The sequence below is a fragment of the Microvirga sp. ACRRW genome (assembly GCF_022346925.1).
GTDB lineage: Bacteria > Pseudomonadota > Alphaproteobacteria > Rhizobiales > Beijerinckiaceae > Microvirga.
Genome location: NZ_JAKRNJ010000003.1, coordinates 1 through 55,415, shown reverse-complemented (window position 1 = coordinate 55,415; position 55,415 = coordinate 1). Strand labels below are relative to the sequence as shown.

Sequence of the window (55,415 nt, the reverse complement as noted above, 5' to 3'; positions counted from 1 at the left end):
CTCAGTATCATTCAAGTGAGGTCCGTCATGCCTGTTTTCGGCACAGCTCAAAGGCTGCTCATGGTCTTGGGAATCGTTCTCTCAGCTCTGTTCGGCTCGAAAGCCGAAGCCGACACCCGAAAGGGCATCGCCGCCTACCAACAAGGCGATTACGTGACGGCCTTTAAAGAACTCGATCAGGCAGCCAGGGTCGGCGACGCCCAGGCTTATTACAACCTCGGCATCTTTTATCAGGAGGGGAAGGCGCAGCCCCGGAACCTGGAACAGGCCTTTGCCATGTATAAGCGTGGTGCGGAGAAGGGGAGCGTACTGGCGGCTTTCAACCTGGGTCAAGCTTATCGCAAAGGTGAGGGCATTGCCGTGAATTACACAGAAGCCGCCCGCTGGTACGAATTTGCAGCCAAGCGTGGCGACTATCGCGCAGGCAACGAACTCGGCATCCTCTACGTGGAAGGCAAGGGCGTGAGGACGGACAAGATCGAAGGCTTCGCCTGGATCTACACGGGCACGCACATGGACATCATGGACGATAAGGCGCTGACCAATGCCCTACAGCTCGCCAGTACCATGAATCGCGAGGAAATGCAGGTGGCCCAAGGGCGTGGACGAAGCTATTACCAGCGTTACATCAAGCCCAATCAGAACGTGGTCCGCACCATCCTCAAGCAACCCTCTTGACCATCGGGGTCCGCCCGTTGGAGAAGCGAATGCAATCTTCTTGAAAGGGGCACATCATGACGATTCAACGCATCAAGTCCGGTCCCCGCATGAGCGGCGCCGTCGTTCACGGCGATACGGTCTATCTCGCTGGCCAAGTCGCTAACCAGAGTGCCGGCAAGAGCGTCACCGAGCAGACGCAGGAAATTCTCTCGATCATCGACAGCCTGCTGACTGAAGCCGGCACCGACAAGTCGAAGCTGCTGATGGTGAATATCTGGCTGACCGACATGAACACGTTCCAGGAAATGAACGCCGTTTGGGATGCCTGGGTCTCCGCCGGCAACACGCCCGCCCGCGCCACCGTCGAGGCGAAGCTCGCCGCACCTCAGTTCAAGGTCGAGATCGCCGTCATCGCGGCGAAGTAATCTCTTCCAGGCCAAAAAGAAGCGGGCCGAAAGCCCGCTTCGATCCTTCCAAACTCGCTAGTCTTACGGGCAGGAGCGGCGAACGCCGTCATAACCCATATAAGTGCCGGAAGCCGGGTCATAGGACCTGAAGCGCTGGGCGCAGTACGCAGCGGCGCTGCCGCCATATGCAGGAGCAGCCTGAGCCTGCGAATTCGCGATGGCGCCGCCGATGATGGCGCCGGTGGCCAAGCCGATAGCGCCGGCTGCCAGAGCATTGCCGCGATCATAGCGGCGGTAGCCATAACGGGAGCCGTAATAGGGACGGCCGTAATAACGGCGCTCCACATAGCGCGGGCCACCGCGATAATAGCGGCGATACTGCACGTAATCGGATTTCACGTCGCCCTTCTGAACGGCGGCGACGAGTTCATTCACCGGGGCCTTCTGCACTTCGGCTGCCGAGGCAGGAGCCGTGAAAGCTGCGGTGCCGAGAGCTGCCGTCGCAGCAAGAGCCATCAACATCTTACGCATAGGTAACTCCTTGGAGGGTTTTGAGCGTTGTGAGGCGAACGCGTCACGCAAGACGTCGTTCCCTGGCGTGGCCTTTTTTGCCTAGGGGCCGTCGCGATAACGTGAGGACGTTCCTATGGGCTGGGTCCGGCTCGGCTTTGCGACAGGAGCATCCTCGCCGCGCATCCGCGCCTGTCCGGTCGGGCAGAGTTCGAGTATGGCGCAGCGCCCGCAGGCCGGGCTGTTGAAGAAGCAGCAGCGTTGGCCGTGCAACATCATCACTTCATGATTGTCGTAGACGGTCTGCGCATCCCATTCCGATGGGAGGAGGGCGAAGAGAACCGCATGCGACGGTCCGACCGCCACATTGCGTGCGATCAGCCCGGTGCGCACAGCCACGCGGTGATGATGGGAATCGACGGGGAGGGCGGCTTTGCGCAACGTGGAAAAGGAGAGAACGGCAGCGCTCGTCTTCGGCCCGATGCCAGGAATGCTCTCGAGCCAGGCGCGCGCTTCTTCAACCGGCATGTCTTTCAGGAAATCGAGAGAGAGGGCGCCATGGCGTTCCTGAAGCGCGCGTAGCACTGCCTGCAGGCGAGGGGCTTTCTGCTCGGGCCATGTCACACCCTGAATTGTCTCTTCCACCTCTTCCAACGGTGCGTTCATCATCTCCGCCCAGTCGGCATATCGCGCCCGCAACGCTTTATACGCGTGACCTGAATCGGCGTTGCGGGTGCGATGCGACAGAAGCGAGGAAATCAGCTCGCTCAACGGATCGAGAGTGTGGAAGTAGGGAATCGGACAGCCATAGACCGCGCAAAGACGCTCGTGGATCGCGAGTGCCTTGGCTTTCAGGTCCTGCAAATCCTGATTCATGGGCTTTCAAGTCGGGAGAAGACTCGCGGGTTCCCTCACGAAACCAAGTTCGCTTGTACGCGGCAGGCGGCACGCCTATATGGAAGCCAAGCGAGGACGGCCTCCCCCAGCTTCTGGGACGATCGTTCGGGACGACCCGAACTTTTCCCGTTGGGGGTTTTCATGCGCACGACACGCGACCGTATCCGTCACGCCATCAGCTTCGAAATCATCGGCCTTACCATCGTCACGCCCCTCGGCGCGTGGGTCTTCGGCATGCCCATGCACGAGATCGGGGTGATCGGCCTCATCAGCGCGACCATCGCCACGCTTTGGAACTACATCTACAATCTCGGCTTCGACCGCGTCATGCAGCGGGTGAGGGGAAGCACGCAGAAGACCGCACCGATCCGCATGGCGCATGCGGTCCTGTTCGAGGGTGGTCTCCTGATCGTGCTGCTGCCGCCGATTGCTTGGTATCTCGGCATCAGCCTGTGGCAGGCCTTCCTGATGGACGTATCGTTCGCCCTTTTCTACATGGGCTACGCTTTCGTCTTCAACTGGGCTTATGACCGCCTGTTTCCGCTGCCGGAATGGCGAAAGCTGGAAGCAGCCTAAAAGACGATGATGGGGCACCGCGCGGTGCCCCATTCGATCACAGGATGAAGCGGCTCAGATCCGTGTTCTTCGCAAGCATTTCCACCTCGCCGCGCACGTAAGCGGCGTTGATGGTCACCGTCTCGCCGGAACGGTCGGGCGCCGTGAAGGACACATCGTCGAGCACGCGCTCCAGCACCGTCTGCAAACGGCGCGCACCGATATTCTCGACAGAGTTGTTCACCTCGACCGCCACCTGCGCCAGCGCATCGATGGAATCGTCCGTGAACACCAGATCCACGCCTTCCGTTTTCATGAGCGCGACGGATTGCTTGATCAGGCTTGCTTCCGTCTCGGTCAGGATGCGCTTGAAATCATCGACAGTGAGCGGGGACAACTCCACACGGATCGGCAGGCGGCCCTGTAATTCGGGCAGAAGATCCGACGGCTTCGACACATGGAAGGCGCCGGATGCGATGAAGAGAATGTGGTCCGTCTTCACCGGCCCGTATTTTGTCGACACCGTGGTGCCTTCGATCAGCGGCAGCAGATCGCGCTGCACACCCTCGCGCGATACGTCCGCGCCGGTGCGGCCCTCGCGGCCGGCGATCTTGTCGATCTCATCCAGGAAGACGATGCCGTTGTTCTCCACCTGGCGTAGCGCCTCCTGCACGATGGCATCCTGGTCGAGAAGCTTGTCGGCCTCCTCCGTCACCAGCGGCTCATAGGCTTCCTGCACGGTGGTGCGGCGCGTCTTGCGCTGGCCGCCGAAAGCCTTGCCGAACATGTCGGAGAGGTTGATCGCGCCAACGGAAGCGCCCGGCATGCCGGGGATCTCGAACATGGGCATGCCGCCCCCGCCCGATTGCTGCAGCTCGATCTCGATTTCCTTGTCGTCGAGCTCGTTGTTGCGCAGCTTCTTACGGAAGGAATCGCGTGTGGCGGCACTCGCGGTCGAGCCGACAAGCGCGTCGAGCACGCGCTCTTCCGCCGCCACATGGGCCTTCGCCTGCACCTGGCGGCGGCGCTCGTCCTTCACGAGACCAATGCCGATCTCCACCAGATCGCGCACGATCTGTTCCACGTCGCGGCCCACATAGCCCACTTCCGTGAACTTCGTCGCCTCGATCTTGATGAAAGGCGCATTGGCCAGCTTGGCGAGACGGCGGGAAATCTCCGTCTTGCCGCAGCCTGTCGGGCCGATCATCAAAATGTTCTTCGGCGCGACTTCCTCGCGAAGGCTGCCGTCGAGCTGCTGGCGCCGCCAGCGGTTGCGAAGCGCAATCGCGACGGCGCGCTTCGCGTCGTTCTGGCCAACGATGTAACGGTCGAGTTCGGAAACGATTTCGCGGGGAGAGAAATTGGTCATGATGCTGAAAGAATGGGGTGTGGCAATCGTTGTGCAAGATGGGCGGGAAGAAGTCGCAAGAGCGCCGTCCGTACAGGCCTCCAGCCCGCGCTGAGCAGGAGCACGAAGGCGCCAAGAGCGAGCAGGGTGGCGGGGGCCGTCTGATCTTCGAGGCCAATCTGCCGGATGATGGACGCGAAGGCATAGCCTGCATAGGCAAGACCGGAAACCAGGATGGCGCGACGGTCGATGATGACCGCCACCGCGCCGAGCAGCACGAAGATGGCCAGTACCGCGACCGCCGTCCAGATCTGCGACAGCAGCTGATCGCCGACGAACTGCGAGATCACCGGGTGGACGATCAGCGGCGCGGCGAGCAGATGCAGCCAGAAGGCGATGTCGTTGCGACGGGTCACGCGCTCGGGATCGGAGAGATCGAATCGCATCGCCAAAGCAAAGACGGCGATTCCCAGGATAAAGATGATGGTTCTGATCTGCGCTTTCGCGAAATCGGGTGCGACGGCCATCAGAAGCGCCAGCATCGTACCAGCCAGCGCCGCTGTACCGGCTGCAATTGTGATTGGGATGCGGAATCTGATGTAATGAACCGCGACGACAGAGCACGTTATCAGGGCCGTTAGAGCGATCATTGCAGGACGATCCTTTGGCAGGCCGAGAAACCTGAACAGAGCAGGTATGTACTCAGCTGTCTGTTGGATCAGAAGGTGATTGGCCGCGCCAAAGACCGACACCGCAAAGACAACCAGCAGAACGATGCTCGGCAATGCCATGCGTCGGTGACGCGTGAAAAATTCGGCAAGCAACCAAGCTGAAACGGCAAGCCCTAGCCACATCGCCGCCAACCCTGATGCTTCCTTCACAAAATACCCGAGCGCTCCCAGGAACAGCCCGAGTCCCAGGGTCACGAAAATATCGCTGAATCCTGTGACGAAGCGCAGCTTCTCGTCGTCCTCCGGCTCGGGGGCCGCTGCGGCGGCCATGTCGCGTGCCAAGGATCGCAGGCTCGTCACCTGCTCATTCGTCACAATGCCTCGGACAATTCCCTGTTCGAGGACGGCATCGGTGATCATAGGTCGAGGCTCTCTATAACAATATTGCTATTGGTATAGACGCATATCTCAGCCGCGATGGCGAGGGAACGGCGGACTATTGTCTCCGCATCCATATCGGAATCGGCCAGCGCCCGTGCGGCGGCGAGCGCGTAATTGCCGCCCGAGCCGATGGCCATGATGCCGTTTTCCGGCTCCAGCACGTCGCCGGCACCCGAGAGCAGCAGGCCCACCTCCTTGTCGGCGACAAGCATCATAGCTTCGAGACGGCGAAGATAGCGGTCCGTGCGCCAGTCCTTGGTCAGCTCCACGCAGGCGCGGGTGAGCTGGCCGGGATATTGCTCGAGCTTCGCCTCCAGCCGCTCGAAGAGCGTGAACGCATCCGCCGTCGACCCGGCGAAGCCGCCGATGACACCGCCCTTGGAGAGGCGGCGCACCTTCTTCGCATTGCCCTTTACCACCGTCTGGCCAAGGCTGACCTGTCCATCGCCGCCAATGACGACGCGATTGCCTTTCCGGACCATGAGGATCGTTGTGGCATGCATGCGGGGTGTGGCGTCTTCGGACACGGGAAGCTCCAGCGAACGGGGGAGGGAAGCCTTACGAACCCTGACTTAATCACTCGCCCCACGAAAGCAACGTGGGACCTCCCTCGGCGCTCTGACCTCATCCCCGATATTATTCAACCAATCGGTTGACTATCTAAATCCGTCCCCTTATATTCAACCGCATGGTTGAATTACAAGCACCCCAACTCGACACCGTTTTTCATGCTCTCGGCGACGCTACCCGCCGCCAGATGTTGCGCGAGCTCTCAGACGGCGCGCGGAGTGTGAGCCAGCTTGCCGAGCCCTTTGCGATCTCGCTCGCGGCAGCCTCGAAGCATATCAAGACTCTGGAACATGCCGGGCTGATCCGTCGCGAGGTCCTGGGCCGCACCCATCTGTGTCACCTCGATCCCGGGCCGCTCGCCAGCGCCCATGAGTGGCTCGGCATCTACGAACGCTTCTGGACCGACCGTCTGGATGCCCTCGACCGGCTTCTCCGCGAGGAGGACGCCCGAAAAACCCCGCCCGCCAAAGGAGACGAGTCATGACCGACCTTGCAACACCGGACCGTTACGGCACATTGATCGAGCCTGCCACGCTGCAGATCCAGCGCGTCCTGCCTGGTCCCATCGAGCGGATCTGGGATTATCTCACCAAGAGCGACCTGCGCCGCCAATGGCTGGCCTCCGGCGAGATGGAACTGAAGGTGGGCGCCCCTTTCGAGTTCGTCTGGCGCAACGATGAGCTGTCCCATCCGTCGGCCAGCAGGCCCGAGGGTTTTCCGGAGGAACAGCGAATGCAGAGCCGGATCACCGATCTCGACCCGCCCCATAAGATCAGCTTTGCCTGGAGCGGCAGCGGCGACGTTTCCATCGAGCTTGAACCCATCGGCACGAAAGTACTCCTCACCCTCATCCATCGCCGCCTGCCGGACCGCGCGACGATGCTGATGGTCGGCGCGGGCTGGCACATGCATCTCGATATTCTCGATGCCCGCGCCTCGGACCGGGAGCCCCATCCGTTCTGGAGCGGCTGGCTCAGCCTGCGGGACGAATACGACCGGCGGCTTCCCTCCGACGCCGCTGCCTAACGACCTCGAAACCCGATCCGGTTTCCTTAGTCCTCGCGGAGAGATGAAAAGAGACGCTTCGAAGCATGAGCTGCGGGTGGCATTTTCCCGTGCATCTTGTTAGAACGCCTCGTCTTATCTCTCCGCAAAAGGACATTCATGATGCGCTCCGCGAGCGTCAGCCGTCGCACCGCCGAGACCGATGTCGCTGTGTCGATTGCCCTCGATGGCACCGGCAAGGCCGAGATCTCCACGGGAGTCGGCTTTCTCGACCATATGCTGGAACTCTTTGCCCGCCACGGTCTCTTCGACCTGACCGTGAAAGTGACGGGCGACCTGCATGTGGACCAGCATCATACGACGGAAGACACGGGGATCGCGCTGGGCCAGGCCATCCTGAAGGCGCTTGGCGACAAAAAGGGCATCACCCGCTATGCGGACATCCATCTGCCGATGGACGAGACGCTGACGCGCATCGCCCTCGACATTTCCGGCCGCCCGTTCCTGGTCTTCCGCACCTCCTTCCCCACGGAGAAGATCGGCGTTTTCGACACCGAGCTGGTGCGCGAGTTCTTCCAGGCCTTCGCCGTGCAGGCAGGGCTGACCCTTCACGTGGAGACACTCTACGGGGAGAACAGCCACCACATCGCCGAGAGCTGTTTCAAGGGATTGGCACGGGCCTTGCGTCAAGCGGTGGCCGTGGACCCAAGGGAAGAGGGGCGCGTTCCCTCCACCAAGGGCACGCTCTAAATTCAGCCAAGAGACACATTGTCCGGCAAGGTTTTCAGCTGCCCGGGCAAGGCTTGAGGAAACGACGCCATGACCACCTATACCCTGCACCTTCCGCGCGATGCGCGGCCGGGTGATCCGGCTGCTTTGGAAGAGGCGGAGCTCGTGAAGGATGCGTTCTCCTGGGGCGCGTTCTTCTTCACCTTTCTCTGGTTCTTCTTCCATCGCCTCTGGCTCGCAGGCCTCGGCGTGCTGGTGCTCGTCCTGGCCTTCGGCGCGCTGATGCAGCTGCTGGACGTGCATGAGGCCGCAGGTGCCGTGGCGGGTCTGCTCCTGCAGGTCCTGATCGGCCTCGAGGCCAACAGCCTCCGGCGCTGGACATTGTCGCGCCATGGATATGTCCTGGCTGACGCGGTCACGGCCGCCGACAAGGACGAGGCCGAGGCCAAGGCATTCGCCCGCTGGCTCGCGCCGCGCCCTGCTGCCCTTCGCAATCCGGTCTCCACGCCGGTCCCGACAACCTCGCGGAGGCCCGATCCGGTGATCGGCCTCTTCCCCGATGCGGAGCGTTCCCGGTGAGCGTCGTCATTATCGATTACGGTTCCGGCAACCTGCACTCCGCAGCCAAGGCTTTCGAGCGCGCGGCGCGTGAGGCGGGCCTCGACGAGACCATTGCCGTTTCCTCCGATCCTGCTCTCGTCGCCAAGGCTGACCGGATCGTGCTGCCGGGCGTCGGCGCCTTCGCCGATTGCCGCCGCGGCCTCGATTCCGTGCCCGGCATGGTGGAGATGCTGCAGCGTGTGGTGCGCGAGGAGGGCCGTCCCTTCCTCGGCATCTGCGTGGGCATGCAGCTCATGGCGACGCGTGGCCTCGAGCACACCACCAGCTACGGCCTCGACTGGATCCACGGCGACGTGAAAGCGATTGCGCCCAGCGATCCTTCGCTGAAGGTGCCGCATATGGGCTGGAATACCCTGACCCTGGCCAAGCCCCATCCGTTGATGGACGGCATTCCGACCGGTCCTGACGGTCTGCATGCCTATTTCGTGCATTCCTACGCGCTCGAAGCCACCGATCCGTCGGACGTGGTCGCGACCACCGATTACGGCGGGCCGGTGACGGCCATCGTCGGACGCGACAACATCGTCGGCACGCAATTTCACCCCGAAAAGAGCCAGGCCCTCGGCCTTAAGCTCATCGCCAATTTCCTAAGGTGGCGCCCGTGATTCTTTATCCCGCAATCGATTTGAAGGAAGGCCGCTGCGTTCGCCTCATCCAGGGCGACATGGATCAGGCGACGGTTTTCAACGATGATCCCGCCGACCAAGCCGCGACCTTCGAGCGCCAAGGCTTCGAGTGGCTGCACGTGGTCGATCTCGACGGCGCTTTCGCCGGCAAGCCGATGAATGCGTCCGCCGTGGAAGACATCCTCAAGCACGTGAAGATTCCCGTGCAGCTCGGTGGCGGCATTCGCGACATGAAGACCGTCGAGGGCTGGCTGTCGAAGGGCGTCTCTCGCGTGATCATCGGCACCGCCGCCGTACGCGATCCCGCTTTCGTGCGGGAAGCTGCGCGCCTCCATCCCGGCAAGATTGCGGTCGGCATCGACGCGAAGGACGGTCTCGTCGCCGTTGAAGGCTGGGCGCAGACCTCGACTTTGTCTGCGGAAGAACTCGGCCGCCGTTTCGAGGATGCGGGCGTCGCCGCGATCATCTACACGGACATCGCCCGCGACGGCATTCTCAAGGGTCTCAACTTCCCGATGACGCTTGGCCTCGCCCGCGCCGTCTCGATTCCGGTCATCGCGTCTGGCGGCCTCGCCTCCATGGCCGATATCGAGCGCTTGACGCAACCCGATTGCGCCGTGCTCAACGGCGCCATTTCCGGCCGCGCGCTCTATGACGGACGCATCGATCCGGAAGAAGCACTGGCGCTGCTGAAGAAAGTGCCCGTTCCATCCTCCCCTTGAGGGGGAGGGTCGACGCTGCGCGAGCAGCGGCGGGGTGGGGTGGAAACGCCTCGTTCTGCAAGCCTCGCGCATCCACCCCATCCCGGACCTTGCGGTCCGACCTTCCCCCTCAAGGGGAAGGTGATTAAGAGTGAACCATGCTGAAAGTGCGTCTCATTCCCTGCCTCGATGTGAAGGACGGGCGCGTCGTGAAAGGCGTGCAGTTCGTCGATCTCGTCGATGCGGGCGATCCGGTGGAAGCGGCGAAGGCCTATGATGCGGCCGGCGCTGACGAACTCTGCTTCCTCGACATCACCGCAAGCCACGAGGCGCGCGGCATCCTTCTCGACGTGGTGCAGCGCACCGCCGAAGCGTGCTTCATGCCGCTCACCGTCGGCGGCGGCGTGCGTACAGTGGAAGACATCCGCAAGCTCCTGTTGGCTGGTGCCGACAAGGTGTCGATCAACACCGCTGCCGTGAAGAACCCCGACTTCGTGCGAGAGGCTTCCGAAAAGTTCGGTGCGCAATGCATCGTCGTCGCCATCGACGCAAAGAAGGTTTCAGGCGAAGGCGAAGAGCCGCGCTGGGAAATCTTCACTCATGGCGGACGCACATCGACCGGCATTGATGCCATCGTTTTCGCCAAGCAGGTTGCCGAACTCGGCGCAGGTGAACTCCTCGTCACCTCCATGGACCGCGACGGCACCAAGGGCGGCTACGATCTCGCCCTCGTGCGCGCCATTGCGGATGCTGTGTCCGTGCCGGTCATCGCCTCCGGCGGCGTCGGCAATCTCGACCACCTCGTCGACGGCGTCGAAAAGGGCCATGCCAGCGCCGTGCTGGCCGCCTCGATCTTCCATTTCGGCACGCACACCATCGGCGAGGCGAAAGGCTACATGGCCGAGAAGGGACTGAAGATGCGGCTCGACGAGCCGGCCCGCGCTTAGCCGATAGGATCCGTTTTCATGCGCATCGCCTGCCTGCACACCGCCGACAGCAACATCGCCGTGTTCGAGAATGCCGCGAAGGACGATGCCTTCGCGCATGTTGCACTCACGCATACGGTACGTCCCGATCTGCTGGCACAGGTCGAGCAGGGCGGTTTCACCGCACAGCTCGAAAATGAGGTCGTTGCCGTCCTGCTGGAACTCGCCGCCGACGCCGATGCGGTGGTCCTGACCTGTTCCAGCATCGGCCCTGCCGCTGCCACGGCGGCAGCGCAAACCCGCATTCCGGTTCTGCGCGTGGATGAGGCTTTGGCTCATGCGACGGCCAAGAGCGGCGGGCGGGCCATCGCGCTCTGTGCCGCCCCGACGACGCTGGAGCCGACCCGGATTCTGTTCGACAATGCAGCTCAAGCGGAGAATGCAATCGTCGAGGTCAGGCTCGTCCTTACAGCGTGGGACCTGTTCAAGGCAGGCGACAGGGACGGTTATCTGACGATGATCGCCGAAGCGGCTGATCGCGCCTTCGCGGAAGGTTTCGAAATCGTCGCCCTCGCCCAGGCCTCGATGATGGTGGCAGCGGATCTGTGCCGCGCCGGGCGCCCTCTGACGAGCCCCGGTGCGGGGCTGAGAGCCGCCGTAACCGCAGGCCGCGCCGAGATGGCGGTCTGAGGCATCGGTTCGTGGGCATGTACGATATCAGCCAAGCCGACTTGAATGCGGATTTCCTCCGTTATGTCGAGGAGCGGTTTCCGCAATGGCTCGAATATGCGCGCTTTATCTCTAAAGATGAGGACGGGCTGGATTATATCAAACTGACAATCCCCAACCCTGCGGAAACCTCTCATCAGCAACCGCTTGAGATCACGACCTGGGACGAAGAAATCACCGTCTTCTTCGGAGACTTTCACACCCATTTTCCATGGCCCGATGGATTTGATGGGTCCGATAACCGTGACCGCGTCATGGACTTCGTTCAAGCCTTAGTAGATGAAGATATCGTCATCGCATCGGTCTGGACCAAGGGGCGGCTGAAACTGAGTTCAACCGCCCGTCCCACGGACCTTGCAAGATTGGCGGGTGTGCCGACAGGGGATCATGAGTTGCGCATCGCCTCATGGCGCGGCACTTTTGACCTCTGTTTTCCGGTAGACTGGCGTGCCTATCTGAAAGCATCCCATCCATGATCATGTTCATCTTCGACGGCTTCGCCTGCATCGTGGCTCATTGCGCCGTAGCTCCTGACAAATAAAGGGATTTTCCGAATGACGGTCTCCAACGAGGATGATCTCGCCAAGCTCCAGGAGATCGGCAGGATCGTCGCCAACACTCTCGAGGCCATGGCGGCGGCGCTTGAGCCGGGAATGACGACGGCGGAACTCGACATGATCGGCCGTAAACTGCTCGAAAAGGCTGGCGCTCGTTCCGGACCGGAGCTTGTCTACGATTTTCCCGGCGCCACCTGCATCAGCGTGAACGAACAGATCGCCCATGGCATTCCCGGCTCCCGCCGGATCGAGGCGGGCGATCTCGTCAACATCGACATCTCGGCGGAAAAGAACGGCATTTATGCCGATACCGGCGCTTCCTTCGCCGTTCCGCCGGTCACGAATGCCACCAAACGGCTCTGCCAGGATGGCCGCCGCGCCATGTGGGTGGGATTGCGCCAGGTCGGCGCCAACAAGCCTATCGCGGGGATCGGCCAGGCCATCGGGAAATTCGCCGAGAAGAACGGCTATACCCTGGTCCGCAACCTGGCGAGCCATGGCATCGGTTATTCCCTTCATGAGGAGCCGGGAGAGATCCCCACCTGGCCGGACCGCTCCGAGCGGCGGATCATGAACGAGGGCCTCGTCTTCACGGTGGAGCCCTTCCTTTCGCTGGGTGCGACCTTTGCTACGGACGGCGATGATGAATGGACGCTGCTCAGCGAGCCCCGCGCGCCAACCGTTCAATACGAGCATACGGTCGTAGCCACCCGTAACGGACCCCTTGTCGTAACCCTGCCGGGCTAGTTCAACCATGACCTCCTTCACTCTCAATGATCTCGCCCGCATCGTCGCCGAGCGCGCGGCGGCTCCCGCCACCGAATCCTATACGGCGAAGCTCCTGGCCGACGGGCCGGCGAAGGCCGCCAAGAAACTCGGTGAAGAGGCGGTGGAGGTGGTGATTGCCGCCATCCAGGGCGACCGGCAGAACCTGACCGCCGAGGCTGCGGACGTGCTGTATCACCTTTTGGTCGTGTTGCAGGGCGCCAATATTCCTCTAAGTGACGTTATGGCCGAACTGGAACGCCGCACCGCGCAATCGGGGCTTGCCGAGAAGGCCGCGCGCAAGTCGTGACCTTGAAGCCGTGACCTCACAGAAGGGGGCTCGCATGGATCAGCCCAACGTAGTTTCTCACGAAACCGATGATGGCCTCTCGCCCTATCGCAGCTTCACGCGCGACGAATGGGCGAAACTGCGCGCCGATGCGCCCATGACGCTCACCGCCGATGAGGTGATGGCGCTGCAATCCCTCAACGATCCGATCTCGCTCGACGAGGTGGCGGCGATCTATCTGCCCCTGTCGCGCCTGCTCTCTCTCTACGTTGCGGCGACGCAAGGCCTGTTCAAGGCGACCCAGCGCTTCCTGCTCGCCGAGCAGGAGGAGAAGGTGCCTTACATCATCGGCGTCGCGGGCTCGGTGGCGGTGGGCAAGTCCACCACGGCGCGCGTGCTGAAAGCGCTGCTCGCCCGCTGGCCCAACACCCCGAAGGTGGACCTCGTCACCACGGACGGCTTCCTCTTGCCCAATGCCGAGCTGACGCGGCTCAACCTCATGGAGCGCAAGGGCTTTCCCGAGAGCTACGACACCGGCAAGCTCCTGCGCTTCCTCGCCGACATCAAGGCGGGCAAGCGCAACGTGAAGGCGCCGCTCTATTCGCACCTCGTCTATGACGTGGTGCCCGGCGAGGAAACCACCATCGACCGGCCGGACATCCTCATCGTCGAGGGCCTGAACGTGCTCCAGCCCGCACGCATGCCCAAGGACGGCGAGGCGATTCCTTTCGTGTCCGACTTCTTCGACTTCTCCGTCTATATCGACGCCGCCGAGGAAGACCTGCACCGCTGGTACGTGAATCGCTTCCTGCGGTTGCGCCACACGGCCTTCCGCGATCCGCTCTCCTATTTCCGCCGCTACGCGGAACTGCCGGAGGCGGAAGCGATGAACATCGCCGACGGCCTGTGGAACCGGATCAACCTTTTGAACCTGCGCGAGAACATCGTGCCCACCCGCCAGCGCGCAAGCCTGATCCTGACGAAAGGCGCAAGCCACCGGATCGAGACGGTTGCGTTGAGAAGGCTATAGGGCATCAGCCCAGAAGTTCATCCAGGTGCTAATCCTCAAACGTCGTGCCGACGCGGCGTACGGTCGAGAAGTTGCTCCCGGCGTAAACCGAGGTGTAGGGCACCTGGAGGTATTCAAGCGTCTTGCGGGCGGCATAGCCTGGGAGCGTATCCCGATATTTGGCGAAGTTCGGGTTGGGTCCTGTTCCGAAGAGCACTTCGTTGAGGTTCAATCCCACCCCGACATAGAATGATCGCTCGATCGGGTAGCCGAGCGCGCGCTCCTTCTCCTCGAAGCCGCGCGCATCGAAGCCGACATGAAGTTCCGCGTAGCGCAGGGGCGTGTTCTTGAGCGTCTCGAACCCGCTACCCTTCAGCGCCATGATGTAGCGCTGACGCTCGTACGGTGGGAGAATGCCGTTCTCTCCAGTGATGCCGGGACGCTCATAGCTTGCGGGTGTGTAGAGCAATCGCCAATCAAGCTTTTCCGAAAGTCCTGGGACGGAACTCCGGAAGACCGAGAACAGCGCGCCGACTCCGTTCGCGACGATGTCCTCGCGCGAGAAGCGGTGCCGGCCTGTGAACCCATCCATGGTTTCGGTCAGTCCCATGATCCCGAATGCGACGAGCGCGGCTGTGATCGGGGCGCCTGCGGGATTCGAGGCATTGGCCCGGATCCGATCCGTCAGGAGGTCGGCGATGACATAGGTCGAGAAGGAGTGTCCGATCTTATCCATGCCGCCGTGGCGGGTGTTCTTGGAGAACCATCCTTCCTCGATGGTCTGGAACCCGGACGTGTTGCCCCAATCCCAGTCCTTGAAGCCGACGATGGCTATGCCTGCCCCGACCGCAGCGAGCTCCCAGCGGATCGCATGCAGATGATCGCCCAGTTGGTTGACCGAGTAGAATGTCGGAGGGATCGGCGTCGGCTCGGGATTTGCCTTCGTGGTCGGCCTAGCCGTGGTGGCTGAGTTCGCAGGCGTTCGTGCACGTTGCCCTTTCGCTTGGGCCACGGATCGGGATTTCGATATTTCATTCGATTGAGCCAGGGAGGCCTCTGGACTCGAAACGATCCCGAGAAGAGCCAGGCAAACGACGAAGATGGCCACCCGCATCGGCCCGATCCTCTTCTGCGCCCCTTGACGGCATCTTCCTATGACAAAGGCCGAAGCTCAATCCCCCTTGAGGAAGCTATCTGCCATAGGGCTGGAACATGGCGGCAAAGGAATGGAAAGCAGCCAACCAATCCGCAACCGTGGGCGTTGTGCCTTCGTAAGAGGGAGAACGCATGGCCACGCCACCCGTCGAGGAAAAGCTCAAGCGCAGCGCCGAGCATGCGAAGGAAGCCGCGGTACAGACTCAGGAAGCGGCTGAGAACACGCAGGAAGCCGCCGAGCATACGCAGGCTGCCGCGCAAACGACGGCTGTTGCCAGCGTACAGATGAAGGACAGCGCGGACCGGCGCACGGAACTGGCCGCCAACCGCACCGTCTTTGCCGCCGAGCGGACTTATGCCGCCTGGGTGCGCACGGGCCTTGCCTCGCTTGCCTCCGGCATCGGCGCGAAGAAGCTCCTCGAAGGCGTGGTGCCTGAATGGATGATCGTGTCCACCGGCTCCGTGCTGGTGCTGTTCAGCGCCTTCTGTTTCGCCGCAGCCGTGTGGCGTCAGCTGTTCACGGGCGCGCAGCCGCCGCACCCGGACGTAGAGCGGCTTCCGCCGTATCTGCTGGTGATCTTCAACGGCTTCCTCGCGCTCGTTTCGCTCGCGGCTCTCTTCGGGTTGTGGTTCGGGCGAACGGGCGGCAATTGACAGCTTGGACGGGCGCTGGGGCTTAAGCTAATCTTTGCCGATGGCAGTCTGAGCAAGAGGTGTCCATGCGAGTCCGGCAGATGGCCCTGACGCCCGACCTCGTGGCACGCGTGCATCGCTCTCTCGAGGATCCCGGGCCTGAGCCCGGCCTCGTCTATCATACGGCGGAGGATTACGACGCCGTGGTCGCAAGGATGCTGGCCACGCATCCGCCTCGGCAGGACGCTTGGCTTTTCGCCTACGGATCATTGATCTGGAAACCGGAGGTGGAGCATGTCGAAGCGCGCAGGGGCACGGCGCATGGATGGCATCGCTCGTTCTGCTTTCGGATCACGCGCTGGCGCGCCACGAGGGAACAGCCCGGTCTCATGATGGCGATGGATCGCGGCGGGCAGTGCAGGGGGATCCTCTATCGGCTTCCCGCACACTCCCTTCCGGAGCAATTGGGCAGGCTTTTCCGCCGCGAATTCACGGTCAAACCCGCCAACAGCATGCCGCGCTGGATCAATGTTTCGACCGAGAGCGGACCCGTGACCGCCATCGCCTTCGTGATGAACCGGCAGGCGCCCGCCTATGTGGGTCGGCTTGCGCCCGAGGATGTCGCCGATATGCTGGCGAGGGCCTGCGGGCATTGGGGCTCAGGTGCGGAATATCTCCACAACACGGTCATGCATCTGGAGGAGAACTGCATTCATGACCGCAATCTCTGGCGGCTCCAAAAGCTGGTCGCCGCCAGGATCGCCGATTTGCCGACTGCGTCGGCTTGAAGCTTAGCCGAGCAAGCCTTCCTGCTGCGCCAGCTCGCGCAGGTTCGTCTGCGGGCGCGCGCCGAGGTGGCTGATGACTTCCGCCGCCGCCAAGCCGCCGAGACGGGCGCAATCGGTGAGGCTGAGGTTCTGCGTCAGGCCGGCCAGGAAGCCGGAGGCAAAGAGATCGCCCGCGCCCGTGGTGTCGACCACGCGCTCGACGGGGAAGGCCGGAACGGCGAGGGTCTCGCCACGGCTCACCACCAGTGCGCCTTCCGCCGAGCGGGTGATGGCGCCGAGCACCTTCTCCTCACGCAACGCGGCGAGCGCGGCATCCGCCGAAGACGTGCCGTAGAGGCTCTGCAGCTCGTGGATATTCGCGAAGAGAATGTCGAGGCTGCCGTCGCGCATGAGGCCGAGGAACTCGTCGCGATAACGGTCGACGCAGAAGGCGTCGGAGAGGGTGAGCGCGACCTTGTTGCCAGCCTCGTGAGCGATCTTCACGGCCTTGCGGAACGCTTCCTTCGCGAGCGGCGGATCCCAGAGATAGCCTTCGAGATAGACGATGCTGGAAGCGCGCACCGTGTCAGGGTTCACGTCGTCGGGGGTGAGGTTCTGGCATGCGCCGAGATAGGTGTTCATGGTGCGCTCGCCATCCGGCGTCACCAGAATAAAGCTGCGCGCGGTAGCGGGACCGTCCTGCGCGGGGGTCACGTCGTAATGCACGTCGATGGCCTTGAGATCGTGCGCGAAGAGCTTGCCGGTCTCGTCATTCTTCACCTTGCCGATGAAGCCCGCCTTCACGCCGAAGGAAGCAGCGCCCGCCGCCGTGTTGGCGCCGGAACCGCCCGACACGATGGTGGCGGGGCCCATGTCTCCATAAAGCTCCTCGGCGCGAGCCTCATCGATGAGCTGCATAGCGCCCTTGTGCACCTTCTTCTGGAGCAGGAAGGCCTCGTCGGTATGGGCGAGCACGTCAACGATGGCGTTGCCGAGCGTGAGCACGTCGATGCGGGTATGAGACATGGATGACCACGATGTTGCAAAAGGATGGGGCGCTTTGGCATCCATGGCCCGCGCGGTCAAGGCTTGAGCTTGATTAGACCGCGTCCTGCACGGCCTGGATCGGCAAAAGCGCGCGCCTTTCGCGGCTTTGGGCGTGATCGAGAATGGCGAGCATGTCCTCGATTTCGCTCTCCGACAGATGGCGGATTTCGCGGGCGAGGCGGTTGGCGAGCAGCGTCGCCTTCGGGTCGCTTCCGGCGGTGTCGATCTTCACCCGCGGATCGGAGAGGTCGGCAAGCCGCGTCAGCTCGTCCGCCTCGTCCCAGATGATGTGGAAATATTGCAGCACGCCCTGGATAAGAGCCCAGGTGGGCTTGCCGCGCTCGCCGCGCTCCAGCGCCGAGAGATAGGCGCTCGATACGCCGAGATGGGCGGCCATGTCCTTCAACATCAATCCGCGCTCGCGGCGCAGCTGCCGCACCCGTTCGCCAAAGGGGGTCATGAAAATTATCCCGCGCCCCGCCTGCGGCGGAGCCTGACATAGAGTGCACCGGAACCGCCGTGTTGGGGAGAGGCTTCCTCGAAGCCGATCACAAGAGATCTGAGGTCGGGAAGCCTGAGCCAATGCGGCACCATGCGACGTAGCACGCCGCGCTCGTCGAAAAGCCCGCCAGCCGATGACGGCCCGCCTTTGCCGGTGATGACGAGAACGACGCTGTAATCGGAATTCTGCGCCCGGTGCAGGAAGCTGATGAGGGCGAAATGCGCCTCTTCCTGACGCATTCCATGCAGATCGATGACGCTGTCCACGTCCTTCCGGCCTCGGCGCAGGGCCTGAAGCGTCTTGCGCTCGACGGGGGCAAGGGGCGGAAGCGAGGGCTTTTTCGGCTGGGGCGCAGGAAGAGGGGCTGGGAGAGCCAGCCTGACCTGCGGAGCAGGGGCCGTCGCGGTGACTTCCTCCGGTTCGGGCTCCGGCGGAAGCGTTTTGCCCTTCATGGGCTTCACATGACGGGCCACATGCGACCAGAGCCTCCGCTCCTCGGGGCTTAAATTTCGGCCACGGCGCTTGGTCATGGCTTCGCTTTGGGCTTGAGCACCACGAAGCGCGTCGTATGGCGCAAAAGGCCGGCGCGGATACCCGCTTCCTCTCCGCTACCGAAGAAGAAATCGCCCCGGGCCGGCCCGACGATGGCCGAGCCCGTATCCTGCGCGATCATCAGGCGGCGCAGCGGCTCAGACCTGTCGAGGGTGAAGGGCAATTCGCCCTCCAGCCAGAAGGGCAGGCCATAGCCCCACAGCCCGCGATCGACGGCAAGGCTACGGCCCGGCACCAGTGGGAAGCCGGCGCCACCGATGGGCCCGTCCTCGGGCGCCAGCTCGTCGGCTTCGCGGAAGAAAATGTAGGATTGGTTTTGCCGCATCAGGTCCCGGGCGGGGCCGGGATTATCCTTCAGCCAGCCCATCAGCTTGGCGAGCGTCATGGATTCGAGGTCCATCTCGCCCCGCTGCACCAGCACCTTGCCGATGGAGGTGTAGGGACGGCCGTTGCGACCCGCATAGGCCACGCGCATCACCGAGCCGTCCGTGAGGCGGATGCGCGACGAGCCCTGCACATGAATGATGAAAGCCTCGCCTGGCTCGCGGAGATAGACGAGCGGCTTCGCGAGCGGTCCCAGGGCACCGTCCTCGATGGCGGCCCGGTCGGGATAGGGCTCATAGCCTTGTCCCGAGCGCCGCGCGGCCTGGAGGCCCTTGTCGATGCCGGGAAGGCTTTGCCCCTGGGCAATCGTTACGAGATCGTCGGGCCTGCCGAGCAGGGGCACCTTGTAGCGGGAGTCCAGCGTGCGGGAGCCCTGGAACTCGGGTTCGTAATAGCCGGTGAGAAAGCCTTTGCCGGAGTGGGGAACGACCGCGAAAGGCTGGAAATGCGCCTCGAAGAACCGTCGCGCTTCCGAGCGCGACAGGTTTTCTTGCTGGAGGGCTACGCGGCAAACGGGGAGTAGCTGGCGGTCAGGCTTTTGCGCGGGCCGCAATTCGGCGGAACTCGAATCGAGCGCCCGGCAGGAGCGCAGGAAGGCCTTGAAGGCGGCGGCATGGTCATCTTCCGCCCAAGCGGCGAGATCCTTGAAGGACAGTGCCTCAAGACGCGCCTGAGCGGACAGACGAGATGCGGCCTCCGCCTCCGGCATGGTCAGTGTCCAGGCGAGAAAGCACGCGAGGAGGGCTCGCCCGGCATGCCTCATTGCCCCGCTTCGGTTGCGATGAGCTGCCAGTTGGGATCGCGGCTGCCGAGCTGGCGTGCGAAGGTCCATACATCGGTGACCTCGGCCACCTGATCCTGGCTTCCATCCACGACCGTACCGGATGCATCGCGGGTCACGGTGATGAGCTGCGAGACGAAACGCACCACGATCTGCGCGGTCTTGCCGACAACCTCGGCACCGGCCATCTCGGCCTTGTCGATGGAGACGAAAGTGGTCTCGACCTTCTCAGCCCGCTGCTCGCGTTCCGTGATGGCGTGTTCGAAACCTTCATAGACTTCGCGGGAGAGAAGATCCTTCAGCGTCTTGCGGTCGCCCATGGCGAAACCGGTGACGATCATCTCGTAGGCGCCCTTGGCCCCTTCCAGGAAGGTTGCGGCATCAAAGCCAGGCTCGGCGCGGGCGATGCTGTCGAGGGCTGCCGCCATGGGCGTGCCGGGCTCGGCAAAGCCCTTCCAGCGCTCGGCTGTCTGAACCTCAGGCGCAGGACGGGCGCCGTTGGCGCCGGGAAGGCGCACCACATTGTGATCGGGCTCAGGGTTCGGATTGCCGGGACGCAGGGGTGCATCGCGGCGCGAGAGCGGATCGAAGGGGGGCTGCTCGCTGCCGGTCTTCTGACCGAGCACGGAGCGGAGACGCCAGATCACGAAGATGGCGAGTACGATGAAAATAAGGGTCGTGATGTCGAAGGAATCCTGCATCGTCGATCCGTTGTCAGCCTGCCGGAAACCCAGCTGGCGCCGGGCATTACCCCGAAGTGGAAGGATGTGTTCTTTGCATATGGGGTGTTCCGGTCGTAACATCCACCTCTCCCCGCGACAAGCGAAGGAGACGCGCAAATCTTGCCACCCGAGCCGGAAACATGATAGCGCGGGGAATCCGTGGCCCGTTGCCGATCAGGTGCCTTCATCCATGAAGCGCCCCGTCCGGGTCGACCGATTGACCTCTCTTCGGAGCACGAAACCATGGCCGACAACCCGGCAAACAACGGAGCGCCCGGCGGCGCACCCGCGCTGAACGCCCTCGCTCAGTACTGCAAGGATTTCTCGTTCGAGAATCCCAATGCTCCCCGCTCCCTGCAGCAGCAGGCGGAAGGCCCGCAGATCAACCTGCAGGTCAATGTGAACGCCAAGCAGCTGGCCGAGGCCGATTTCGAAGTCGACCTTACCCTTGAGGGCGATGCCAAGGTCGGTAACGATGTGCTGTTCGCTTTCGAGCTCACCTATTCCGGCGTGTTCCGCGTGCAGAACATCCCCGCCGATCAGCTTCATCCGGTGGTGATGATCGAGTGCCCGCGCCTGCTCTTCCCCTTCGCCCGCCACATGGTGGCCGACGCGGTGCGCAGCGGCGGCTTCCCGCCCCTTTACATCGACCCGATCGACTTCGTGGCTCTCTACCGCCAGCGCGCGGCCGAGATGCAGGGCCAGCAGGGCGGCCAGACCCTGTCGTAAGACGGTTTTGGTTTTTCAGATCGAAGGCGGAGCGGGCAACTGCTCCGCCTTTTTGTTTGAGCGGGTTGCTTACGACGCTTCCGGCGAAGTTTCGCCGAGATATTCGCGCCAGAGCGCGTTCGCGCCGAGCTGCTCGATGAAGGCCGCATGGGCTGCGCGCTCTTCATCCGTGAGGCGAGAGATCATGGGGCGTGGTTTTGCCTCGCGCGATGCATCTGTATCCCCGCGCGCGGAAGAGCCGCCGCCCTTCATGGGCTGTGCGGCGAGATCGAAGCCGACCTGCCGTCCGCCGATCAGCTCGATATAGACTTCCGCGAGAATTTCGGAGTCGAGCAGCGCGCCGTGCTTGGTGCGCTTGGAATTGTCGATGCCGTAGCGCGAGCAGAGCGCATCGAGATTGTTCGCGGCACCCGGATGCTTGCGGCGCGCCATGATGAGCGTGTCGACCGCATCCGGCAGATTGAGCTGCGGATGGCCGGTGCGCGCGAATTCGGCGTTGATGAAGCCGATATCGAAGGGCGCGTTGTGAATGACGAGACGACCGTCGCGGATGAAGTCGTAGAACTCGTCCGCAATAGCGGCGAAGACCGGCTTGTCGGCGAGAAACTCGTTGCTCAATCCGTGCACGGCGAGCGCGCCGGGATGAACCGGGAATTCCGGGTTGATGTAAACGTGATAGGTCTTGCCGGTGGGAATATGATTGAGCAGCTCGACGCAGCCGATTTCGACGATCCGGTCGCCCTTGGCGTGATCGGTGCCGGTAGTTTCGGTATCGAGAACAATCTCACGCAACATCGTCAAACACTCACAAATTTACGGCGGCCCGGTCGTCCGGCGAGACAGGCGAGAATGGATTGCACCTGCGCCTTCGCGGAATCGAAACCACGGCTGGTATCGACCAGGAAATGCGCGCGGGCACGCTTGTCCGCATCCGGCATCTGTTTAGCCAGGATCGCACGAAATGTCTCCTCCGTCATGCCATCGCGCGCCATGACCCGTTGACGCTGCACCTCCGCAGGCGCGGTCACCACCAGCACCGCGTCGCAGCGCTTTTCGCCGCCGGTTTCGAACAGCAGCGGAATGTCGAGCACGGCGATGTTCGTCGTGACGGAGGACAGGAAATACTGCTCTTCCTCGCGCACCAGCGGATGCACGATGGCTTCAAGCTGCTTCATTTTTTGGGAATCACCCAGCACGACCGCACCGAGCTTGCGGCGATCCACCATGCCGTCGGTAACTGTGCCAGGAAAGGCCTTCCCGATCAGCGCTGCTGCGCGCCCGCGATAGAGCGCGTGGACGGCGGCATCCGCATCGTGCACCGGAACGCCGAGCCGCCGGAAGAGATCGGCGGTCGCCGATTTTCCCATGCCGATGGAGCCGGTGAGGCCGAGCACGAAGGTCATTTCGAAGACTCGAGATCGGCAACGATGAGCGCGCGCAAGTCCGGCGTCACTTCAGGCCGCACGCCGAACCAGCGCTCGAAACCCGGCACCGCCTGGTGCAGCAGCATTCCCAACCCGTCGACAATGCGCAGCCCATGCGCTTCGGCAGCCGCCAGCAGCGGCGTTTTCAGCGGCACATAGACGATGTCGGAGACAATGGCGTTGCCCGGCGCTTTTGCGAGATCGAGATTGAGCGGCGGCTGACCCGCCATGCCCAGCGACGTGGTGTTGACGATGAGCTGCGACTGCCCGAGCGCGGAATCGAGATCGTCCCAGGCGAGCGCAACGAGTTCGACCGCGCTGTAGCGTTGGAAATCGCGCACGATGTCCTCGGCCTTCGCAATGGTGCGGTTGGCGATGAAAATGCGCTTTAAGGAACGATCCTGAAGCCCCGCGACAATGCCGCGCGCAGCACCGCCCGCACCGAGAATGAGCGCGTTATCCACATGCTGTTCCCAGCCTGTCCCCAAGCTGAGGTCGAGATTGGTCATGAAGCCGAGCACATCCGTGTTGTCGCCCCACAGCACGCCGTTCTCGATCCAGACCGTGTTGACTGCTTTCAATCGCTCGGCGCGTTCCGTCCTGCGCGCAACGCCGGAAAAAGCCGCTTCCTTGTGCGGGATCGTGACGTTGCCGCCGGCAAAGCCCTGCTCATGAAAGCTCTTCAAGAAATCACCGAAGTTCACAGACTCCACGTCGATGCGTTCATAGGAGCCCGCGATGCCGTGTGTTTTCAGCCAAAACCCATGGATGAGCGGCGAGCGGGAATGCTTGATGGGATGGCCAACGATGAAGGCCTTGGTCATGACTTAAGGATCCTAAAGCGCAAGGCAGCCGAGACGGCGCAGAGCGGACAGAAGCGGGAGCAGGGGAAGCCCCAGAATGGTGGAGTGATCGCCCTCCACGGATTCGAACAGGTGAACCCCAAAACCCTCGTACTGATAAATGCCGACGCTGTGGAGCACATCAGGCCCCGCAAGTTCGAGATAGAGGTCGATGGCATCATTGGTCAGTGGGCGCATGGTGAGGGTAGCGGTTGCAACGAAGCTCTCCACCACCTTGCCGCCGATGGCGATGGCGCCGGCGGAATGGAGCGAATGGCTTTTCCCAGACAACGCCTGCAGCTGTCGGTGCGCGGCCTCGCGATCCTCCGCCTTGTGAAACACCTTGCCCCCGCAGGCGAGCACCTGGTCGGCGCCAAGCACGACGCGCTCCGGATGGCGAAGGCTGACAGCCAGCGCCTTCTCGGCGGCGAGGCGCGCGGCCAACCCGGGTGGATCGAGCTTTTCGCTTTGCGCTGCTTGTTCAATCGCGCGCTCGTCCACATTCGGACTCTGGGTCTCGACGAACAATCCCGCGCTCACGAGCAGGGTGAGACGTGTCGTGCTGGTGGACGCAAGAAGCAGTTTCTCCGTTGGGCTCCAGAGTGCGGGCATGAATTTACTCCGCGATGAATTTCAGGCGATGGTCGCGGTAAAGATCGATGATGGCTGCCGCCGTCTCCTCGATGGAGCGGCGCGTCACGTCGATGACCGGCCAGCCATGGCGCGCGAAAAGCCGCCGCGAGGCCGCGATTTCCTCCGCCACCGCATCGCGGTCCACGTAAGCTGTATCGTCATCCGCCTTCAGGCTGAGCAGTCTGTTCTGCCGGATCTGCACGATGCGTTCCGGCGTCGCCACGAGGCCGACGATGAGGGCTTTTCTCGTCCCCTCCAGTTTCGGCGGCAGGGGCATTCCCGGAACGAGAGGAAAATTGGCCGTCTTCAACCCACGATTGGCGAGATAGATCGCCGTCGGCGTCTTCGAGGTGCGGCTCACGCCCATGAGGATCACATCAGCCTCGTTCAGATCGTCGGGCAGGTGCCCATCGTCATGGAGGAGGGTGAAGTTCATGGCGTCGATGCGCTTGAAATATTCCGCGTTCAGCATGTGCTGCGCGCCGGGCCGGGCGGTCGAATGCGTGCCGAGATAGGACGAGATCATCTGGTGCACGGGCGCGAGCACGGAAAGATAGGGCGAACCGGTGGCACGGCAGACCTCTTCCAGGCGGGTCGTCAAGTCGCTGTCCACGAGAGTGTAGAGCACAATGCCCGGCGCGGTTTCGATCTCGGTCAGCACCCGCTCGAGCTGCGTGGCGGAGCGCACCAGCGGATAAACATGCTCGATAGCGGCCACCCCTTCATATTGCGCCACGACGGCACGGGCGACGGTGATCAGGGTTTCGCCCGTCGAGTCGGAGACGAGATGGAGATGAAAGTAGCTGCGTCCCGCCACGGCGGATCTCCCAGGCTCGCGCGTCTCATCGATGCGCAGGGGTCGGTATAGGAGTCGATAAATGTGGATAGAACGCTTGCTTTCCGAGGTCCAGTTGAAGGGGGCTGTGATCTGCCGGGAGAACCTTCAACAGGGCAGCGGGCTGTGTGAGTCTCAATTCTCACGCTTGGGGGAATCCGGCACGAATCACCCCCGAGTCCAATGTTAACCTTCCGTTCAAATTCGTTAACGGGCTGTTAAGGTTTAAGAATTCGGAAAGGAATGGGGCAGCCTCGCCTCAATCGTTAATGAACAGTTAACGGCCTGGGCGATGTGGAAGGGTTGTGGACGGGGTTGCGGCTTTGCGATTCACGGCCCAAGAGAAACAGCAGATTCTTAGATTCAAGAATTCTTCTTTATTGGAGAAGGCCTGTGAGCGAGCGTCCCACCAAAGCGATCCTCCGCGTGCTGAACGGCGAGCCGGTCTGGCCCTTGCCGATCTGGATCATGCGGCAGGCAGGCCGTTATCTGCCGGAATACCGGGAGACCCGGAAACAAGCAGGTTCCTTTCTCGATCTCTGCTACACGCCGAGGCTTGCCGAGGAAGTAACGCTACAGCCGATCAAAAGGTTCGGCTTCGATGCCTCGATCCTGTTTTCCGATATCCTGGTCATTCCCCATGCGTTGGGTCAGGACGTGCGCTTCGTTGAGAACGAGGGTCCGAAGCTCGATCCGGTAACTTCGGAAAAGGATTTTTCGAGGCTTGCCGATGAGCTGCCGCTGGAGCGGCTTGAGCCCGTCTTCGAAACCCTTGACCGCCTGAGGCAGTCGCTGCCGAAGGAAACCACCCTTCTCGGCTTCTGCGGGGCACCCTGGACGGTGGCGAGCTACATGATCGCGGGGAAGGGCACCCCGGACCAGGCGCCTGCCCGGCTCACCGCCTATCGCGATCCGGCCTTCATGGATGCGCTGATCGAGAAGCTGGTTCGGGCCTCGACCGCCTATCTCATCCGCCAGATCGATGCGGGCGCGGAAGCCGTCCAGATTTTCGAGAGCTTTGGCTCAGCCCTGCCGCCGGCTCTGTTCGACCGGCTCTCCCTCAACCCGATCCGGAAGATGGTCGAAGGGCTGAAGGCCGCCCGGCCCCAGGCCAAGGTCATCGTCTTCGTGCGTGGCGGCGGAGCCAATCTCCATCGCTTTGCCGCTGCCGGGATCGGCGATGCGCTGGCGCTGGACTGGACCCTCGATCCGGCTCTGGTGCTGCCGACCCTGCCGGGCACGGTCGCGACCCAGGGTAATCTCGATCCGCTGGCCCTGATTGCCGGGGGTAAGCCGCTGGAGGATGGCGTCGATCACATTCTGCAGGCCGTGCGCGGCCGTCCGCATATCTTCAATCTCGGCCACGGCATCCTGCCGGAGACGCCGATCGCGCATGTCGAGCAGATGATCGCTCGCGTCCGGGGGGCCTAAGATGTTGTATTTGTGGCTGAAAGCGTTTCATGTCATTGCCGTCGTCGCCTGGATGGCGGGCATGCTCTATCTGCCGCGCCTCTTCGTTTATCACGCGGATACGCCGAGGGGCTCGATCCAGTCCGAGACCTTCAAGATCATGGAGCGGCGTCTGCTGAAGGCGATCATCAACCCAGCCATGATCGTCACCTGGGTGCTCGGCCTCTACCTGCTCTGGGACGGCGGCTGGTACGTTTCCGGCTGGATGCACGCCAAGATCGCCCTCGTGCTGATCATGTCCGGCCTGCATGGCGTCTATGTGCGCCGCCTGAAAGACTTCGCCGCCGACAAGAACACCAAGCCCGCGAAGTACTACCGTATCCTCAACGAGGTGCCGACGGTGCTGATGATCGGCATCGTGATCCTCGTGATCGTGAAGCCGTTCTAAGGCGGCTGTCGGCGGCGCGATGAGAAAAGAGCTTGTCGCGCTGGCGGCGCGCAACAATGCAGAATGGTGCGATGTCATCTGCCGCGCCAATGGAAGAGGTGGCGAGTTTCACGATGGGCTTTGGCTCAACCAGCATGGCACGCCCCGGTTCTATCCCGATGCCGTGACGCTTGTCGGTCCGGCGGCAGACGCTGATATCCTCGATTCCATTTCTGCGGCCATGGCTGAGCATTCTGGACGTGGGTGGGCGGTGAAGGACAGCTTCGCCTGCATCGATCTGGCTGCGCTTGGTTTCACGAAGCTGTTCGATGCGGAGTGGATCTCTTGCGATCCTCTTGCCGAACATCACTCTCATCTTGGCGTCGCCGCTCGGATTATACGCAACGAGACGGAGCTGGTTATCTGGTCTCAAGCCTGGAATGAGGGAGTTTCACCCGCCGATATTCCGTTCAAATCCACCCTCCTGCGAGAGCCTGCTCTTCGTTTCGTGCAGGTCGAACGATCAGGCACGATCATCGGCGGAGGCATTCTCTCGGAGGCTGCAGGCGTAGTGGGCTTGTCTAATGTTTTCACGGTTGGAGCCGATACGGATGCCGTCTGGCAGGCCTTGATCGGGTGTGCTGACGAGAGCTTCCCAGATTGTCCTCTGGTTGGCTATGAGCGTGGGGAAGACCTGGACGCCGCTTGCAGGAATGGTTTCCGGCCCATCGGCCCGTTGCGCGTCTGGCATCGTCCTGAATAATGCGGATTGGAAGGGACTTGAGAAATCCCGCGAACGCGGCTATAAAGAAGTCCTCTTCCATAAAAGACAGGTTGCGCTGCACGGGGGCCTACAGGGCTCTTAACAGTCACTCTTCGTGAACTGGGCGGCCCTGTCGAATATTTCCCCGATCTCCCCCCGCGCACAGCGATCCTGCCCGCGCATTTTACCCCGAGAGTGTTCCCCGATGAGGGAAATCAAACTTCAAGACCTGAAATCCAAATCCGCCACCGAACTCATCACCTTCGCCGAGGAGCTCGAGGTCGAGAACGCGAGCACGATGCGCAAGCAGGAGCTCATGTTCGCCATCCTCAAGCAGCTTGCCGCGCGCGAGGTGGAGATCATCGGCGCAGGCGTCGTCGAGGTGCTGCAGGACGGCTTCGGCTTCCTCCGCTCGGCCGATTCGAACTACCTGCCGGGACCGGACGACATTTACGTCTCGCCCAGCCAGATCCGGAAATTCGGCCTGCGCACCGGCGACACGGTGGACGGCCCGATCCGCGGTCCCAAAGAGGGCGAGCGTTATTTCGCGCTGCTCAAGGTCAACACGATCAATTTTGAGGACCCTGAGAAGATCCGGCACAAGGTGCATTTCGACAACCTGACGCCGCTCTTCCCGCACGAGCGCTTCAAGCTCGAGATCGAGGATCCGACCCGCAAGGATTTCTCGCCGCGCATCATCGACATCGTCTCGCCCATCGGTAAGGGCCAGCGTGCGCTCATCGTCGCGCCGCCGCGCACCGGTAAGACCGTGCTGATGCAGAACGTGGCGCAGTCGATCACCACCAATCATCCTGAGTGCTACCTCATCGTGCTGCTCATCGACGAGCGCCCGGAGGAAGTCACCGACATGCAGCGCTCCGTGAAGGGCGAGGTCGTGGCCTCCACCTTCGACGAGCCGGCGACCCGCCACGTGCAGGTGGCCGAGATGGTGATCGAGAAGGCCAAGCGCCTCGTGGAGCATGGCCGCGACGTGGTCATCCTGCTCGACTCGATCACGCGCCTCGGCCGCGCCTACAACACGGTGGTTCCGTCCTCCGGCAAGGTGCTCACCGGCGGTGTGGATGCGAACGCGCTCCAGCGCCCGAAGCGCTTCTTCGGTGCGGCTCGTAACATCGAGGAGGGCGGTTCGCTCACCATCATCGCAACCGCGCTCATCGATACCGGCTCGCGCATGGACGAAGTGATCTTCGAAGAGTTCAAGGGCACCGGCAACTCGGAAATCATCCTCGACCGCAAGGTTGCCGACAAGCGCACCTTCCCGGCCATCGACATCACCCGCTCCGGCACTCGTAAGGAAGAGCTGCTGGTTCCGGCCGACACGCTCAAGAAGATGTACGTGCTGCGCCGCATCCTCAACCCGATGGGCACGGTGGATGCGATCGAGTTCCTGCTCGACAAGCTGCGTCAGACCAAGTCGAACGGCGAGTTCTTCGACTCGATGAACACGTAAGCCGGAACGTCCGGCTGCGGAATTTTGGCCCCATCCTCTCACGCGAGAGGGTGGGGTTTTTGTTTGAGGTTTACAGCACGCCCATCATGAACAGGATCAGCAGCGTCAGGCCGGCGGAGATCAGCAGCGAGCCCAAACATCCGATCCGGTTCGAGAAGAAAAAGAACATCGTCGCTTCCAGCGTTGTCCGATGTGAAAGCTCCGGCTCGCGTCTCTGTTCCTATGACGTCAGCATCTCTTTCACCTGAACCGCGAGAGCATCGGGCGTGCTGACAGGAAGCGAGCAGCGCTGACCTGCGCAGACGAGCGCTTGTGTATTCATGCTCGATGAGGCGAGAGCTTTCGCCGGATGGTTTTCATCCAGCATCTCGCCGGAGCGCAGCAACCGCACGCTTCGGTCGAGATAGGGCACGCGCAAAGCTGCCGCATGAAGTGCTTCCGCATCGTCTCCCGTGACGAGAATGCTCAAGCCCCGCAAGTGCAGATCGAGCGCGTTGAGGATCGACGTGTGACCAAGCGGGGAGGAGCGGGCGATGCCGACGAGTTGGTCGAGGATCTGCGTTGCACGCCGGTGATTGGATTCGGTTTCCGTGATCTGTGCGAGCCGCACGAGCGCTTCCGCGAATACGCCATTGGCGTTGGGCACCGCCTCGTCGTGAGTGGGCTGCGGGCGCACCACGAGTGGATCGGCGCTCTTCGCCGTCATGGCGAGGCAACCACTGTCCCCAATCATGAATTCATCGAGCAGCACATCGCGCCAGGTTTCCGCATCGCGCAAATAGGAAGCGTCGTTCGCGGCTTCATGCAAGGCGAGTGCAGCGCGCATCAAGGCCGCATGGTCGAGCGCGAAGCCGGGAAAGATCAGCGAGCCCTCGCGCCAGGAATGTCCGAGCCTGCCATCGCGGCTCATTGAATCGGAGATGAAACGATAGGCGCGCCCGGCGAAGTCGATCCATTCCGGATGATCGAGGAGGAGAGCTGCGCGCACGAGGCTCGCAATCATGAGACCGTTCCAGTCGGCCAGCACCTTGTCGTCGAGTCCAGGACGCACACGCGAGGCACGTCGCTCCAGCAGTTTCGCGCGCATGATCGCGAGACGCTCTTCTACTGGGGCAGGGGCTTCGCCGGTGATGAGACGGTTCGGGATGTTGTGGCCCTCGAAGTTTCCCTCATCCGTGATGTCATAGACTTTTGCGAAGAAGGCGGCGTCCTCTTCGCCCAACACCTCCCGGATCTCGGAAAGGCTCCACACATAGAAGCGTCCTTCCTCGCCTTCCGAATCCGCGTCGAGACTCGACGCGAAGGCGCCTTCGGGCGTCACCATCTCACGCTTGAGCCAGAGGACGATGCCCTCGGCTGCATCCTTGAACAAGGCGCGTCCGGTTTCAGCATAGGCCAGCGCATAGAGTTCGAGGAGTTGCGCATTGTCGTAGAGCATCTTCTCGAAATGCGGCACGAGCCAGCGCTCGTCCACGGAGTAGCGCGCGAAGCCTCCACCGAGGTGATCGCGGATTCCACCCAGTGCCATCTGCTCCATCGTGAGAAGAAATCTCGCGCGGGCATCGGTGTCGTTGGTGCGGTGCGCGTATCGCAGGAGATATTCGAGGATCGGCGGGTTCGGGAATTTCGGCGCGCCCTGCAATCCGCCATGCTGCGTGTCGATGAGCTCCGACAGGCGCAGGCCCATACGGTCGAGATCGGCAAGGCCCAATGTGCCGCCGTCGGATTCCGCGCCTTTCGCGAGATGCGCTTTCAACGTGTCCCGGTTCTTGAGGATGCGCTCGGGCTCCGCGTGATAGAGACGGCTGATTTCATTGAGCACCTGCACGAAGCCAGGCCGGCCGAATTTCGGTTCTTTCGGAAAATACGTGCCGCCCCAGAACGGCTCACCCTCCGGCGTCAGGAACATGGTGAGCGGCCAGCCGCCCTGCTCGCCGAGAAGGTGGAGCGCGCTCATATAGACATGGTCCACATCGGGCCGCTCCTCCCGGTCGACCTTGATGTTCACGTAAAGCTCGTTCATCACGGCGGCCACGTCGGGATCCTCGAAGCTCTCGTGTGCCATCACGTGACACCAATGGCAGGCGGCATAGCCGATGGAGATGAGGACGGGTTTATTCTGGCGCTTCGCCTCGGCGAGCGCCTCCGGTCCCCATTCCCACCAATGGACAGGATTGTCCCGGTGCTGCAGGAGATAGGGCGAACTGGCATTCCCGAGGCGGTTCATGGATGTTGCTCCAAAGGGGCGGTCCACGGGGTGCGGCCAAGCGATTCGGATCAAGACCGATCCTTGGTCCGTCCCGCGTTAAGTGTTCCTCAACCATAATCATCGGATCTCCCAAGAGGTCCAACAAGGTTCATGCTCATGCGTTCGGATGACACCATCTTCGCCACTGCCTCCGGCCATGGTCGCGCGGCCGTGTGCATCATCCGCATCAGCGGGCCGCAGAGCCGAACCATTCTGGAAACCCTCGGCAGGTCCGTGCCCGAGCCCCGTCAGGCTGCCGTCCGCATCCTGCGTGAGCCTGAAACGGGAGAACCCCTCGATCAGGCTCTCGTGCTCTGGATGCCGGGACCGCGCAGTTTTACGGGAGAGGACCAAGCCGAGCTTCATATCCACGGCGGTCTCGCCACACGAGCAGCCGTGTTGAAAGCCCTCGGCACCATCCCGCATTGCCGTCCTGCAGAAGCAGGCGAATTCACCCGCCGCGCCTTCCTCAATGGCCGGATGGATCTCTCCCAGGTCGAAGGCCTCGCCGATGTGATCGATGCGGAGACGGAGGCGCAGCGCCGGCAGGCGATGCTCCAGCTCGAAGGCCGCCTGGGCAACGCCGCCGAGCGCTGGCGCGAGGGCACGCTTCAGGCGCTTGCCTTGCTCGAAGCAAGCCTCGACTTTTCCGACGAGGGCGACGTGCCGGAGGATCTGGAGGCTGACATCCTGCAGCGGCTCGAAACGCTTCATATCGAGATCGGGCAGGCGCTCTCGAACCGCAGCGGCGAACGCCTCCGCGAAGGCTTCACCGTCGTCCTCGCCGGGCCTCCGAATGCGGGCAAGTCCACTCTCCTGAACGCGCTCGCGCGGAGAGACGTCGCCATCGTCTCGCCCATCGCAGGAACCACCCGCGATGTGATCGAGGTGCATTGCGACCTCGGCGGATTGCCAGTGGTGATCGTGGATACGGCTGGCCTTCGAGACAGCGGCGACGTAATCGAGCAGGAGGGTGTCTCTCGTGCCCGTGCCCGTGCCCAGGATGCCGACCTCGTGCTTTGGCTCATCCCGCCGGAGGGAGCGGAGACGGAAGCGCCCATGGCCCGCAGTCTTCTCAAGGTCGGGACCAAAGCCGATTTGAATCGGAACCGACACGATTGCGACCTGGCAATATCGGCCTCCACCGGGGAGGGGCTGCCTGAATTGATCGCCGCCCTGGAACATGAGGCCGAGATTGCTATCGGCCTGGGCGATGCCATCCTGACCCGAGAGCGTCACCGCAGGGCGCTTGAGCGTGCTCATCATTCCCTGGAAGCCGGACGTACCCTGTTGGTAACGCACGGCCCATTGGAGCTTGCCGCTGAAGAAGTCCGCTTGGCGGCGCGCGCGGTTGGAGAGATCACAGGCCGTGTCGATGTCGAGGATGTGCTGGATCGCCTGTTTTCCAGCTTCTGCATTGGCAAATAGCCGCTCGAGTAAGGATAAGCCGAATCTGTGCGACTCTTTATGAGTCCTGTTCACGAATCGGTTGAATGGTGCTGAATCCATTCTGCACAGCCTGTGGGAATCGTGTGCAGAACCGGTGGGCAGAGCGAATGTTTCACGTGGAACATTTTGCCCTTTTGACCTCTGCGCGACGAGGCCATAGACCCCAGGCATGGAGTTTCCTTTGAGTCAGATTTTGACGCCTGACATCTTTGATGTGGTCGTGGTCGGTGGTGGCCATGCCGGTGCCGAGGCAGCCGCTGCTTCGGCGCGCATGGGCGCGCGCACGGCTCTCGTGACCCATAAGCTCGCTACCATCGGCGCCATGTCCTGCAACCCCGCCATCGGCGGTCTCGGCAAAGGTCATCTGGTCCGCGAGATCGATGCCCTCGATGGCGTGATGGGTCGTATCGCCGACAAGGCCGGAATCCAGTTTCGTCTCCTGAACCGCCGCAAGGGCCCCGCCGTGCGCGGACCCCGTACCCAGGCTGACCGGAAGCTCTATGCCCGGGCTATGCAGGCCGAGCTGCTCCAGACCGACAACCTCACCATCGTGGAAGGGGAGGCGGACGACCTCGTCGTTCAGGACGGTCGCGTGACCGGTCTCCTGCTGGCCGATGGCCGCACGTTGAGAACCGGCGCGGTGGTTATCACCACAGGCACGTTCCTCTCCGGCCTGATTCATATCGGCGAGAAGAAGATTCCCGCAGGCCGCATGGGCGAGCGCCCGTCTCTCGGCTTGCCGAAGACATTCGCCCGTCTCGGCTTCAGTCTTGGCCGCCTCAAAACCGGAACGCCGCCGCGCCTCGATGGCCGCACCATTGACTGGGCGGGTGTCGACAAGCAGGCGGCGGATGACGAGCCAGTGCCGTTCTCGCTCCTGACGGACAAGATCACCACACCCCAGATCGAATGCGGCATCACCCGCACGACGGCCAAGGTCCATGAGCTGATCCGGGGCAACCTTCACCGCTCGGCTATGTATTCTGGCGATATCCAGGGCACCGGCCCGCGCTATTGCCCCTCCATCGAGGATAAGGTGGTGCGCTTCGGCGACCGCGACGGCCACCAGATCTTTCTGGAGCCGGAAGGCCTCGACGATTTCACCGTCTATCCCAATGGCATCTCGACCTCCCTGCCGGAGGACGTGCAGCTGGACTTCCTGAAGCATATTCCCGGCCTCGAGAACGTGCGGATGATCCAGCCCGCCTATGCCATCGAATACGATTATGTGGACCCGCGAAACCTCACAGCCGGGCTTGAGACCAAGGCTGTGAAGGGCCTGTTCCTGGCCGGTCAGATCAACGGTACGACCGGCTATGAGGAGGCGGGCGCTCAAGGGCTTGTTGCCGGTATCAATGCCGCCCGCCGCGCGGCTGGGCAGGAGAGCGTGATCTTCGACCGGGCGGAATCCTATATCGGCGTGCTCATCGACGACCTGATCACCCGGGGCGTGAGCGAACCCTACCGCATGTTCACCTCCCGCTCGGAATATCGCCTGAGCCTGCGCATCGACAATGTGGACGAGCGCCTGACGGGGAAGGGGCTGGAAATCGGCTGTGTCGGCTCGGCCCGCGAGGCGCATTTCCGCCGTTCGCAAGCTGAGATGGATGCTATCCGCAACAAGCTCCAGAGCATGAGCCTGACGCCGCAGGAAGCGTCTCGTCATGGGTTAAGCCTCAACCAGGACGGTGTCCGTCGCAGTGCCTATCAGCTCCTATCCTATCCGATGATCACCTGGAGCGACCTCGCCAAGGCTTGGCCGGAATTTGCCACTGTGAGCCCACAGGTTCAGGAGCGTCTGGAGACGGACGCCACCTATGCGGTCTATCTTGACCGACAGCAGGCCGATATCGCCGCCTATCGCCGGGACGAGGGGATCGTGCTGGAGGAGACCTTGGACTTCCAGGGGCTTCCCGGCTTATCGAACGAAATCAAGGCCAAGCTCGATTTGGTGCGTCCGAAGACCCTCGGTCAGGCCGCTCGCATCGAAGGCATCACCCCTGCCGCGCTGACCCTGTTGGCCGCTCATGCCAAGAAGGCTTCTTCGCGCGGATCCCGCAATGTGAATGCGGTGGCCTCATGAGCGCCACCGTATCCGCCCGCACCGCTTTGAATGTTTCACGTGAAACGCACGAGAAGCTTGAGCTTCTGGAGCGCGAGCTTCGCCGTTGGCAGGCAATTAAGAACCTCGTGGGCCCCGCCACGCTCGACCAGATCTGGGACCGACATATCGTCGATTCCCTCCAACTTCTGGAACTGGCGCCCGAGGCCAAAACCTGGGTTGATCTAGGTTCTGGCGCCGGCTTCCCGGGGCTCGTGCTCGCCATTGCGGGGCAGGAAAGGGGGCTCAAGGTCCGTCTTGTCGAGAGCAATTCCCGCAAATGCTCCTTCCTGCGCCATGTTGCGCGGCTGACGGAATCTTCTGTCACTGTTCATGCCGCCCGGCTTGAAACCGTGATTCCCGGTTTCATTGGCCAAGCCGATGTGGTCTCCGCGCGGGCGCTCGCCTCGTTAACCCAGTTGCTGGAATGGACTGAGCCCATGTTGAAAACGGGGACAACCGGCCTCTTTCCCAAAGGTCGAGACGCCGAGTCTGAATTGACCGAGGCTCGGAAAAGGTGGACATTCGAGGCAGATATCCTGCCAAGCCGCACCGATTCCGAGGCCAGGATTCTTCGCATAACCTCCATCGAGAGCCATTCATGATGACCGACCGCAGCGAACCTACCGCTGGAGCGCGTGGCGTGAAGCCCCGTATTCTCGTGCTCGCCAACCAGAAAGGCGGCGTCGGCAAGACGACCACGGCCATCAATCTCGGCACGGCGCTTGCTGCCATCGGCGAGAAGGTGCTGATCGTCGACCTCGACCCGCAGGGCAACGCCTCGACCGGCCTTGGCATCGACCGTAAGAGCCGTCAGGTTTCGACCTATCACGTCCTCGCCGGCGAAGCCTCGCTGAACGAGAGCATCACCGAGACGGTGGTGCCCGGTCTCTACGTTGCGCCGTCGACGCTCGACCTTCTTGGCATCGAATTGGAGATTGCGAGCGAGCGAGACCGTGCTCATCGCCTCCGGACAGCGATTCAATCTCTAATGAGTGAAGAGGTAAGCGAAGTGTTTACCTATATCTTGATCGACTGTCCGCCTTCGCTTAATCTGCTGACCATCAACGCGTTGACCGCCGCTGACGCCGTTCTAGTGCCCCTCCAGTGCGAATTTTTTGCTCTGGAAGGCCTCAGCCAGCTGCTCAAGACAGTCGAACAGGTGCGTTCGGCCCTGAACCCGCAGCTGACGATCCACGGCGTGGTGCTCACCATGTTTGACCCCCGCAACAACCTGTCGGGCCAGGTCGTGGCCGACGTGCGCGAGTTCATGGGCGACAAGGTCTACGAGACCATGATCCCGCGAAACGTGCGTGTGTCGGAAGCGCCGTCTCACGGCAAGCCGGTTCTGCTCTACGACATCAAGTGCACGGGCTCGCAGGCCTATCTCCGTTTGGCATCCGAAATCATTCAGCGTGAACGCGCTTTGCGCGCCGCATAAAAAGAGTTGAGACAAGCAATGGCAAAAGAAGCGAAGTCGCTCGGCCGGGGCCTGGCCGCATTGATCGGCGAAGTCGGCGCCGAAATCGGCACCATGCAGGGTGCGAACAAGGGTGGGCAGAAAAAGGTGCCTGTCGAGTTCCTCGTTCCGAATCCGCGCAATCCGCGCAAGGTGTTCGAGGATACGGAACTGCAGGAGCTGACCCAGTCCATCAAGGATCGCGGCATCATCCAGCCTATCGTCGTCCGGCCTCTGCCGAACAAAATGGATTCGTATGAGATCGTTGCCGGCGAGCGCCGCTGGCGCGCATCGCAGAAGGCGGGCCTGCACGAAGTGCCGGTGGTCATCGTCAATATCGACGACAAGACCTCGCTCGAATACGCCATTCTCGAAAACGTTCAGCGCGCCGATCTCAACCCCATCGAAGAGGCGGAAGGTTATGCGCGCCTGATGGCTGAATTCTCCTACACGCAGGAGAATCTCTCAAAAATCATCGGCAAGAGTCGCAGCCACATCGCCAACATGATGCGTCTCACCGATCTGCCCGATCCGGTGAAGAAGATGCTTGTGGAACGCAAGCTTTCTGCCGGTCACGGCCGTGCGCTGCTGGCCGTGAAGGACCCGATGGCCGTCGCCAAGCAGGTGATGGATCAGGGCCTGAGCGTGCGTCAGGTCGAATCCATCGCGCAGACGGAGAACGCCGAACCGTCCAAGGTCGATGCGAAATCCGCCGCAAAGCCCAAGGTACAGAAGGACCCCGACACCCGCGCGCTGGAGCGCGTGCTGCAGGATGTTCTGGGCCTTACCGTCTCCATCGATCACAAGGGCAGCGGCGGCGAATTGCGCATCAGTTACAAGACCTTGGAGCAGCTCGATGGCCTGTGCCGGCGGTTGAATCCGTAAGCTGCGCATAAGTCACGGGGCTTCTGGAGATGACCGCCCGAAGGCTAATTATACCCGTGACGGAGAAATGGAACGAGGGCGAGCGCGACTGGTCTTTCGTCAAGGACCCGCGTCAAGCCATTGCTGCTTGGGAGAGCAGGACAGGTCATACACTGCCCGATGGCTATCGCCGGTTCATGCTGGCTTTCAATGGCGGGCGCGTCTATCCGCGCATCTTTCGCTACAACGTGCCTCTCAAGCGGTATCCTTCCGTTGAGCCTGTTACTGTCGTTAATCCATTCTATTCTTGGGATTCGGCTGAACGATATTGGCGCGGAGAGGTGTATCGCAGAGGTACACCGCCTGACATGATCTTCATCGGTTGTGATCCGGGTGGGCTACAAATTCTCATGTCGGTCCGTGCCGAAGATTATGGACAAATTTTTTGCTGGGTGCACAGCACGAATATGTGGGGCACCGATGGCAACGACCAACTTTGGCACCAAGCTGCCTCTTTCGAGAACTTCCTCGATACGCTCTTCGATGAGCCCGATGGGTCTGATTATAAGAACTGGTGTAGGCCGGGTTACGACAAGCTCGCGAAGCTGCTCGTGTTTTAAGTTGTGTCCTTATTTGCGTCTGCGGTTGAATCCGTAGCGTTGCGGGGGCAGTCGTATGATGGGAGCGAGGGATCATGCCGCGTTTGATCGTGCCATTGCCAGAGCATTGGTACTCCGACGTGCCTGGGTGGTCTTCGGTGAAGGATCCGAGGCAGGATATCGATCACTGGGAGACTGAGACGGGTTTATCCTTACCGGACGACTATCGCCGCTTCATGATCGCGTTCAATGGCGGATGCGTCTATCCGGATAGTTTCCGCCATGGGGTTCCGCGTGAATTATCTCCCCATGGCGGAGATGCAACGTTTGTCAGCCACTTTTATGATTGGGCTATCGCCGAGCGCCATTGGCATGGCTGGATATGGGGTAAGGCTAAACCGCCTGACATGATCGAAATTGGGTGTAATCCAGACGGGCTTTCGCTTTTCTTGTCACTAAGGCCTGCCGATCACGGTCATGTCTTCTGCTGGGTACAAGAAGCCAGTATTTGGGGCACAGAAGGCAATGACCGGCTTTGGCCCCAAGCTCCATCCTTCGAGGCTTTTCTCGACACGCTTTATGATGAGGATGGGTGGGTCTATCATGACTGGCGCCTCGGGCTGCCCCCAGAACGTCGCAAGTTGATACAGCCGCTGTTATTTTAGACTCGTCAACATGGATGCGCTGCTGCGTTACCGCCGCGCCATGCGGGCGAGGTCGAGCAATGTTTTCGCAGCAATCGTGTCGTCGAGATTGGCCATGCGACGCGTGTCGAGAAGGCTTGCCTGGATCAGCGCGATGGCCTGCTTCAGGGTCTCGCTGGTCCAGCGTTGAAGGTGACGTTCCACAAGCGGCTTCCTGCGGAAATGCAGGCTGCGCATGGTTTCCATCACCGTCGGAATGGGACGTCCTTCCTCGACGGTGAGGCGCGCGGTGAGCAGCATCAGGGCATGACGGAGTGCTGCACCCAGCAGCACGGAGGCATGGACGCCTTCAGCCGCGAGACGGCGGGAGCCGATTTCCAGATTCGTGCCTTCTCCGCCGAAAGCGGCATCGACCACTGCGTCCATCGCAAGGCTCGATACGTCACTCATGATCGCGTCGATGTCCTCAAGCGTGATTTCACGCTTTCCATGCGCATAGAGCATGAGCTTGGAGAGCTCGCCCCGGGTCGCGAGCCTGTCACCGCCGAGGCTGGCGATCAGGGCGGTGCGCGCATCGCGAGTGATCGAAAAGCCGTTGTTTTTCAACGTGTCGTCCACCACTGCGCCGAGATCGCGGCCCGTATCCGCATAGCAGGGCAGGGCGAGCGCCTTCTGCGAACGCTCGCAGAGGGTGCGCAGGGGCGAGGATTTCTGGAGATCGCCACCCTCGATGACGATGACCGTGTCCATCAGCTCGCCCTTGAGAACCGCATCGACGGCGGGTGCGATGTTGCGCGAGGTGGATTTCACCCAGATCGCACGCTTGCCCCCGAACAGGCCCATGGTGCCAGCCTCGTCCGCAAGGCGTGCGGGATCTGAGGCGATGTCGTCGCCATCGATGCGAATGAGCTGGAATGGATCGGCGGGATCATCCACCGAGCGCTCCGCGACGACGCGGGCGCGTTCGTTGATGAGGCCCATATCGGGACCGTAGAACAGATAGACGCCGATGCGCGGATCGACAGGGCGCCGCAGCACCCCGTCCACATCACCGGCTTTAACGGCAACCATCTAATGCATTCCCCGTGAAGGACGTTTCATGACAAACGTCCGATCTCATCGAAGAGGCGCATGTTCACTCGCAAAACCGGATACGCTTTTGCGAGAAAGGCCTCAGCTGCCGGCGGAGAGCGTCGCCGCCAGACGGGTTTTCGCCTGATCCACCAGAACCTTGGCGAGCCTGATTTCCGCATCGCGGTTCGCGCGCAGAGTGGCGAAACGCTGCTGATACCGGTCATAGCTGGTCGAGTTGGAAACCGACCCTTGAGTGAGGATCTTCGTTCCGTCGAGGCTCGTGAGCGTATAGCTGAGCGTGCCGTTGAGAATGGCGGAGGTGGCGCGTCCCGTCTCGGTATCGACGATGGGGGTCGAGAGAGACCTGGAGAGAGCGATCTTCAGCACATAGCGCTTCGGCGTATCGGAGCCCGAGCCGTTCAGCGCATAGATCAACTCGCTGCGCACGTAATGGCCCATCATCGCCTGACTATCCGGCCATTTGACTTCAGGAACGTCGATGGAAGCCAGAACCGACTGCAGCGATTCGCCCGAGGCCGTGGGGCCATGAAGCGGCTTGAAGCATGCGGTCATGCCAAGGGAGAGGCCCACCACAACGGCGAGATGGGCCAGGCTCTTCAAATTAAACGACGACATTCACGATCCTATGGGGAACGACGATGATCTTGCGGGCGGGCTTGTCTTCCATAGCCTTTTGCACGCCATCAAGCGAGAGCACGGCGGCCTCGATCGTGGCCTGATCGGCATCGCGGGCCACGGTGACGTCGGCGCGCTTCTTGCCGTTGACCTGGACGGGCATGGTGACCGTGTCTTCGACCAGCAGCGAGCGCTCGAGCACGGGCCAGGCCGTGTCCGTCACGAGGCCTTCCTGGCCAAGGGATTCCCAGCATTCCTCCGCCAGATGCGGCATCATGGGGGCGAGCAGCTGCACGAAGATGCGGCCGGCTTCCGCGAAAGCGGAGGAGAGGCCGGGCTCGTCGGAAGTCTTTGCCTGGTTCGCCAGATCCTGCAGGGAATTGGCGAGTTCGTAGAGATGCGCCACGCAGCGGTTGAAGCGCAGGCGCTCCACATCGTCTTCCACGGCGGCAAGCGCCTTGTGCGCGGCCTTGCGCACGGCAAGCCCGATCGGGCCTTCAGCGGCAGCGCCGGTGCCGCCGTTCAGGCGCTCGGAAATCTCGCCGATGAGACGCCATACGCGCTGCACGAAGCGGCCTGCGCCCTGAACGCCTTCCTCGGTCCAGATCACGTCGCGCTCGGGCGGCGAGTCGGAGAGCATGAACCAGCGGGCCGTGTCGGCGCCGTAGGATGCGATGATCTCGTCCGGATCGACGGTGTTCTTCTTCGACTTCGACATCTTCTCGATGGAGCCGATCTCGATGGGCGCACCGCTCTCCACATGGAAGGCCTTGCGGTTTGCGCCTTGCATCTCGAAGCGCACGTCGGAAGGCAGCACCCAGCCACCCTTCGCGTCCTTGTAGGTCTCGTGCACCACCATGCCTTGCGTGAACAGGCCGGCGAACGGCTCGTCCAGGCCCGCATGTCCCGTCTTCTTCATCGCGCGGGTGAAGAAGCGCGAATAGAGCAGGTGCAGGATCGCATGCTCGATGCCGCCGATATACTGATCGACCGGCAGCCAGGAATCGACCGTGGCGCGATCCGTCGGCTTGTCGGTGAGGGTCGGGTCCGTGAAGCGCGCGAAGTACCAGGACGAATCCACGAAGGTGTCCATGGTGTCCGTCTCGCGGCGGGCCGCCTTGCCGCAGGTCGGGCAGTTCACATGCCGCCAGGTAGGATGACGGTCGAGCGGGTTGCCCGGCACATCGAAGGACACGTCCTCCGGCAGCACGACAGGCAGCTGTTCCTTCGGCACGGGCACCACGCCGCAATCGTCGCAATGGATGATCGGGATCGGGCAGCCCCAATAGCGCTGGCGCGAGATGCCCCAGTCGCGCAGGCGGAAATTCACCTTGCGCTCGCCCACGGGGCGGTTGCTGCGCGTTTCGGACTCGAGGCGCTTGGCCACTTCTTCCTTGGCTTCCGGGATGGTCATGCCATCGAGGAAGCGCGAATTGATCATCCGGCCTTCGCCGTCATAGGCGGTGTCGGTGATCACGAAGGAAGCCGCGTCCTGATCCGGCGGGCACACGACAGGGGTGTTGCCAAGGCCATACTTATTCACGAAATCCAGGTCGCGCTGGTCATGCGCCGGGCAGCCGAAGATGGCGCCCGTGCCGTATTCCATCAGGATGAAGTTCGCGACATAGACCGGCAGCGTCCAGCTCGGATCGAACGGATGCACGGCGCGCACGCCCGTATCGAATCCGAGCTTCTCCGCCTTGTCGATGGCTTCCTGCGCCGTGCCGACGCGCTTGGCTTCCTCGATGAAGGCGGCAAGCTCCAGGTTCTTCGCAGCAGCGGCCTTCGCCAGCGGGTGGTCGGGGGCGACAGCCATGAACTTCGCGCCGAACAGCGTGTCCGGGCGCGTGGTGTAGATCTCGAGCTCGGTCTCGCCGTTGGGAGCGGTCTCAGGCTTCAGGGCGAAGCGGACCAGCAGGCCTTCCGAACGGCCGATCCAGTTGCGCTGCATCAGGCGCACCTTCTCCGGCCAGCGGTCGAGGGTGTCGAGCTTGTCGTCGAGGTCCTGTGCGTAATCGGTGATCTTGAGGAACCATTGGGTCAGCTCGCGGCTCTCCACCAGCGCGCCAGAGCGCCAGCCGCGGCCGTCGATCACCTGCTCGTTGGCAAGCACGGTGTGGTCCACCGGGTCCCAGTTCACTTTTGCCGTTTTGCGGTCCACCAGGCCCTTCTCGAGGAAGTCGAGGAACATGCGCTGCTGGTGCTTGTAATAGCTCGGATCGCAGGTTGCGATCTCACGGCTCCAGTCGATGGACAGGCCCATGGACTGCAGCTGGGCGCGCATGGTCGCGATATTGGCATAGGTCCATTCCTTGGGGTGGACCTTGTTCTGCATCGCGGCGTTTTCCGCCGGCATGCCGAAGGCATCCCAGCCCATGGGATGAAGCACGTTGAAGCCCTTGGCCCGCTTGTAGCGCGCCACTACGTCGCCCATGGTGTAGTTGCGCACGTGACCCATATGGATGCGCCCCGACGGATAGGGGAACATCTCAAGCACGTAGTATTTCGGACGCGGGTCGTCGTTGTTGGTCTTGAACAGGTTGCGGTCGTTCCAGACCTTCCGCCATTTCAGCTCGGCTTCCTTGGCGTTATAGCGCTCAGGCCTCATTTTTCTCAGTACATCCGTCGTTGATAAGCGAAGCAGCTTGCGCTGCCGGGTTGCGGCGGACTAGGACACAGCTCTCCCGCGCGGTCAACGGTTTCGCGCGTGCGAAGACGGCTTTGAGAGGGTCCCATGAGCGAGAACAACCCGGTTGAGGGTCTGCAGGAGGTGCGGGAGGCGATCCGCCGCGCCGCGTCCGATTACGAGCGCGCGCCCTCGGAGATCACCCTGGTGGCCGTCTCCAAGACCTTCCCGGCAGAGGCCATCGAGCCGGTTCTTGCCGCAGGCCAGCGGGTGTTCGGCGAGAACTACGTTCAGGAGGCCAAGGCCAAGTGGCCGGATCTGCGGAGCCGCTTCCCTGATGTGGAGCTGCACATGATCGGCCCGCTCCAATCCAACAAGGCGAAGGAAGCGGTGGAACTCTTCGACGTGATCCACACCCTCGACCGGTCGTCGCTCGCCGAAGCGCTCGCCAAGGAGATCGCCAAGCAGGGCAGGGCGCCGCGCCTGCTGGTTCAGGTGAATACGGGCGAGGAGCCGCAGAAGGGCGGCGTCGCGCCGGGCGAGGTCGATGCCTTCCTGGAGGCATGCCGCACGAAGTACGGCCTCACCATTGAGGGCCTCATGTGCATTCCCCCGGCGGAGGACCCGCCGTCACCGCATTTCGCGCTCCTCAACACCATAGCAAAGAAGCACGGGCTGAAGGTGCTCTCCATGGGCATGAGCGCCGATTTCGACGAGGCGATCCAGCTCGGCGCCACCCATGTGCGGGTGGGCAGCGCGATTTTTGGGGCGAGGTCGAAGAAGGATTGAGCCGGTTCTGACCTTTTCGGCTATCGGCGCGCCCGTTGCCCCAGGGCGTCGGCAATCTTGCGGTCAGTGTTGAACTGGCTCAGCGCATAGACGGCCCAGATCGCCGCCGGAAGCCAGCCGATGACGGTCACCTGCAGGATCAGGCAGATCAGACCGGCAAAGGGCCGGCCGATGGTGAAAAAGGTCAGCCAGGGCAGGATCAAGGCGATCAGAAGACGCATGCGGGAGCAGCCTTTCGTTTCAACTGAACTTGAGATGGGGATGCTAGCCCCGGCTTGCAAAGATAGGGCTCCACCAAAACCAAACGAGATTGACGGCTGAGAGCTTCACGGGCAGTGAAAGAGCATCCTTTCTCGCAACATCTCCTTGGTTTGAAGCAGTTTTTAAGTGAGGCACGATACCGTCCATCGCCGTCGCATTGTTCCAGCCCCTGGGGCTGGAGAAAGCGCATTGCCGCTCGATGACGTGCTCTCCGGCAACTCCATCGACCTCATCAAGACGCTGCCCGACGAGAGCGTGCATCTGATCCTGAGCGACATTCCCTATGGCATCGGCGCCGAGGATTGGGATGTGCTCCACACCAACACCAATTCCGCCTATCTCGGTTCGAGCCCTGCGCAGGCGAAGGCGGGCGCGGTGTTCAAGAAGCGCGGCAAGCCCATCAACGGCTGGTCGGAAGCGGACCGCGCCATTCCGCGCGAATATTACGAATGGTGCCTCACATGGGCGCCGGAATGGCTGCGCGTGCTGAAGCCCGGAGGTTCGGCGCTCGTCTTTGCAGGCCGTAGGCTCGCCCACCGCTGCATCGCCGCGATGGAAGATTCAGGCTTCTCCTACAAGGATATGCTCGCCTGGATGCGCGAGCGCGCGCCCCATCGCGCGCAACGCCTGAGCGCGGTCTATGAACGGCGCGGCGATGAAGACGCTGCACGAGAATGGGACGGCTGGCGCGTCGGCAACCTGCGTCCCACCTTCGAGCCGGTTCTATGGCTCACCAAACCCTACAAGATCGGCGCGACGCTCGCGGACAATGCGCTCATTCATGGCGTCGGCGCATACAATCAGGATGCTTTCCTGAAATACATGTCCGATCCAGACAACGTGCTCGATCTCGGCTTCATGCCGAAGGAGGGCGGGTTGCATCCGACGCAAAAGCCCGTTCGCCTGATGCAGGCACTCATCGAGCTCACCACGCGCGAAAACCAGATCGTGCTCGATCCTTTCTGCGGCAGCGGCACGACGCTCGTCGCCGCGAAAAGCCTGGGCCGCAGCTTCATCGGGTTCGAGGCGGAGAAGTCTTATGTGGAGATTGCGCGCAAGCGGTTAAGCGAGGCTTGAGCCTCCGAAATCTTCAGACGCGTCCCATAGGGATTGCATCCCATCCCCTTTGTCGGTAAATTTCGACTCATCGCTCAACGTTCGAACCAAGGGAGGGCTGCATGTGTGAGCAATACCAGCATCGCATGTTCGGCCCCTGGCACGCCCTGCAGCAGCTTGTTGCAGGGCCGACCATCGAACGGATCTAGGCGCTTTCTCGCCTTCAATCTTTCTCCTGGTCAGCTCTGAACGGCTTATTCGCGCCCTGTGATTGCGGCGCGTCCGACACGTTCAAGACTTTTGCGCATCCTCAACGGAAACGCGCCCACCAGTGAGAATTCCCATGGCTTCCTTGAGCCTCCGCAATGTTACCGTCATTGCCCAAAATCCCCTGTTCCAGAACCTGAACCTCGTCATCAGCGAGGGCGACCGCCTCGGCCTTGTCGCCGCCAACGGCGCAGGGAAATCGACCCTTCTCAAATGCCTCGCAGGCCTCACCGAACCGACCCATGGAGAGATCGTGCGCTCGCGCGGCTTGCGCGTCGCTTTCGTGGAGCAGGACGCGCCGGAGCAACTGCTTGACCTGTCCTTTCACGAGGCGCTTTTCCAGGCCCTTCCACCTGAGGAGCGGGAGGGCCAGGAATGGCGCGTGGATGTGGTGCTCGATCAGTTCGAGACGCCTGAGAACCTGCGGCATCTGCCGGTGCGCTCGCTCAGCGGCGGTTGGCAGCGCCTTGCGCTGATCGCGCGGGCCTGGATCACAGAGCCTGACATGCTGCTGCTCGACGAACCCACCAATCATCTCGATCTCGATAAGCTGTTTCAGCTCGAGGAATGGATCGCCAATGCGGGCTATGCCACGCCCATCGTGATCGCGAGCCATGACCGCGATTTTCTCGACGCCTGCACCACGAAAACGCTCTTCCTGCGTCCGGAGGAATCCCTGTCCTTCGCGCATCCCTACAGGCGCGCCCGCGCCTTGCTGGAGGAACACGATGCGGTGGCGAAAGCGCAGCGGGAGAAGACGCTGCGCGAAGTGAAGCGCCTGCGCCAGAGCGCCTCGGAGCTACGCAATGTGGGCATCAACAGCGGCAGCGACGCGGCGCAGGTGAAATCCGCACAGATTCAGCGCCGCGCCGATGCACTGGAGCAGACGGCTCGCGCCACGCATAAAGAGCGGCATGGCGAGATCAGGCTTGCCAATCGCGGCACTCATGCGCGCGTGCTCGTCGCGCTAGAGAATGTGACGGTGCAGGCGCCGGACGAGCGAAAGCTCTTCACGATCCCGAAGCTCGAAGTCGCGCAAGGCGACCGCATCGTACTGCTCGGGCCGAACGGAGCCGGCAAGTCGCAATTCGTCCGCCTGCTGCATCAGGCGATGTCGCAGCAGAATGGAATGTCCGGTATCCGTGTGAGCCCAAGCCTTGCCCTCGGCTATGTGGATCAGGACATGTCGCAGCTGCCGAAAAGCACTACGGCGCATGATTTCATCCTGTCGCGTTTCAGGCTTGGTGATCAGAGAAGCCGCGCGGTTCTGGCGGAGGCAGGCTTTTCCATCGAGCGTCAGACATTGCGTATCGAACGGCTTTCGCCGGGCCAGAAAGCGCGACTCGGGCTTCTCGCGCTGCGGCTGTCCGATCCGAATTTCTATCTCATGGACGAACCCACCAACCACGTGGACATTCCGGGGCGCGAGCAGCTCGAGGAGGAGATCCTGGATTCGGATGCCACCTGCATCGTGGTGTCCCACGACAGGAGCTTCGTCAAAACCATCGGCACGCGCTTCCTCGTCATCGAAAAGGGCAGGCTGAAGGAAATCGATGCGCCTGAAATGTTCTATGAAACCGTGAGCCGGTGATGCGAGAGGGAGAGTGCGGATCAACTCCGCATTCTCCTATCCGACTCTCCCGAGAATGGATCTGGCCATGCGCTCGGCGCTGCCTGGTGCGAATTCGAGATAGAGATAGGGATCGATCAACTCCAGCTCGGTCAGCATGAAGCCGCTTTCACGCGCGATGCCGTCGACGCGCGCGTAAAGCGGCTTTTGCGGAAGATGCACGACATAAGCCGCACCCGCATCGATCATGTCCTGGCGGGGCGAGACGCGCTCGTAGGTGATGCCGAATTGAGGATTGGCTCTCCACTCGCCCGGCCGCAACACGCGCCGGACCGCATGGGAGAAGACACCGTCGATGAAGGTCATCGTCGTCTCGCCGAGAGAGGCGATATCGGATTGGAATTCCTGCAGCAGCATCTCGCCGGCGTGCGGGTCGACAGGCCAGCGGTCGCGCTCGGACATATCGAGCTTCTGCACCCCATGGCCGCTTTGGCTGGAAACGGGCTTGAGCACAGCAGTCTGCCAGCCTTCGTCTTCCATCCGTTGCGCAATCATTTGCGAACGAGCTTCCGGAAGATGGAAGGTCTTGGGAATCGCAAGTCCCGCCGCTGCCATTTCCAGAAGATAGGTCTTGCGGAAGTTCCAGCGCAGCAGGGCAGGGGTGTTGAGCAGTTTGGCGCCTGCTGCCTCGAGAGCATCGATCCATTGCAGAAAGCGCTCGGGATCGTCGTAATAATCCCAGCAGCACAAGGGCAGCACCGCGTCAGTTGCCGTGAAGACGTCGAGATCGGTCGTCTTCCAGGGCACGAAATCCGCCTTCGCGCCGAGCGCGCGCAAGGCCGCCAGCAGTGCCTCCAGGTTCGGCGTCGGGTGAGGGTACTCGGAACAGGTCGCGATCAGGATCACGTGGTCAACCGACGATCTCGATGCGCGTGTGTGGCCCGATCCGTTCCAGAAGCCGCCGGATCATGCGCGGCTCCACGGCGACGCAGCCCTCGGTGGGCAGGAAGCCGGGGCGGGCGAGGTGGAGAAAGATGGCGCTGCCGCGCCCTCGTCGGATCGGTCCCCGGTTCCAGGCGATGTCGATCACCACGTCGTAGAGATGATCCTCCCGCCACATCTTCTCATGACTCGTGGGGCAGGGGAGCGGCACGAGAGTGTTGTAGCGTCTGTCCAAGGAATCGTCGGACCAGCCGTCCGAAGGCCGGATCGGCTTCAGCTTCAGGCCGGTGCGCGGGCGCGGGCCATGATCGGACCGGTAGAAGGCCTGGAGCAACCGAAACCGCCCGACCGGAGAGCCGCCATCGCCCTCGCGCTTGGCGCGGACCGTTCCGGAGCGCCCGATGGCGCAGGGGAGGGTGAGATTTCCGGCCGTGAGCCGCCCCTTTCGATGGTCGAGCGGGGAGCGGTGGACGCGGATCACATTGACGCTGGTGCGCTTCATAGCCGTGGAAGGGCGGACCCTGCCCCTTGTTGTCAAGCTGGGAATGACTACTCTAATGCAACGAGCGTGATCGGAAAGCGTGAAGCTTCACCGCGGCGGAGCTTCAACAGCTTATGCCGATTGAGCTGACGATTGCGCCTCAGGACAGGGAACGGACGCGGGTTCGTCCCTGGGAGCTGCCCAGCTTCTTCGTTGTTCATTGTTTGAAGGGTTTGAGATGTCGAATGCCAGCCGCCTCCTCGTCGTGGACGACGATCAGGACCTGCGCGACACCCTGTCCGAGCAGCTGGGCCTGCACGAGGAATTCCAGGTCACCGTCGTGGAAACGGCCGGCGCCGCCATCGAGGCGGTGAAGGGTGACCGGATCGACCTCGCCATCATGGATGTGGGCCTGCCCGACATGGATGGCCGCGAGGCCGTGAAAGTCATGCGCCAGAACGGTTTCCGCAGCCCCATCATCATGCTCACGGGCCAGGATTCGGACAGTGACACCGTGATGGGCCTGGAGGCGGGCGCCAACGATTATGTGATCAAGCCCTTCAAGTTCGCCGTGCTGCTCGCCCGCATCCGGGCGCAGCTGCGCCAATACGAGGCGAGCGAGGATGCGGTGTTCCAGATCGGGCCCTACACCTTCCGCCCGGGCTCGAAGCTTCTCACCAACGAGAAGGGCTCGAAGCTCAAGCTCACGGAGAAGGAAACCGCGATCCTGCGCTATCTCTACCGCGCCGGTCAGGCGGTGGTGGGGCGCGATACCTTGCTCACCGAAGTCTGGGGCTACAATTCCAACGTCACGACCCATACGCTGGAAACGCATATTTACCGGCTGCGCCAGAAGATCGAGGCCGATCCGTCCAATGCCCGCATCCTGGTGACCGAGCCGGGCGGCTACAAGCTGATCCCGTAAAACCATGGCTCTCGACGACGATATCGCGATCCTCTCGCAAGCGCCCCTGTTCAACCTTTTGGAGCGGGATGCCCTGCGCCTCGTGGCCTTCGCCTCGGAAAGTCGCTCGCTCCGCGAGGGCGACGTGCTGTTCCGCAAGGGCGACCGTTCCGATGGCGGCTATGTTGTGAGCCGGGGCGCCATCGCGTTGGACGCCAACGAGGAAGGCTCGCCTGCCGCCTTCTTGGCAGGCCCGGGCTCCCTGATCGGCCAGGCGGCCCTCTTCACCCGCATCGCCCGCCCCGCCACCGCGACAGCCCAGGAAGCCTCCACAATCATCCGCGTGACCCCGAGCCTCATGCGCCGCGTGCTGGAAGAATTCCCCACCGCCGCCGCCGCCATGCAGGACGCCATGGCCGAAGAACTCGACCGCCTCAGCCAAGGTCTGGAGCGGGTCCGCCAGAAGCTCATCGCGATTGATGGTGAAGAAATCCCGGCGAAGGAGCCGGACGGGGAATAAAACCTAAGCCCTGGCAAAAGGTAACTAAGTTACCTATGCTTGCAATTGCCCTGGCAGCTCTGCCAGCGACAGTCGCAAGGACACCGCATGCCGATCAGAACCAGCAGTGAAGCTTCGGACACAGTCGAAGCGGTCTCTGTTCAAACCCTCTCAGCTGCGCTGCCAGAGCATCCGGCCCCGCAGGTCGGGTCCATTAGGCTCGAAAATCTTCACAACGACAGGGTTCAAGTCCGCAGCGGCGGGCCTCTGGTTCAGCTCGATGCCGGCAGCGATGTGAGCGTCTCGTTTGGAGGATCGGCACCCCGCTCCATGTTCGTCAGTTTCATGGAGGGCAGATCCGCCATCGATTCGATTGAGATCGATACCTCGGGCGGTCGCGTTTCGCTCTCCGGAAAGTTCGAGGCCGGAACGACTGTCTTCGTGGATGGCGCTCCCGTTGCGACGATCACCACTGTCGATGCCAACCCTGAAGACCCTTCCCACGGCAATATCTTCGTCGGCTTCACGTTCGTTGGCGGCATCACGGAAGAGCAATTCGCGCTTTTCCTGCGATCCATTTCATATCGAGGGGTCAAAGACGAAAGCTTCATGATCGCCCGCACCGCGTGGTTCTATATCGAAGCGCACGATAATTCGGTGACGGAAGCCTATGTGAATATCGCCGTTGCGCCGGAGGCGGTGCAGCTTCTGACCAATTATGCCGATCATATGGTCGGCGGTGACAAGTCCGACTATTTCGGTGTCCCTGCGCCTTATGATTACGGCCAGCCGGACGGTGCCGGGCTTGGTGAAGGCGATGAAATCGACGGAGGGGGCGGCGACGACACGCTTCTCCTTTCCGGACGAGGCTTCAACCTGCTTGATCTCGTCGACAAATTCGTAAGCGTCGAGACCATCCTCGGTTCGGCCTCTTCGGCGGATTATCTCCGCATGCGGGACGATCAGCTCAAAGATGTGAAGCTGATCGACGGCCAGCACGGCTCCAGCATCGATCAGCTGGCCTTCAAGGGCAGAGACATCGATCTGACTCATGTCACCGTACGCGGTTTCTCCATCATCAAGGTGCTCGATGCCGATGCAACGATCACCTTCGCGGATAAAGCCACGGCATTGCTCCTCAGGTCGTCTGTTGCGGGCACAAAACTCATCCTTCGGGGCGATACATTCACTCCGGAGGAGCGCGAGCAGCTGCGCGCGCAAGGTGTCACGACCTTGATCGACGACAGCACGGTGGGCGTGACGCAAAACCTGACCGCTCGAGTCGACAACCTAACTGGCACGGAGGCTGCCGACACCTTCGTGGCGTTGAGTACCGATCTCAACGTGGGCGATGAGATCAAGGGCGACGGCGGCACCGATACGCTTCAGCTGATCGGCCGCGGTGGCTTCGATCTGCGCCGGATCAGCATGGACAGCATCGAGGTCATCCAAGGAACGGACGAATGGGATTCGATTGATCTAAACGGCTCCCAGCTTGCTGGGATCAATAAGATCGATGGCGGCGACGGCTACGATACACTGGCTCTGCACGGAGATATGAGTGATCTGAGAGGCAAAGTCATCGAGGGGTTCGATTTCATTTTCTTTGGGAGCGAAAACCAAACGATCAGAATCGACAATCTCGACATCGCTCGCCTCATTGTTGGCAGCGAGCATCTCACGGATCATCTGCTCGTCGACGGGATCGTGCTGTCCAGGGCTCAACGTCAGTCCCTATTCGATGAAGGAATCGACCGCATCACCGATGCCAGCGGAGAGACGTATGAGAATACAGCTCCTACCCTTGCCAATCTGAACGGCGATCACGTCACTCTCTCCCCCGGAGGCAAAAGCCGGGTCGATGTGGGAATGAACAGCCTGCTCACGGATGACGACGGTCTCGAGATTCTGATAGTTGAGCTCGCCGAAGGTGATCTGTCTCATGTGCTCGGCATCGACGTCGCTGGCACAAGGGTAACCTTCCCGGAAGGGATCAGCGGTGGCAAGCCAGTCTATGTCGATAGCATAAGAGTCGGCGAGCTGGTCTGGATCAATGGAGATCAAATAGCCTTCCTCTTTGAACCGGCAGCAGAGCCCGAATTCGTTTCCCAAATCATCCGTGCCATCACATTGACGAGCACGGCTACGGACGAGGGCCATACATCGTCAGGCGTCATCAAAGTGACCACACACGATACAGGTCACCGATTTGCGACTGCAACCGTCACCTTCGACGTGACCCCGGACGCAGGCAATACGCCTCCGACGATCGCCAATCTCGACGGCGACCGCATCCAGGTCAGGGCCGGGACGATCGGTAAGTATATCGACCTGAATGGCGACGCCGTCGTTGCGGATGGCGACGAGAACATCAGCCATCTCACGGTGCGCGTGAAAGCGCATAATGCGGACGATTTGCTCGAGATTCACAATTCAGTGGCGGGCGGCATCAGGGTGGACGGATGGGTCGTCAAGCCGGGAGCCAAGATTTTTCTGGGCACGACCGAGATCGGCACGTTCACGGCCGATACGACCAACCATCTCCTCGACATTGCCTTCGTTGACGGCGTGACGGCCGCGCAGGTTCAGGCGCTCATCCGCGTTATCAGATACTGGAACACCCATACGAACGCCAATCATACCGGAACGCGTGACATCGAAATCACGCTGACCGATAAGGACGGTGGCTCCGTCACTCAGGAGGTCGATGTCGTCATCGGCCCGCCGACTCCGCCCGACATCTCCAATATCGACGGGGATACCGTCGATACCTCCGCAGGCACCACCGTTTTCATCGATGAAGACTCGAATGCCGTCGTGGCTCATGGCGATGGCACGGAATTCATTGGGCTTGAGATCAGTGTGGGCGTTCCCTCGGCAACCGACCATCTAGGTATCGACCTCAGCGCCGGAAACATCGAACTCTCCGATGGATTGGATCCTGGCAGCAAGGTGTCCGTCTATAGTGCCGGCGTAAAAATCGAGATCGGGGAACTGAGCCCGTTCACGACGAAAGACACCATCAGTATCAACTTCAACGGAAATGCGACCGCCGCTCTAGTGCAGGAACTCCTCCGTGCTGTAACCTACCGGAGTTCGGCAGCAGCGGAGACCGTTGCTGAGAAAGTGATTTTGATCACGCTCTTCGACGACAACGACCGAATTGCGGAAGTCTTCACCAAAATCAATCTCAGTCCGACCGTCACCAACGATGCACCGGATGTCGATGTCGAGCCCGGTAAGGACACCACATCCGCCGTTGATACCGGCCCTCTCGTCAACCCCTTCGGCGGCTTGGTCTTCGCTGACGACGAGAACGATGTGCTGACCGTCAAGATTTCCTTCGATGCCAGCCACGGCAGGCTAGTCGTTCCCGCAGGGCTTGCCGCGCCGGGCTTCGAGGAGAAGGACGGCAGGAAGATCTATACCTTCACCGGTCGTCCCGATGCGCTCGCCATCATCATGGACGTGCTGCAATTCGATGCGGTGGAACGCCCACTTGCCGAGGCGGGCAGCAAGCATGTGACGGAGTTCACGATCTCCGTCACGGATACGGATCATCCTGTCCCCGACCGGACCGTGGTCTATGTCGAAAGCGTTGTCGCGAACCGCGCGCCGACGGAGATTGCGCTGAGCAACGCGACGGTGTCGGAAATTGTCGGCGGCGAGGTCGGCACCCTGTCGGCCACCGATCAGGACGGTGCCAGCCTCACCTACGAACTCATCGACAATGCCGGAGGGCGCTTCGCCCTCGATGCAACGGGCAAGAAGGTCATCGCGACGAATGGCCTGCTGCTCGACCACGAGCAGGCCGCAACGCATACGATCCGCGTGAAGGTCTCCGACGGCAAGGGCGGTGCTTTCGAGAAGGCCCTCACCATCACCGTCACCGACCGGAACCCGGAGAACATTTTCGGCTCTTCCGGCGACGATGTTTTCGTCGGCGGTGCCTCCAACGACACGATTGACGGTTCGTCCGGCAACGACAAGATCACAGGCGGAGCAGGCAACGACTCGCTCCTGGGCTCATCCGGGAACGACACGCTCTCCGGCGGGCTCGGCAACGACATCCTCCGGGGCGGCGCGGGAAAAGATGTGTTCGTGTTCGACACAAAGGCCCATGCCAAGACCAACAAGGACAAGATCTTGGATTGGGTCGCCAAGGACGACGTGATCCACCTGGAGAACAAGGTGTTCACGGCGCTCAAGAAGGCGGGAGCGCTCAAGAAGGGCAACTTCGTGCTGGGCGCGAAGGCGGGCGATAAGGACGACTTCGTCGGCTATAACAGCAAAACCGGCGATCTCTGGTATGACTCGAACGGCAACAAGTCGGGCGGTCAGGTGGTGTTCGCCCATATCGGCAAGAACAAGAAGATCGCCTTCAACGACTTCTTCGTCGTCTGAGCGGAGCTGAAGACGAAAAGAGCCGGGCTTGATCGAGCCCGGCTCTCTTGCGCATTGATGCGAAGCAGGGGCTTATGCCGCCTTCACGCCCGACAGAAACGAGCCGACTTCGCGGGTGAGCGTCTCGGAATGCCGCGTCAGCTCCTGCGCTGAGGTCAGCACCTTGCTTGCGGCCATTCCGGTTTCGCTCGCGCCCTGACGCACCTCGTTGATGTTGCCGGTCACCGATTCCGTGCCGCGCGCTGCTTCCTGCACGTTGCGCGAGATTTCGGCGGTGGCGGCGCCCTGTTCTTCCATGGCGGCCGCGATCGAAACCGAGATCTGGGACATGTCGCTGATCGTGCGGGCAATGGCCTGGATGGCCTCCACCGCTTCGGACGTCGCCTGCTGCACGGAGGCGATCTGCGCCGAGATTTCCTCCGTGGCCTTCGAGGTCTGCGTCGCGAGATGCTTCACCTCGCTTGCCACCACCGCAAAACCCTTGCCGGCCTCGCCCGCGCGGGCCGCCTCGATGGTGGCGTTGAGCGCGAGTAGATTGGTTTGGCTTGCGATGTTGTTGATGAGCTGCACCACGTCGCCGATCTTCTCCGCCGAGGAGGCCAGCGTCTGCACGGTCTCGTTGGTGCGCTGCGCATCCGCTACGGCCTGTTCGGCAATGCGCGAGGACTGGCCGACCTGGGACGCGATTTCGCGGATAGAAATCGACAGCTCTTCTGTGGCTGCGGCCACCGTCTGCACATTGGCCGAAGTCTGCTCCGCGGCTGAAGCGACGCTCACCGATTGGCTCGTGGTCTGATCGGCCACCGATGTCATGGATTGAGCGGTCGTCTCCATCTGCGCGGCGGCGGAGGAAAGGCCGCCGGTCAGCGCGGAAACATTGGCCTCGAACTGCTTCGTGAGCTGATCAAGCATTTGCGCGCGGCGTGTCTTGGCGTCCGCTTCGATGGCTGCGGCCTCGTCGGCCTCTTTCTTCGCGATCAGCGCATCCTTGAACACCTGCACCGCGCCCGCCATCGCGCCGATTTCGTCGACGCGTTCGATGTCGGTGACCTGCACGCCGGTATTGCCCTGTGCAAGCGTCTTCATGGTGTTCGTGAGACGCGTGATCGGCAGGCTGAGCGAACGGGCGGCCCACCAGGCGCCGAGCAGGGCCAGAACCAGCAGGCCGGCGGCGGTCAGCAGCATCAGGTTGCGCGCCTCGATGGCACCGGACACCATGGCATCTGCCGGGGCTGAGATGGAGAGAAGCCACGGCTCCTGGATTCCGGGGAAGTTGACGGGAACCACGGCGCGGTAGATCTCCGCGCCCGAGGCATCAGCGATGGTCGTGTCCGCATAACCGGTGGGCGACGCCTTGGCCTTCTCCGCCAGATCGGCAATGACCTTGTCGTCGGAGGGCTTTCCGAGAAGCTGCGTGTCCTTCTGCGCCACCCACAGGCCGCCCGAGCC

At 62.0% G+C, this 55,415-nt stretch carries 59 protein-coding genes; 35 read left to right on the top strand and 24 right to left on the bottom strand.

Annotated elements, in window-relative coordinates:
* Positions 1–27 precede the first annotated feature (27 nt).
* A complete protein-coding gene (locus MHY87_RS07560; RefSeq protein WP_239350789.1) occupies positions 28–678 on the top strand; it encodes a tetratricopeptide repeat protein in 651 nt (216 codons plus the stop codon).
* A gap of 56 nt (positions 679–734) precedes the next feature.
* Complete coding sequence (locus MHY87_RS07555; RefSeq protein ID WP_239350787.1) at positions 735–1,085, top strand: RidA family protein; 351 nt, start codon at positions 735–737, stop codon at positions 1,083–1,085.
* Positions 1,086–1,148: 63 nt separating this feature from the next.
* Here MHY87_RS07555 and MHY87_RS07550 read toward each other — a convergent pair whose 3' ends face one another.
* Positions 1,149–1,598, bottom strand: a complete 450-nt coding sequence (locus MHY87_RS07550; RefSeq protein ID WP_239350785.1) for a BA14K family protein — start codon at positions 1,596–1,598, stop codon at positions 1,149–1,151.
* A gap of 81 nt (positions 1,599–1,679) precedes the next feature.
* A complete protein-coding gene (nth, locus tag MHY87_RS07545) occupies positions 1,680–2,453 on the bottom strand; it encodes an endonuclease III (RefSeq protein ID WP_239350783.1) in 774 nt (257 codons plus the stop codon).
* A 162-nt stretch (positions 2,454–2,615) separates the two neighbouring features.
* On the opposite strand from nth, the gene MHY87_RS07540 reads away from it, so the two are divergent.
* The gene (locus MHY87_RS07540) at positions 2,616–3,050 is read left to right on the top strand and encodes a PACE efflux transporter (RefSeq protein ID WP_239350781.1); all 435 of its coding nucleotides are present in this window, start codon (positions 2,616–2,618) and stop codon (positions 3,048–3,050) included.
* Between the two features lie 37 nt (positions 3,051–3,087).
* Here MHY87_RS07540 and hslU read toward each other — a convergent pair whose 3' ends face one another.
* From hslU to hslV, 3 genes are read right to left on the bottom strand one after another with little or no spacing between them, the layout of a single operon-like run.
* Positions 3,088–4,398 carry an ATP-dependent protease ATPase subunit HslU gene (hslU, locus tag MHY87_RS07535; protein ID WP_239350780.1) on the bottom strand — a complete coding sequence of 437 codons (1,311 nt, stop codon included), beginning with the start codon at positions 4,396–4,398 and terminating at the stop codon, positions 3,088–3,090.
* Positions 4,395–5,468, bottom strand: coding sequence for a hypothetical protein (locus MHY87_RS07530; RefSeq protein ID WP_239350779.1), 1,074 nt, complete (start codon positions 5,466–5,468; stop codon positions 4,395–4,397). Before MHY87_RS07530 ends, hslU begins: the two co-directional genes overlap by 4 nt.
* Positions 5,465–5,992 carry an ATP-dependent protease subunit HslV gene (gene hslV, locus MHY87_RS07525; RefSeq protein ID WP_239351481.1) on the bottom strand — a complete coding sequence of 176 codons (528 nt, stop codon included), beginning with the start codon at positions 5,990–5,992 and terminating at the stop codon, positions 5,465–5,467. Before hslV ends, MHY87_RS07530 begins: the two co-directional genes overlap by 4 nt.
* Positions 5,993–6,177: 185 nt before the next feature.
* Here hslV and MHY87_RS07520 point away from each other — a divergent pair, with 185 nt between their 5' ends.
* The 12 genes from MHY87_RS07520 to coaA all read left to right on the top strand — a co-directional run bounded on the left by MHY87_RS07520 (position 6,178) and on the right by coaA (position 14,037).
* Positions 6,178–6,543 (top strand): helix-turn-helix transcriptional regulator, encoded by a 366-nt coding sequence (locus MHY87_RS07520; protein ID WP_239350778.1) that lies wholly within the window; start codon positions 6,178–6,180, stop codon positions 6,541–6,543.
* The gene (locus tag MHY87_RS07515) at positions 6,540–7,085 is read left to right on the top strand and encodes an SRPBCC family protein (protein WP_239350777.1); all 546 of its coding nucleotides are present in this window, start codon (positions 6,540–6,542) and stop codon (positions 7,083–7,085) included. The genes MHY87_RS07520 and MHY87_RS07515 overlap by 4 nt, the downstream gene beginning before the upstream one ends.
* A 141-nt stretch (positions 7,086–7,226) precedes the next feature.
* Positions 7,227–7,814 (top strand): imidazoleglycerol-phosphate dehydratase HisB, encoded by a 588-nt coding sequence (gene hisB, locus MHY87_RS07510; RefSeq protein WP_239351480.1) that lies wholly within the window; start codon positions 7,227–7,229, stop codon positions 7,812–7,814.
* Positions 7,815–7,883: 69 nt separating this feature from the next.
* Complete coding sequence (locus MHY87_RS07505; protein ID WP_239350776.1) at positions 7,884–8,372, top strand: DUF2628 domain-containing protein; 489 nt, start codon at positions 7,884–7,886, stop codon at positions 8,370–8,372.
* Positions 8,369–9,019 carry an imidazole glycerol phosphate synthase subunit HisH gene (gene hisH, locus MHY87_RS07500; RefSeq protein WP_239350775.1) on the top strand — a complete coding sequence of 217 codons (651 nt, stop codon included), beginning with the start codon at positions 8,369–8,371 and terminating at the stop codon, positions 9,017–9,019. The genes MHY87_RS07505 and hisH overlap by 4 nt, the downstream gene beginning before the upstream one ends.
* Positions 9,007–9,762, top strand: a complete 756-nt coding sequence (gene hisA / locus MHY87_RS07495; protein ID WP_239350774.1) for a 1-(5-phosphoribosyl)-5-[(5-phosphoribosylamino)methylideneamino]imidazole-4-carboxamide isomerase — start codon at positions 9,007–9,009, stop codon at positions 9,760–9,762. Before hisH ends, hisA begins: the two co-directional genes overlap by 13 nt.
* Before the next feature lie 137 nt (positions 9,763–9,899).
* Positions 9,900–10,688, top strand: a complete 789-nt coding sequence (hisF, locus tag MHY87_RS07490; RefSeq protein WP_239350773.1) for an imidazole glycerol phosphate synthase subunit HisF — start codon at positions 9,900–9,902, stop codon at positions 10,686–10,688.
* An 18-nt stretch (positions 10,689–10,706) separates the two neighbouring features.
* Positions 10,707–11,357 carry an aspartate/glutamate racemase family protein gene (locus MHY87_RS07485; protein ID WP_239350772.1) on the top strand — a complete coding sequence of 217 codons (651 nt, stop codon included), beginning with the start codon at positions 10,707–10,709 and terminating at the stop codon, positions 11,355–11,357.
* A gap of 17 nt (positions 11,358–11,374) precedes the next feature.
* Entirely contained in the window at positions 11,375–11,872 is a 498-nt protein-coding gene (locus tag MHY87_RS07480; protein ID WP_239350771.1) for a hypothetical protein, read from the top strand.
* 78 nt (positions 11,873–11,950) lie between these two features.
* Positions 11,951–12,700, top strand: coding sequence for a type I methionyl aminopeptidase (map, locus tag MHY87_RS07475; protein WP_239350770.1), 750 nt, complete (start codon positions 11,951–11,953; stop codon positions 12,698–12,700).
* Positions 12,701–12,707: 7 nt separating this feature from the next.
* Positions 12,708–13,028: a phosphoribosyl-ATP diphosphatase gene (locus MHY87_RS07470; RefSeq protein ID WP_239350769.1), complete on the top strand. Its 321-nt coding sequence runs from the start codon at positions 12,708–12,710 to the stop codon at positions 13,026–13,028.
* Positions 13,029–13,062: 34 nt separating this feature from the next.
* Positions 13,063–14,037: a type I pantothenate kinase gene (coaA, locus tag MHY87_RS07465; RefSeq protein WP_239350768.1), complete on the top strand. Its 975-nt coding sequence runs from the start codon at positions 13,063–13,065 to the stop codon at positions 14,035–14,037.
* 28 nt (positions 14,038–14,065) lie between these two features.
* On the opposite strand, the gene MHY87_RS07460 is transcribed toward coaA, so the two are convergent.
* Positions 14,066–15,028 (bottom strand): DUF2279 domain-containing protein, encoded by a 963-nt coding sequence (locus MHY87_RS07460; RefSeq protein ID WP_239350766.1) that lies wholly within the window; start codon positions 15,026–15,028, stop codon positions 14,066–14,068.
* Between the two features lie 275 nt (positions 15,029–15,303).
* On the opposite strand from MHY87_RS07460, the gene MHY87_RS07455 reads away from it, so the two are divergent.
* Positions 15,304–15,825: a YidH family protein gene (locus tag MHY87_RS07455; protein WP_239350764.1), complete on the top strand. Its 522-nt coding sequence runs from the start codon at positions 15,304–15,306 to the stop codon at positions 15,823–15,825.
* Between the two features lie 65 nt (positions 15,826–15,890).
* Complete coding sequence (locus MHY87_RS07450) at positions 15,891–16,592, top strand: gamma-glutamylcyclotransferase (protein ID WP_239350762.1); 702 nt, start codon at positions 15,891–15,893, stop codon at positions 16,590–16,592.
* A 3-nt stretch (positions 16,593–16,595) separates the two neighbouring features.
* On the opposite strand, the gene MHY87_RS07445 is transcribed toward MHY87_RS07450, so the two are convergent.
* The 5 genes from MHY87_RS07445 to MHY87_RS07425 all read right to left on the bottom strand — a co-directional run bounded on the left by MHY87_RS07445 (position 16,596) and on the right by MHY87_RS07425 (position 20,538).
* A complete protein-coding gene (locus MHY87_RS07445) occupies positions 16,596–17,597 on the bottom strand; it encodes an adenosine kinase (protein WP_239350761.1) in 1,002 nt (333 codons plus the stop codon).
* 73 nt (positions 17,598–17,670) lie between these two features.
* Positions 17,671–18,078: a helix-turn-helix domain-containing protein gene (locus MHY87_RS07440; protein ID WP_239350760.1), complete on the bottom strand. Its 408-nt coding sequence runs from the start codon at positions 18,076–18,078 to the stop codon at positions 17,671–17,673.
* 5 nt (positions 18,079–18,083) lie between these two features.
* Positions 18,084–18,650, bottom strand: coding sequence for a Smr/MutS family protein (locus MHY87_RS07435; protein ID WP_239350759.1), 567 nt, complete (start codon positions 18,648–18,650; stop codon positions 18,084–18,086).
* Complete coding sequence (locus MHY87_RS07430) at positions 18,647–19,819, bottom strand: murein transglycosylase A (RefSeq protein WP_239350758.1); 1,173 nt, start codon at positions 19,817–19,819, stop codon at positions 18,647–18,649. The genes MHY87_RS07435 and MHY87_RS07430 overlap by 4 nt, the downstream gene beginning before the upstream one ends.
* A complete protein-coding gene (locus MHY87_RS07425; RefSeq protein WP_239350757.1) occupies positions 19,816–20,538 on the bottom strand; it encodes a Tim44/TimA family putative adaptor protein in 723 nt (240 codons plus the stop codon). Before MHY87_RS07425 ends, MHY87_RS07430 begins: the two co-directional genes overlap by 4 nt.
* A gap of 264 nt (positions 20,539–20,802) precedes the next feature.
* Here MHY87_RS07425 and secB point away from each other — a divergent pair, with 264 nt between their 5' ends.
* Positions 20,803–21,288: a protein-export chaperone SecB gene (gene secB, locus MHY87_RS07420; RefSeq protein ID WP_239350756.1), complete on the top strand. Its 486-nt coding sequence runs from the start codon at positions 20,803–20,805 to the stop codon at positions 21,286–21,288.
* Positions 21,289–21,357: 69 nt separating this feature from the next.
* On the opposite strand, the gene dnaQ is transcribed toward secB, so the two are convergent.
* From dnaQ to MHY87_RS07395, 5 genes are read right to left on the bottom strand one after another with little or no spacing between them, the layout of a single operon-like run.
* Positions 21,358–22,083: a DNA polymerase III subunit epsilon gene (gene dnaQ, locus MHY87_RS07415; protein ID WP_239350755.1), complete on the bottom strand. Its 726-nt coding sequence runs from the start codon at positions 22,081–22,083 to the stop codon at positions 21,358–21,360.
* A gap of 2 nt (positions 22,084–22,085) precedes the next feature.
* Complete coding sequence (gene coaE / locus MHY87_RS07410; protein WP_239350754.1) at positions 22,086–22,691, bottom strand: dephospho-CoA kinase; 606 nt, start codon at positions 22,689–22,691, stop codon at positions 22,086–22,088.
* On the bottom strand, positions 22,688–23,536 hold the full coding sequence (locus MHY87_RS07405; protein WP_239350753.1) for a shikimate dehydrogenase: 849 nt from the start codon (positions 23,534–23,536) through the stop codon (positions 22,688–22,690). The genes coaE and MHY87_RS07405 overlap by 4 nt, the downstream gene beginning before the upstream one ends.
* 12 nt (positions 23,537–23,548) lie before the next feature.
* Entirely contained in the window at positions 23,549–24,166 is a 618-nt protein-coding gene (locus MHY87_RS07400) for a nucleoside triphosphate pyrophosphatase (RefSeq protein ID WP_239350752.1), read from the bottom strand.
* Between the two features lie 4 nt (positions 24,167–24,170).
* Positions 24,171–25,004, bottom strand: coding sequence for a pyruvate, water dikinase regulatory protein (locus MHY87_RS07395; RefSeq protein ID WP_239350751.1), 834 nt, complete (start codon positions 25,002–25,004; stop codon positions 24,171–24,173).
* A 411-nt stretch (positions 25,005–25,415) separates the two neighbouring features.
* Between MHY87_RS07395 and hemE the strand changes: the two genes are divergently transcribed.
* The 4 genes from hemE (at position 25,416) to rho (ending at position 29,093) form a co-directional block, all read left to right on the top strand.
* A complete protein-coding gene (gene hemE, locus MHY87_RS07390; protein ID WP_239350750.1) occupies positions 25,416–26,453 on the top strand; it encodes a uroporphyrinogen decarboxylase in 1,038 nt (345 codons plus the stop codon).
* Between the two features lies 1 nt (position 26,454).
* Entirely contained in the window at positions 26,455–26,880 is a 426-nt protein-coding gene (gene hemJ / locus MHY87_RS07385) for a protoporphyrinogen oxidase HemJ (RefSeq protein WP_239350749.1), read from the top strand.
* 19 nt (positions 26,881–26,899) lie between these two features.
* Entirely contained in the window at positions 26,900–27,622 is a 723-nt protein-coding gene (locus MHY87_RS07380; protein WP_239350748.1) for a hypothetical protein, read from the top strand.
* Between the two features lie 205 nt (positions 27,623–27,827).
* Complete coding sequence (gene rho, locus MHY87_RS07375; RefSeq protein WP_239350747.1) at positions 27,828–29,093, top strand: transcription termination factor Rho; 1,266 nt, start codon at positions 27,828–27,830, stop codon at positions 29,091–29,093.
* Positions 29,094–29,313: 220 nt separating this feature from the next.
* Here the strand turns inward: rho and MHY87_RS07370 are convergent, their stop codons facing one another.
* Positions 29,314–31,320 (bottom strand): thioredoxin domain-containing protein, encoded by a 2,007-nt coding sequence (locus tag MHY87_RS07370; protein ID WP_239350746.1) that lies wholly within the window; start codon positions 31,318–31,320, stop codon positions 29,314–29,316.
* Between the two features lie 138 nt (positions 31,321–31,458).
* On the opposite strand from MHY87_RS07370, the gene mnmE reads away from it, so the two are divergent.
* From mnmE to MHY87_RS07335, 7 genes are all read left to right on the top strand, one after another.
* Positions 31,459–32,769: a tRNA uridine-5-carboxymethylaminomethyl(34) synthesis GTPase MnmE gene (gene mnmE / locus MHY87_RS07365; protein WP_239351479.1), complete on the top strand. Its 1,311-nt coding sequence runs from the start codon at positions 31,459–31,461 to the stop codon at positions 32,767–32,769.
* A 211-nt stretch (positions 32,770–32,980) separates the two neighbouring features.
* Complete coding sequence (mnmG, locus tag MHY87_RS07360) at positions 32,981–34,873, top strand: tRNA uridine-5-carboxymethylaminomethyl(34) synthesis enzyme MnmG (protein ID WP_239351478.1); 1,893 nt, start codon at positions 32,981–32,983, stop codon at positions 34,871–34,873.
* Positions 34,870–35,496 (top strand): 16S rRNA (guanine(527)-N(7))-methyltransferase RsmG, encoded by a 627-nt coding sequence (rsmG, locus tag MHY87_RS07355; RefSeq protein ID WP_239350745.1) that lies wholly within the window; start codon positions 34,870–34,872, stop codon positions 35,494–35,496. Before mnmG ends, rsmG begins: the two co-directional genes overlap by 4 nt.
* Positions 35,493–36,332 carry a ParA family protein gene (locus MHY87_RS07350; RefSeq protein ID WP_370644867.1) on the top strand — a complete coding sequence of 280 codons (840 nt, stop codon included), beginning with the start codon at positions 35,493–35,495 and terminating at the stop codon, positions 36,330–36,332. The genes rsmG and MHY87_RS07350 overlap by 4 nt, the downstream gene beginning before the upstream one ends.
* Positions 36,333–36,350: 18 nt before the next feature.
* The gene (locus MHY87_RS07345) at positions 36,351–37,235 is read left to right on the top strand and encodes a ParB/RepB/Spo0J family partition protein (protein WP_239350744.1); all 885 of its coding nucleotides are present in this window, start codon (positions 36,351–36,353) and stop codon (positions 37,233–37,235) included.
* Positions 37,236–37,291: 56 nt separating this feature from the next.
* Entirely contained in the window at positions 37,292–37,834 is a 543-nt protein-coding gene (locus tag MHY87_RS07340; RefSeq protein ID WP_239350743.1) for an SMI1/KNR4 family protein, read from the top strand.
* A 74-nt stretch (positions 37,835–37,908) separates the two neighbouring features.
* Entirely contained in the window at positions 37,909–38,478 is a 570-nt protein-coding gene (locus MHY87_RS07335) for an SMI1/KNR4 family protein (protein WP_239350742.1), read from the top strand.
* Between the two features lie 27 nt (positions 38,479–38,505).
* On the opposite strand, the gene holA is transcribed toward MHY87_RS07335, so the two are convergent.
* The 3 genes from holA to leuS form a co-directional block, all read right to left on the bottom strand.
* A complete protein-coding gene (gene holA / locus MHY87_RS07330) occupies positions 38,506–39,528 on the bottom strand; it encodes a DNA polymerase III subunit delta (RefSeq protein WP_239350741.1) in 1,023 nt (340 codons plus the stop codon).
* 102 nt (positions 39,529–39,630) lie between these two features.
* Entirely contained in the window at positions 39,631–40,167 is a 537-nt protein-coding gene (lptE, locus tag MHY87_RS07325; RefSeq protein ID WP_239350740.1) for an LPS assembly lipoprotein LptE, read from the bottom strand.
* Positions 40,154–42,775 (bottom strand): leucine--tRNA ligase, encoded by a 2,622-nt coding sequence (gene leuS, locus MHY87_RS07320; protein WP_239350739.1) that lies wholly within the window; start codon positions 42,773–42,775, stop codon positions 40,154–40,156. The genes lptE and leuS overlap by 14 nt, the downstream gene beginning before the upstream one ends.
* A 126-nt stretch (positions 42,776–42,901) precedes the next feature.
* Here leuS and MHY87_RS07315 point away from each other — a divergent pair, with 126 nt between their 5' ends.
* Positions 42,902–43,582, top strand: coding sequence for a YggS family pyridoxal phosphate-dependent enzyme (locus tag MHY87_RS07315; protein ID WP_239350738.1), 681 nt, complete (start codon positions 42,902–42,904; stop codon positions 43,580–43,582).
* A 20-nt stretch (positions 43,583–43,602) separates the two neighbouring features.
* Here MHY87_RS07315 and MHY87_RS07310 read toward each other — a convergent pair whose 3' ends face one another.
* Complete coding sequence (locus MHY87_RS07310) at positions 43,603–43,803, bottom strand: YqaE/Pmp3 family membrane protein (RefSeq protein WP_239350737.1); 201 nt, start codon at positions 43,801–43,803, stop codon at positions 43,603–43,605.
* Between the two features lie 229 nt (positions 43,804–44,032).
* Here MHY87_RS07310 and MHY87_RS07305 point away from each other — a divergent pair, with 229 nt between their 5' ends.
* Together MHY87_RS07305 and MHY87_RS07300 are read left to right on the top strand one after the other, a co-directional pair.
* On the top strand, positions 44,033–44,920 hold the full coding sequence (locus MHY87_RS07305; RefSeq protein WP_239350736.1) for a site-specific DNA-methyltransferase: 888 nt from the start codon (positions 44,033–44,035) through the stop codon (positions 44,918–44,920).
* Positions 44,921–45,242: 322 nt separating this feature from the next.
* A complete protein-coding gene (locus MHY87_RS07300; RefSeq protein ID WP_239350735.1) occupies positions 45,243–46,757 on the top strand; it encodes an ABC-F family ATP-binding cassette domain-containing protein in 1,515 nt (504 codons plus the stop codon).
* Positions 46,758–46,793: 36 nt separating this feature from the next.
* On the opposite strand, the gene MHY87_RS07295 is transcribed toward MHY87_RS07300, so the two are convergent.
* Together MHY87_RS07295 and MHY87_RS07290 are read right to left on the bottom strand one after the other, a co-directional pair.
* On the bottom strand, positions 46,794–47,642 hold the full coding sequence (locus MHY87_RS07295) for a RimK family alpha-L-glutamate ligase (protein WP_239350734.1): 849 nt from the start codon (positions 47,640–47,642) through the stop codon (positions 46,794–46,796).
* Between the two features lie 4 nt (positions 47,643–47,646).
* The gene (locus tag MHY87_RS07290) at positions 47,647–48,180 is read right to left on the bottom strand and encodes a L,D-transpeptidase (protein WP_239350733.1); all 534 of its coding nucleotides are present in this window, start codon (positions 48,178–48,180) and stop codon (positions 47,647–47,649) included.
* A 217-nt stretch (positions 48,181–48,397) separates the two neighbouring features.
* On the opposite strand from MHY87_RS07290, the gene MHY87_RS07285 reads away from it, so the two are divergent.
* From MHY87_RS07285 to MHY87_RS18850, 3 genes are all read left to right on the top strand, one after another.
* The gene (locus MHY87_RS07285) at positions 48,398–49,084 is read left to right on the top strand and encodes a response regulator transcription factor (protein WP_239350732.1); all 687 of its coding nucleotides are present in this window, start codon (positions 48,398–48,400) and stop codon (positions 49,082–49,084) included.
* Positions 49,085–49,088: 4 nt separating this feature from the next.
* Positions 49,089–49,583: a cyclic nucleotide-binding domain-containing protein gene (locus MHY87_RS07280; RefSeq protein ID WP_239350731.1), complete on the top strand. Its 495-nt coding sequence runs from the start codon at positions 49,089–49,091 to the stop codon at positions 49,581–49,583.
* An 87-nt stretch (positions 49,584–49,670) separates the two neighbouring features.
* A complete protein-coding gene (locus tag MHY87_RS18850) occupies positions 49,671–53,966 on the top strand; it encodes a hypothetical protein (RefSeq protein WP_304611114.1) in 4,296 nt (1,431 codons plus the stop codon).
* A gap of 72 nt (positions 53,967–54,038) precedes the next feature.
* Here MHY87_RS18850 and MHY87_RS07270 read toward each other — a convergent pair.
* Positions 54,039–55,415, bottom strand: a 1,377-nt coding sequence (locus MHY87_RS07270) for a methyl-accepting chemotaxis protein (RefSeq protein ID WP_239350729.1), incomplete at its 5' end; no start/stop codon positions are given.

Coding starts and splice junctions, on each gene's coding strand:
- MHY87_RS07440 (WP_239350760.1), bottom strand. CDS start 18,078: ATGACCCCCTTTGGCGAACGGGTGCGGCAGCTGCGCCGCGAGCGCGGA.
- MHY87_RS07445 (WP_239350761.1), bottom strand. CDS start 17,597: ATGTCTCATACCCGCATCGACGTGCTCACGCTCGGCAACGCCATCGTT.
- MHY87_RS07480 (WP_239350771.1), top strand. CDS start 11,375: ATGTACGATATCAGCCAAGCCGACTTGAATGCGGATTTCCTCCGTTAT.
- coaE (WP_239350754.1), bottom strand. CDS start 22,691: ATGACCTTCGTGCTCGGCCTCACCGGCTCCATCGGCATGGGAAAATCG.
- MHY87_RS07555 (WP_239350787.1), top strand. CDS start 735: ATGACGATTCAACGCATCAAGTCCGGTCCCCGCATGAGCGGCGCCGTC.
- MHY87_RS07400 (WP_239350752.1), bottom strand. CDS start 24,166: ATGCCCGCACTCTGGAGCCCAACGGAGAAACTGCTTCTTGCGTCCACC.
- MHY87_RS18850 (WP_304611114.1), top strand. CDS start 49,671: ATGCCGATCAGAACCAGCAGTGAAGCTTCGGACACAGTCGAAGCGGTC.
- MHY87_RS07405 (WP_239350753.1), bottom strand. CDS start 23,536: ATGACCAAGGCCTTCATCGTTGGCCATCCCATCAAGCATTCCCGCTCG.
- MHY87_RS07335 (WP_239350742.1), top strand. CDS start 37,909: ATGCCGCGTTTGATCGTGCCATTGCCAGAGCATTGGTACTCCGACGTG.
- MHY87_RS07290 (WP_239350733.1), bottom strand. CDS start 48,180: ATGAAGCGCACCAGCGTCAATGTGATCCGCGTCCACCGCTCCCCGCTC.
- MHY87_RS07520 (WP_239350778.1), top strand. CDS start 6,178: ATGGTTGAATTACAAGCACCCCAACTCGACACCGTTTTTCATGCTCTC.
- MHY87_RS07550 (WP_239350785.1), bottom strand. CDS start 1,598: ATGCGTAAGATGTTGATGGCTCTTGCTGCGACGGCAGCTCTCGGCACC.
- MHY87_RS07310 (WP_239350737.1), bottom strand. CDS start 43,803: ATGCGTCTTCTGATCGCCTTGATCCTGCCCTGGCTGACCTTTTTCACC.
- hisF (WP_239350773.1), top strand. CDS start 9,900: ATGCTGAAAGTGCGTCTCATTCCCTGCCTCGATGTGAAGGACGGGCGC.
- hslU (WP_239350780.1), bottom strand. CDS start 4,398: ATGACCAATTTCTCTCCCCGCGAAATCGTTTCCGAACTCGACCGTTAC.
- MHY87_RS07300 (WP_239350735.1), top strand. CDS start 45,243: ATGGCTTCCTTGAGCCTCCGCAATGTTACCGTCATTGCCCAAAATCCC.
- MHY87_RS07345 (WP_239350744.1), top strand. CDS start 36,351: ATGGCAAAAGAAGCGAAGTCGCTCGGCCGGGGCCTGGCCGCATTGATC.
- MHY87_RS07350 (WP_370644867.1), top strand. CDS start 35,493: ATGATGACCGACCGCAGCGAACCTACCGCTGGAGCGCGTGGCGTGAAG.
- leuS (WP_239350739.1), bottom strand. CDS start 42,775: ATGAGGCCTGAGCGCTATAACGCCAAGGAAGCCGAGCTGAAATGGCGG.
- MHY87_RS07315 (WP_239350738.1), top strand. CDS start 42,902: ATGAGCGAGAACAACCCGGTTGAGGGTCTGCAGGAGGTGCGGGAGGCG.
- mnmE (WP_239351479.1), top strand. CDS start 31,459: ATGCGTTCGGATGACACCATCTTCGCCACTGCCTCCGGCCATGGTCGC.
- lptE (WP_239350740.1), bottom strand. CDS start 40,167: ATGTCGTCGTTTAATTTGAAGAGCCTGGCCCATCTCGCCGTTGTGGTG.
- hslV (WP_239351481.1), bottom strand. CDS start 5,992: ATGCATGCCACAACGATCCTCATGGTCCGGAAAGGCAATCGCGTCGTC.
- MHY87_RS07450 (WP_239350762.1), top strand. CDS start 15,891: ATGCGAGTCCGGCAGATGGCCCTGACGCCCGACCTCGTGGCACGCGTG.
- MHY87_RS07515 (WP_239350777.1), top strand. CDS start 6,540: ATGACCGACCTTGCAACACCGGACCGTTACGGCACATTGATCGAGCCT.
- MHY87_RS07285 (WP_239350732.1), top strand. CDS start 48,398: ATGTCGAATGCCAGCCGCCTCCTCGTCGTGGACGACGATCAGGACCTG.
- MHY87_RS07485 (WP_239350772.1), top strand. CDS start 10,707: ATGCGCATCGCCTGCCTGCACACCGCCGACAGCAACATCGCCGTGTTC.
- holA (WP_239350741.1), bottom strand. CDS start 39,528: ATGGTTGCCGTTAAAGCCGGTGATGTGGACGGGGTGCTGCGGCGCCCT.
- dnaQ (WP_239350755.1), bottom strand. CDS start 22,083: ATGTTGCGTGAGATTGTTCTCGATACCGAAACTACCGGCACCGATCAC.
- MHY87_RS07435 (WP_239350759.1), bottom strand. CDS start 18,650: ATGACCAAGCGCCGTGGCCGAAATTTAAGCCCCGAGGAGCGGAGGCTC.
- MHY87_RS07505 (WP_239350776.1), top strand. CDS start 7,884: ATGACCACCTATACCCTGCACCTTCCGCGCGATGCGCGGCCGGGTGAT.
- MHY87_RS07540 (WP_239350781.1), top strand. CDS start 2,616: ATGCGCACGACACGCGACCGTATCCGTCACGCCATCAGCTTCGAAATC.
- rsmG (WP_239350745.1), top strand. CDS start 34,870: ATGAGCGCCACCGTATCCGCCCGCACCGCTTTGAATGTTTCACGTGAA.
- MHY87_RS07530 (WP_239350779.1), bottom strand. CDS start 5,468: ATGATCACCGATGCCGTCCTCGAACAGGGAATTGTCCGAGGCATTGTG.
- MHY87_RS07380 (WP_239350748.1), top strand. CDS start 26,900: ATGAGAAAAGAGCTTGTCGCGCTGGCGGCGCGCAACAATGCAGAATGG.
- hisB (WP_239351480.1), top strand. CDS start 7,227: ATGCGCTCCGCGAGCGTCAGCCGTCGCACCGCCGAGACCGATGTCGCT.
- map (WP_239350770.1), top strand. CDS start 11,951: ATGACGGTCTCCAACGAGGATGATCTCGCCAAGCTCCAGGAGATCGGC.
- hemJ (WP_239350749.1), top strand. CDS start 26,455: ATGTTGTATTTGTGGCTGAAAGCGTTTCATGTCATTGCCGTCGTCGCC.
- MHY87_RS07455 (WP_239350764.1), top strand. CDS start 15,304: ATGGCCACGCCACCCGTCGAGGAAAAGCTCAAGCGCAGCGCCGAGCAT.
- MHY87_RS07430 (WP_239350758.1), bottom strand. CDS start 19,819: ATGAGGCATGCCGGGCGAGCCCTCCTCGCGTGCTTTCTCGCCTGGACA.
- MHY87_RS07280 (WP_239350731.1), top strand. CDS start 49,089: ATGGCTCTCGACGACGATATCGCGATCCTCTCGCAAGCGCCCCTGTTC.
- MHY87_RS07470 (WP_239350769.1), top strand. CDS start 12,708: ATGACCTCCTTCACTCTCAATGATCTCGCCCGCATCGTCGCCGAGCGC.
- nth (WP_239350783.1), bottom strand. CDS start 2,453: ATGAATCAGGATTTGCAGGACCTGAAAGCCAAGGCACTCGCGATCCAC.
- secB (WP_239350756.1), top strand. CDS start 20,803: ATGGCCGACAACCCGGCAAACAACGGAGCGCCCGGCGGCGCACCCGCG.
- MHY87_RS07370 (WP_239350746.1), bottom strand. CDS start 31,320: ATGAACCGCCTCGGGAATGCCAGTTCGCCCTATCTCCTGCAGCACCGG.
- MHY87_RS07560 (WP_239350789.1), top strand. CDS start 28: ATGCCTGTTTTCGGCACAGCTCAAAGGCTGCTCATGGTCTTGGGAATC.
- rho (WP_239350747.1), top strand. CDS start 27,828: ATGAGGGAAATCAAACTTCAAGACCTGAAATCCAAATCCGCCACCGAA.
- coaA (WP_239350768.1), top strand. CDS start 13,063: ATGGATCAGCCCAACGTAGTTTCTCACGAAACCGATGATGGCCTCTCG.
- MHY87_RS07425 (WP_239350757.1), bottom strand. CDS start 20,538: ATGCAGGATTCCTTCGACATCACGACCCTTATTTTCATCGTACTCGCC.